This is a genomic window from [Clostridium] citroniae WAL-17108 (assembly GCF_000233455.1).
GTDB lineage: Bacteria > Bacillota > Clostridia > Lachnospirales > Lachnospiraceae > Enterocloster > Enterocloster citroniae.
Genome location: NZ_JH376420.1, coordinates 639,708 through 697,378, shown reverse-complemented (window position 1 = coordinate 697,378; position 57,671 = coordinate 639,708). Strand labels below are relative to the sequence as shown.

Below are 57,671 nucleotides of genomic sequence, written 5' to 3'. Positions count from 1 at the left end.
GCTTTCAATCTTAGACATATCCAGTATATCATTGATCAGTCCCACCAGCAGCTGGCCAGAAAGCCCAATCTTCTTCAGGTAATCACTGACCTTATCCGATTCATGGATATGATCCATGGCCAGCCTTGTCATTCCAAGGATGGCGTTCATGGGCGTCCGGATATCATGGGACATATTGGAGAGAAAACGGCTTTTAGCCGCATTCGCACTTTCCGCAGCCTTTCGGGCATTTTCCTCAGCCAAGAGGATCCTGCGGGCGGAATTACGGTAGATCATAAAAAATGCTCCCATGACAGAGGCACATGCAAAGATCAGAAAAAGAAACAGCAGGGAATCCTGGACAATGCTGTTTGCCTGCTCCATGATGACCCGGTTGGGGATGATGGAGACCACATACCAGTCCGGAACCTGTTCCATGGGGACATAGCAGAATACATAGTCCTCCTTCTGGTACCGGAACCGGGCAGCGCCCCTTCGGCTGTTTTCCAGGGAAGCCTGGAAAGAATCAATTTCCCGGGAATCATTGCCCTGCAGGTCGATGATGTCAAAAAGGTTCTGGAAGGTGCGGTTGCTGTTGCGGTGTTGGGAGCGGATCAGTATATCCCCTTCCCGGTCCACCACGTAGGAGAATCCGGTATTGTTGTAAAAGGAAAGGGAGAACCGGTCTGCAATCTCCGACAGGGGCTGCGTTTTCTGGACAAAACCCTGAGAGCCGTCCGGCCATAAAAAACGTTCATAATACGCAAGGGTCCATACCCCTGTGCGTCCGTCCAGGAACGGCTTGCGGATTCCGCTGCCCTGAAGGCCCCTGAATATCTCCAGTTGATCCGGGTCCAGCGGCCATTCCCCTTCCAGCTGCGGTGTGTAGACGGTACCCGTATCCAGATTCACACAAAAGCAGGAGGAATTACCGGCACCGGCAAGTATCAGCTTTTCATGGAGTTTATTCTCGTGAAAGGAACTCTCAGCGGCCAGGTCGGCGGCCAGCCAGTGGACCATCTCCTTATCCTTTTCCAGATAAGTATCAAGGGCATGACGGCCCTGGACCGTTACCTCCAGGATATCGGTCACGGATTTATTCCACAGGGCACGCTGTACGGAGGTAATGTAATAAAGGCCTCCCGCAAGGATCACGGCCACGGATAGGCATACCAGGATGATATTCCTTTTTTGTCCCTTTTTCATGATGCATCATCCCCCTGCTTTTCATTGTTCCAGGCCTCGGTCAATCCCTCCATGTGGGATACAGCAAGGTCCGCGCTGCCGCCCTCCAGCATGGTCCGGATACACTGGCGGGACATATCCCAGATTGGAAACTTCAGATTATCGTCAGAGCCGATCACACTGCGGCCATTGGTAAGGTAAGGGCCGATGGGCTGGATGGCTGTATCCTCCGCCAGCCGGTTTTCCTTCAGAGGACTGAAGGAACTTTGGCTGTCCACAAATTCCCACAGGACTTCGCTTTGAGTCAGATATTCCACAAACTCCATGGCCTCTTTCTGATGAGGGCTGTCCCCATTGATGCTGACACGGGTGTCCACATTGATGACAAGCACGCATCCATCATCCATAACAGGGTAAGGATGCACCTCAAAGCGGAAGCCGGGGTCCAGTTCACGCAGGCGTGTTACTGCCCAGGCTCCGGTGAGCATAAAGGGCTGCTTTCCGCTGGAAAACAGTACCAGATCATCCTTGGTCTTAGTGGTGGCAAGGGCTTCCTGGCGGTCGACCCACCCCAGGTCCAGCATCTGCTGCACAAGCTCAAATCCCGGACGCAGGGCTTCTGCCAGGCTGGTTTCCCCGCTGTTAAAGCGCGCCAGCCGGGAGACTGTATCCTGGGTCTGGTAGCAGGGGAGCAGGGATTTTGCGATCACAATGGTTTTTAGTGAGATGTCATTGTTTGCAACAATAGGTGTAATGCCCCGGGAGACAAAGTAGTTGCAGACATCCTCAAACTCCGTCAGGTTTTCCGGAACCTTTTGGCCATGTTCCTTCAACAGATCCAGGTTGCAGTACAGGCCAAAGGCGGAGATGGAAGTGGGAAGGTAATGAATGGTTCCATCCACAGTCATCTGGCTTTTGGCCAGGTCGCTGAAGTCATCAAGGGTGGAAATCCCGGAAAGGTCAGCCAGTCTGCCGCTGCCGCCCAGGTTCAAGACATGCTCGTGGTCTACCATGAAGATATCATCCCCATTTCCGGTGTCCAGCCTTTTGTCCAGGACTTCAAAATATTCCGGGCTTTTGATGCCGTCATAGGAGATAGAAATATGAGGATATACATCCATAAAACCGTGAAGTGCATCTTCAATTGCCATTACATTAAGTGCTTCATATTTATAACCGAAAAAAGTCAGCGGGATCATCGGTCCATCATCGGTTCCGGTACTGTCAAAAACAATATTTTCCCCCTGGTCTGCAGTGCATCCGCACATTGCGCCAATTGTCAGGATCGTGGATAAAGCGGCCGCCAGGGCCGTGGTCAGGATGTTTGCAAAGGAGCGCCTTTGTCTTTTCATATTCTTCCCCTTAGAGTTTCCCCTCATGTTTTTCTCATTTAAGTATAAACCTCATTGTATCACGATATCCGCGGCTGTACAAGGGGATTTGGATATGATATGAACAGAGTGCAAGGACAGCCTGGCAGATGACCGGGGATACCGGCCGGCAGGCGTTAAGGTGTTAAGATTTGAGATGTGAAGATTTAAAATATGAAGATGTATTGTATCAGGACAAGAAGGCGCGGACCTGCTGTTCCTCCTGTTCCCAGAGATGCTTCAGTTCGGAAGAAAACATTTCCGGTCTTTCCTCCTGGAGAAAGCTTGTAAGCCGGGATACACAGTCCCTGTACTCGGCATGTAGGCTGCGGTTTTTTAACCGTGATAATATCAGTGGATATTTCCATACCATCAGGACCTTGATGCTGCCATAACACTCCCGCACCGTGGAAAGGGGGCAGTGATCCTCTATGAATGTGAGGCATGCCTCAAAACACAGGTAGCTTTTTTCTTCTGACTGCAGAAACAGGAAATGTCTGATCAGGGCAGCTCGTTTTGCAGGGTCAGCTGATTCCCAGGTACACAGGAATATGTTTTGGACGGTCAGGTGCAGCAGCTGCAGGCTCTCCACATAAAGCCGGATTCCCTCACGGATGGAGGATCTGGAAAGATCAATGTCGGCCGGCTCCATACAGACCAGGGTTCCTTTCCCGTGGTAGGACCTGGTCATACCAAGCTCTTCCAGCAGCCCCAATGTCCGGCGCACGGTCATCAGAGGGATTCCATACCGGTCCACCAATTGGGGAAGGGACGGAAGATAGGTGCCTTGGGGGTAGGTGCCTTTTAGAATCTTCCGGATGAGCAGGGAGGCAAAGGAGTAGCGAAGCTGGGGCCTTTGCCTGTAAATGTTCCAGTGGAATGGAATTGGCGCGGCATCCTTTAGCCCGGGGTCCAGGGACATTTCGTCCATAAAAGCAAACAGAGCCTGAAGGGATCTGCCGTAGGAGTGAGCTGCCTCGGCGCGCAATGCCTCAATGGTCTCCTCACGGGAGAAGCCGGCCAGTTCCTTTCTGCCAGTCAGTGTCTCCATCCCATTGGTAAGGTAGGGAAAGCGGAGGTAGCGGACGGTTTCCCATAAAAGATTCATGGCCAGCCGGTTGTCCAGGGCGCCCACTGCCAGCAGATAGAATTCCACGGGTATGGATACCATGTTTAACGAGGGGGTCATGATACCGCGGCGAAGGGATTCCCAGTCATTGTCATCCCATTTGCGCAGCCCCTCTTTCCAGAGGGGTTCCAGGAGATAGGAGCCGGATTGGGAAATGCCCAGGATCCCCTCCCTTCTGGGTATGAAATATTCGGCAGCATTTTTTTTCATCTGGCTGGGGGACAGATCATAGGTCACAACCGCAGCTTTTCTGGCATCGACTTTTATCAGTTTCTCCTGCTCCAGCATGGACAGTGCGGAGCGTATGGTGGTGGGGGCCAGATGGAAGATATCAGATATTTTTGGAATGGATGGGAGCTTGTCACCGCAGGTATAACAGCCCAGGAGGATCCGGGCTTCGTAATATTCGTATACAAGTCTGTACAGACCGTTGTCTTTTTTCATGTCATCACCTCGTTTCTCTATTTTATCACAAGGTTTTTCCCGTTTCTATCATATTCTTTATCTTCCCGCAAAAGCCTGATATTCAGTGCTGTATTATTCCCCCCACATCTGCTATAATGAAATCCGGGATTTTTAAGTCCGGTTAAAAAAAACGCAATAAAGATGGGGGATTGAGAAACAATGGCATCAGTTTTGGGAATCGATATAGGCACATCAAGCGTAAAGGTCATGCTGTTGGACGTTGAGAGAGGTGTGATCGGAGTTGAGAGCAGGGGCTATGATGTTTTGATCCCTCAGATCGGTTACGCGCAGCAGGATCCGGATACGTGGTGGGAGGCGGTGATTTCCTGCCTCTCCCGTCTTAGGACCCGATACAGCAGGGAATACCGAGAGATCGTCAGTGTGGGGCTTTCCGGGCAGATGCACGGACTGGTCATGGTGGACAGGAAAGGAAAGCCGGTGCGGCCGGCTATCCTCTGGCTGGATCAGAGGACAAAAGAGGAATGCGGGGAGCTGGACCGGATACTTTCAACGCAGCTGAAAGCAGATGTGCTGCGCAACCGGATTTTTACAGGATTCGCCCTTCCCTCCCTGCTCTGGGTAAAGAAACATGAGCCGGAATGTTTCAGGAACATCCATAAGGTCATGCAGCCAAAGGACTATATCCGTTATAAACTGACAGGGATGATGGGAGCGGAGGTCACGGATGCCTCCGCGACCCTGATGTTTGATGTGGTAAAACGCGATTGGGCGTGGCCTGTGATCGATCTGTGCGGGTTTCCCAGGGAACTATTTCCCCAATGCCATGAATCAGGGGAGATCCAGGGACCGGTGGACAGGGAGTGTTCTGAACTTACAGGCATCAGCCCCCGGGTCCAGGTCATTTACGGCATGGGTGACCAGCAGGCCCAGAGTATAGGAAACGGGGTTTTTAGGGAAGGGATGTTTATCTGCAATGTGGGAACCGGAGGGCAGGTATCTGCTTTTTCCAATGACCCTGTGTATGATGCCGGGTTCCGGACCCAGACCTTCTGCCATTGCACCGGGAAAGCCTATACCATATATGGAGCGATCCTGAACGCAGGAATGTCCCTTAAGTGGCTGAAGAACAATATACTCGGCGAATCAGACTACGACAGGCTCAGCCGCATGGCGGGGAGTGTGCCTGCCGGAAGCGGGGGGCTTATCTTCCTGCCCTATCTTACAGGGGAGAGGACGCCCCACATGGATGCGGATGCCAGGGGAATGTTTTTTGGACTGCATCTTGCCCATACGGGCAGCCATATGGCAAGGTCTGTGATGGAGGGGGTGGCATTTGCCCTGAGGGACTGCATGACGATCCTGGAGCAGGTGGGAGGTAGCTGCAAAGGGATGATCTCCTCCGGCGGCGGGGCATCCAGCCCTGTATGGCTGCAGATCCAGGCAGATGTCCTGGACAAAGAGATCCATGTCTGCAGCGTATCGGAGCAGGCCTGCCTGGGGGCGTGTATGCTGGCCGGAGTATCCGCCGGGGTATTGGACAGCCTTGAGGCAGCAGCAGCGCGTTTTGTGTCATACGGCGATACCGCATATCAGCCCATGCCGGAACATGTAAAACTGTATGACGGTATGTATGAAACATATGGCAGGCTTTATGAGCAGGTAAAGGAACTGCAGGTGAAAACAGTGTGACACGGCATGACCTGACACGGCTCTTAGCCTATTCGTCTTCCGCTCTCATCACGGTCACATATCCATCGACTTCCCCCAGCATCACATATCCCTGCTGGCTGCAGTCCTCCAGTATGTCCTCCTGGTCCTTCTGATATCCGGGCCTCCTGTCTATTACCACATACTGGGCGGAGTGACTGCTGTCGATCATATAGATCTCGTCCCGTCCGGATAATTGAGGGATAAAAAAGGTGGAGGAGCGCACGGACGCCTCCTGTGGGATCTCAGAGAGCAGATCTCTGGCAAGGGCTGCGCTTTCATGGCTGCGGGCATAGGTGCGGACATAAAACAGCCGGCTCTCGGCAATGATGCCGGTAAAGATAAGGCCGCACAACAGGCCCCAGACCAACAGATGAAAATTTAAGCCCAAGGCCGAAGGCCGGGATTCCAAGCCGCTGGATGAACGCCGGGACTTTACGTACAGGAACCTGTCCTGTCCCCTCCAATCGCGGAAATTCACAGCGGCCAGATAGATCAGCAGGGCGCCGGAACCGTAGGTATACTGGTAATGGATGGAGTGCTGGTACTTATAGTTGGACATCAGGTTGATGAGCAGGAAGGGAATCAGCAGCGGCCATTTTCTCCAGTTCTTTGTGAGGAGGGGCAGAAAGCCCAGGGGAAGGAGCATCTGAAGAAAGAAAACCACCTTGTCCTTAACTGCGATCTGTGACAGCACATAGGCGGGATTGACCAGTATGGTCTTAAACATGCTTATAAGGCCCAGGCGTTTGTCTGAGATAAAGTTGTCAAACCGGTTGATCATGGCACCGTCCCCAAATTGGTTGATGTACCAGATGGCCATACAGAAATACAGGCAGGAACCCACAAAGATGAGCGCTCCGTACCGGCGCTGTCTTTTACAGAAAAACGCGTAAAGACCTATACATGCCGCGTAAACCGGGGCATCCTCCTTTACCAGGAGCAGGAGGCACACCATGGCTGTCATGGTTTTGAACCGCCCTGTTTCCAGAAAATAAAAGCACCACAATATGATGACGGCGAGAAACTTATTCTCATGGAAATCGTAAAAACATCCCCCCATGAATGCGGGATACAGACAGTATGCCAAGCCAAAGCACAGGGTCTGGATATGGGAAAAACCAAAGGCCCTGGTCAGGAGATACAGGGGAACCATTCCGCTGATGACCAGGAGCGCCTGAAGCACCAGCAGGGTTTCCGGGCGGGGGACCAGCTTATAAAAAGGCAGCAGCACATAAAAGACAGGGGACAGATGCACTGCAAAATGGGATAAAAGCCCATCCCGCTCACAGGTGGTCAGAGGTTCCCACAGCTTATCCATGTAATAATACATCTGGGAAAATATTCCGAAATCGTAGGCGGATGCGTAATTGAGACGGTAGCGCAGAACCGTCATGGACGCAGTAAACAAAAACCACAGCAGGGCGGCACCTGCCAGGATGATGGGGAGTGTTCGGCCGGTCAGCCATTTATCTGTCCGTTCTCTCATTGGTTGAAATCCATTCTGTTATATTTGTTCTGGGTCTGCCCTGGCCTTAGCCGGGGCGTGTGCCTCTTACAGGATAACGCTGCCCTGAAGGGCCAGTGCTGCGATGTAGATAGCCGTGCTGGGAACCAGGGAAACATGCCTGGCGTTTGAACCGGTTAAAATAAGGTATGGAAACGCCATACACAGATAGATCCCCATCCAGATCCCTAAGAAACTTTCCAGGGATATCTGCCTTACAAAGTCCAGGGTAATGAACGGGACATGGCTGCCCAGCAGGAACATGGTGTTTGTTAAAAGCCAGCTGGCAATGCCAAGCCTGACCAGGTCCGTACCGTACTGCTTTAGCTTGAAACAAAGTTTTTTCATATGTATCATACCCGGATTCCTCCTTTTAAGCTGTGTGTACTCCCGGAATCTCCGAGAGTACACCTGTATACTAATCACTTCAACTTTAAATGTAAAGACAGGGGATGCAACTGTAAGAAAAATTAGAAAAGCCTTAAGAATTTGCATGAGGGAAAATAGAAGAATTCAGTAAGAAACTGGTTTCGGTTGATAGTTGGTAAAAATTGGTGTATCCTTAAAACGTGGGAGGCAGCGGGATCTCTATTCACTGGACGAAGTGGCCGGCAGGATAATGGAGGCCAAATCAGCCATACTTATCTATAAAAGAGATAAGGAGCTGAGAGGAACAATGACGGAACAGGATACCATAAAACTGCTGTGTGAGTGTGATGCGGGAACCCAAATGGGCGTTGCATCGCTGGATGAAGTGCTGGATTATGTTTCCAATAAGGAATTTAAGCAGTATTTGCTGGATTGCAAAGAGGATCACCAAAAGGTAAAAGAGGAAATACGATCCCTGCTGGCTGAACATCACCATGAGGGAAAGGCGCCGGGCCCTATGGCCAAAAGCATGTCATGGCTCAAGACGAATGTGAAGCTGGTCCTGAATGAATCAGATGAGACCATCGCGGACCTGATGACGGATGGGTGTAATATGGGGATCAAGTCCCTTAACAAATATCTGAACCAATATAAGGCAGCTGATGAAAAATCCAGAGCCATGGCGATCCGTCTCATCGGCCTGGAAGAGGGACTGGTGAAGGATATACGGGTGTTTTTATAACAGGATGCGGGACATGTGAGCGGCAGTACATGTCCTGTTTCCTACATAGTGCACTCCCGGAAACTCAGCCGCAAAGATGGGCCGAGGAGACTTAGAGAGTACACCATATTTGAACGGAGGAAAAAAAGATTGTCTACAGAATATTACATTTCTAACCGCAGAAAACGGGAAGAGATACTGGCATTTAACCGGTTTTGGGAAGAAAAACTCATTCCGGGGATCAAGGAACAGATCAATGAATATTGCGGAGAGGCCAACGGGATCCATGTGAACATGGGATTTGCGGAACGGGTCATGGAGGATGAGATCTCTAAAATTTGCCATGCGCCAGGAGATTCGCAGAGCTATGAGACCGCGCTCGGTTCATCCAGGTGGAATGGCAAAAGGACTCTTTTCCAGTGGGAAGGGTCTTATGTGGATGACCATATTATCAGGGATGAGGGCAGCCTGGTGGATTTCTTTTCCCATCAGGCGAATCAGGATCATTATTGTATTGTGGATGAACATGGCACCGAATATTCCATTGAAGATTTCTTGAAAAAGATCAAGTACAGCGGCGCATAGGGAACGGATATGCTTATGGACACAACCCCCCCGGCGTGATACAATGATAGTCAGAGTGTGCGTGAAAGCGGGTTCAGGACACATTTCAGGATATATTTCAGGATATCCAATAAGGCCAACGGGGGAAGAGAACCATGCCTGATATGATAAAATATGTAAAGTTTACAGCGGATGTCATTTTGGCACTGCTTTCCGAGACCACGGATGATTATCTATATCTGTGGGATATACAGAACGGGACCTTTTATATATCGGATCACGCATACAAAGATCTTGAGATCAGCCGCAGGATCGAAACAGATGTCGTATCAGTCTGGTCATCCATCATGATCCCCAAGGACCAGGAGCGCTGGCTGGCTGATATGCAGCTGATCCGGGACGGGGCCAAAGACTATCATGATATGGAATACCGCGTATATAACAGATCCGGCCAGATCATATGGGTCTCATGCAGGGGAACGGTGAAAAAGGATGAGGATGGCCGCCCTCTTTTTATGATCGGAAGGATTTCCAACATTGGAAAACAGAATAAATTTGACAATGTCACAGGGCTCATGAACCGGAGCCAGTTTGAACAGGACACGGAACTGCTCCTTAAGCGGGGGCAGGACGTGCAGGGGGTGATGGTAGCGCTGGACATTGACGATTTTAAAAATATTAATGAGAAATACAGCTACGCCCTGGGGGACAGGGCTTTGAACCTGCTGTCCGCCCTGATCTCGTCCCTGCTTCCAAAGGAGTGCCAGCTTTACCGCCTGGATGGAGATGAGTTTGTGTTCCTCCTGGAAAACGGTACGGAGGAGGGCGTGCGGTATATTTATGAAAACATTCAGATGATCATTGGCAGCCACTTTGTGGTGGAAGGCCGGCCGATCATGATCTCCGTGTCCGCAGGGGCGTGCTTTTTCCCAAGGGACGGAGAGACATGCCATAAGCTGTTTCGGAATGCGGAAAACGCGGTGGAGGTCGCCAAGATGAACGGCAAGAACCAGCTGGTGTTTTTCTCAGAGGAAATGTACAGACAGAAGCTGCGTATGATGGAACTGCAGGAAAGCCTGCATACCTGCGTCAAGGAAGGGTTTCGTGAATTTGAACTGTTTTACCAGCCGCAGGTGGAAACAGGAACGGGTGCTGTGATCGGGGCTGAAGCACTGCTTCGGTGGCATTCCCCAAAGCATGGGGAGGTATCACCGGCGGAGTTCATTCCTTTGCTGGAGGAGAGCCGCCTCATTACCCAGGTAGGGACATGGGTGCTGGAGGAGAGCATGAAGCAGTACAGGAAATGGGAAGCATATGCCCCGGATTTTATCATGAGCGTGAACGTTTCTTACATACAGCTAAAGGAAAATGGCTTGTTAAAATACCTGAAAGCAAGGCAGAGGGATCACATTCCCGCCAGGGGGATTATCCTGGAACTGACGGAAAGCTGCTGGGTGCCCAATTTGCATTTTTTGAATGAGGAATTCAGGGAGCTTCATCAGGCGGGATACGGGGTTGCCATTGATGATTTTGGGACCGGGTATTCATCACTAAGCCATCTAAAGGAACTTCCGGCCAATGTGCTTAAGATTGACCGGAGCTTTGTTACAGGAATCAGCAAGGGAAGCTACGAGTATATTTTCCTGGAGTATATTATCAAGCTTGCGCACAGCATCTCCCTGGAGGTCTGTGTGGAGGGCGTGGAGACATTGGAGGAGTTCGAGGTGGTGAAGCAGGCCGCGCCGGACTTTATACAGGGGTATCTGTTCGGAAGGCCTGTGAGTGCTTCTGAGTTTGAGACGCGTTACTTATCATAAGGCGGGCTGTGCCGGGGGGTGGATCACATGTATCATTGCAGACTTCAGATTGCTGTTTTCAGCAGGGATCCCATGGTTGGGGAAGTGGCTGGTTCCATTCAGCCAATGGAGCATTTTTCACATAGTTTGGCAGTCAGGGACATGCCGGATCCGGGGACGATCCGGGAGAGCGGTCTCATCATCTGGAATCTGGATACGGGGGAGCTTCCCTCAGAACTTCGCCTGAATTGCAAAAAGGACGCAGTACTGGTGGTGTGCGGGGAACGGCAGTGGACGGACCGGCTTGCAGCCTGTGATCTGGAGGCGGCGGACGAGGTGTGGACGCGGCCTCTGATCCGGGAGCAGGTCAGGGTGAGGATCAAGCGCTTTCTGGAGGTGATAAAGCTGCGCCGCGATCTGTACATGACCCAAAATTATCTGGATACGGCCATTGACAGTATTCCGGACATGCTCTGGTTTAAATCCTTGGACGGAACCCATGTGAAGGTCAATAAAGCATTCTGCTCCGTTGTGGGCAGGGAGCGGGAGGATGTGACAGGACGCGGTCACTGTTATATCTGGGGAGTCTCACCGGATGATCTTGAAAACGGGGAAGACTCCTGCAAGGAATCCGAGGACGCGGTCATCCGGGCCCGGCGCACCCTTCAGTTTACGGAGGAGGTCAAGTGTTCCCAGGGCATGCGGCAGCTGCGCACCTACAAATCACCGATCATTGATATGGATGGGACTACCATACTGGGCACGGTGGGGATCGGCCATGATGTGACGGACCTGGGAAATATGAGCACAGAGATCGAGATCCTGCTGCAGAGCATGCCTTACGCCATCCTGCTGTGGAACAACAAGGGAATGATCGTCAATGTGAATGCAAAATTTGAAGAGTATTTCCAGACGCTGAAAGAACAGGTGCTGGGGGAAGACTATTATAAATGGCGGGCCGGCACCTTTGAGGAACAGCATACCATCAACAGCGAGGGATATCTGGAGGCCAGGGCTGCCTTAAGGGATGGAACGGAAAAGATGCTGGAGATCCATGAGAACTCTATTTACGATATTTTCCACCATGTGGTTGGAAAACTTTGTATTTTTCGGGATGTTACCACGGAACGCGATCTGGAACGCCAGATTTTGAAAAGCTCCAATACGGATTTCCTCACCGGACTGTACAACCGCAGATACTTTTACCAATACATTCACGATCATCGGTGGAACAGGGCCGTAAGCCTGATGTACATTGATCTGGACCGCTTTAAGGGGGTCAACGACACCTATGGACACAAGGTGGGGGATGCGGTTTTGTCGCGGACGGCAGTCCTGCTGACGGAATGCTTTCCCAATGATTTTGTGGCCCGTCTGGGAGGGGATGAATTCCTGGTGGCCCGCCTGGGGGATTGTACCGTGGAACGGCTGGAGCTGGAGGCAGGCGGATTCCTGGACAGGATGACAAGCGCTTTTCAGGAATCGGATCAGATGTGCACCGTGTCGGCCAGCATTGGAATTGCCCAGAGCAACAGGCCGGACCTGGATGTGGATGTGCTGCTGCAGCGGAGCGACCTGGCCCTCTATGAGGCAAAAAGGAAGGGCAGGTCCCGGTACTGCGTATATCAGGAGAAGGATGAATAACCCCTTTTCCCTGTTGCTGCTAAACGCAGCGGGAGGGAAAAGGTTTTTTTATTTCATAACCTGTTACTATGGTAAGTATTCTTATCATGTATTATTATTATAGTAAACTCTGTGGTAGAATAGATAAGCAGAGACGAAACACGTATTTGGTCAATATATTTTTAACAGGAGGACTACCTTATGTCGGGCGGAACTATATTTAAATTTCATAATGATCTGGATACGGATCAGATTATTGCATCGCAGTATCTTTTACTGCCAACCATTGACGAGATGAAGGTGCATACATTTGAATCCCTGGATCCTGATTTTCCCCAAAAAGTAAAAGAAGGGGACTATGTGGTGGGAGGGGAAAACTTTGGCTGCGGTTCCTCCAGGGAACAGGCGCCAAGTGTCCTGAAAGCATTGGGTGTCAAGGCAGTGGTTGCCAAATCATTTGCCAGGATATTTTATAGAAATTCCATTAATATCGGACTTCCTGTGATTGTGTGCAAGGAACTTCCGGATGAGGTTGAGACAGGAGACGCCATGGAGCTTTCCCTGTCAGAGGGAGTTGCCCGGGCCAATGGGAAAGAATACCCCTGCACCAGGCTTCCTGAATATATGCAGAATATACTGAATCAGGGCGGACTGATCGCATCACTGAACAAGGAGGAGGCATAGCCATGGGAATGACAATCGCGGAGAAAATCATAGCAGCAGCAGCCGGCGTGGACAGCGTGAAGCCGGGGGATATACATACTGTGAAGCTGGACCGCCTTATGAGCAATGACGGCACCACGCATCTGACCGTTGATATGTACAACAACAAGCTTAAGAATCCGCGGATCGCGGATGCAAGGAAGCTGGTGTTCATCGTGGATCACAATGTGCCTGCGGACAATCCAAAGACAGCGGCTTCCCAGAAAAAGATGAGGGATTTTGCAAGGGAAAACAAGATCGACTTCTGGGAAGGAAAGGGCGTATGCCACCAGATCATGATGGAACACTACGTATGTCCGGGTGAGCTGATCTTTGGAGCGGACAGCCATACCTGTACCTACGGCGCACTGGGGGCATTCGGAACCGGCGTGGGCTGTACGGATTTCCTTTACGGCATGGTGACCGGGACCTCCTGGGTCCTGGTTCCTGAGACGGTAAAGTTCAACCTGGTGGGACGGCTTCCGGAGGGCGTCTATCCAAGGGATCTGATGCTGACCATCATCGGGGAAGTGGGGGCCAACGGGTGCAACTATCAGGTGATGGAATTTAGCGGGGAGGGCGCCGGGACCTTCAGCGTCAATGACCGTATGGTGCTGTGCAACCTGGCCGTGGAGGCAGGCGCCAAGACCGGTATCTTTGAGGCGGATGAGGCTGCCCTGGAGTATCTGAGGGAGCGGGGGCGTGAGTCAAAGGCTGTCTTTACCAGCGATCCGGATGCGGTCTATGTGAGGGAGTATACCTTTGACCTGTCAAAGATCCAGCCGGTTGTGGCAAGGCCTGACTTTGTGGATGACGTGGTGCCTGCAAAGGATGTGTGCGGAGTTAAGATTGATGAGGCGTTCCTGGGTTCCTGCAACAATGGGCGGATCGAGGAACTGCGGGTTGGAGCAGAGCTTTTAAAAGGCAGGAAAGTGGCTGACAGCGTAAGGTTCCTGGTGGTTCCTGCAAGCCTTGAGGTCTACAGGCAGGCATTAAAGGAAGGCCTGATCGACATTTTCATGGAAGCGGGCGCCATTGTCATGAACCCCAACTGCAGTGTGTGCTGGGGGAGCTGCCAGGGTGTGATCGGTGAAAACGAGGTACTGATCAGCACAGGGACCCGCAACTTTAAGGGACGGGCAGGCCATCCCAGCTCCAAAGTTTATCTGGGATCCGCGGCAACAGTGACCGCATCGGCTATTGCAGGTGAAATCGCTCTGGCTAATTGACAAGGAAAGGAAGTTTGATCATGGAAATATTTACAGGCAGGGTCTGGGTACTGGGGGATGACATTGACACGGACATCATTATCCCAACGGAATATCTGGCCCTTAAAACCATTGATGATATGAAACAATACGGCTTCAGCCCCCTACGGCCGGAACTGGCGGCACAGATCAGGGAAGGGGATATCATTGTTGCGGGCAAAAATTTTGGGTGCGGTTCCTCCAGGGAGCAGGCACCGGAGATCATCAAGGCGCTGGGCATCAAGTGCGTGATCGCCAAATCCTTTGCAAGGATCTTTTTCCGTAATTCCATTAACAACGGACTGCTGCTCATAGAGCAGCCGGATCTGTATGATGACATGACAGAAGGCGACAGCATAACGGTGACGGTGAATCGCCATGTGGATTACAAGGAAAGGCAATACACGATCGCCTCCCTTCCCCAGAACCTGGTTGATATCATAAACGCAGGCGGGCTGGTGAAGGCCATGAGAAAACTGAACGGACTTGATTAAGGAGATTGCAATGGGAAACACGATCATTGAAAAGATTATTAAGCATAATACAGGTATGGATCAGGTAAAGCCCGGGGATATTGTCACGGTCAATGTGGACCGTGTGATGATCCATGATATTTTCATCCCATTTGTGGCTGAAAAGTTTGAGGAGATGGGCTTTACAAAGCTTTGGGATCCTGACCGGGTGGTGCTGATCTACGACCATCTGGTTCCGGCCAGCCAGCTGGATGATACAAGGCACTTCCGGGTGGGGGACGCCTTTGCCGCAAAGCACGGCATGAAGAATGTGCACAGAAGTGACGGGATCTGCCACCAGCTGATGACAGAGGCCGGATATGTGAAGCCCGGGGACGTGGTGTTCGGCACGGACAGCCATACCACTACCTATGGATGCGTGGGAGCATTTTCCTCAGGGATCGGCTACACGGAGATGGCAAGTATCCTGGGCACAGGGACCATGTGGATCAAGGTTCCGGAAACCATCCGGGTGGTCATTGACGGAACACTGCCGGAGGGCGTGATGTCAAAGGATATTATCCTGCGCCTGATCGGGGACCTGGGAGCGGACGGGGCCACATACCGGGCGCTGGAGTTCTCAGGAAGCACGGTGGAGTCCATGACCGTTGCCAGCCGAATGACCATGGCCAACATGGCCATTGAAGCAGGCGCCAAATGCGCGCTGTTTACGCCGGATGAAAAGACGGAAGCATATTGCGGGATCAAGTTGGATGAGTATCAGAAGAGTCTGACCGGAGATGATGACGCGGTCTACAAGAGGACCATTGTATACAAGGCCCAGGAGTTTGAACCGGTCATGGCATGTCCGTCCCAGGTGGATAAGATCAGGCCGGTAAGGGAACTGAAGGGAACACCCATAGACCAGGTATTCATCGGTTCCTGCACCAATGGACGGCTGGAGGATCTGGTGGCAGCCGCCCAGGTGCTAAAGGGCAGAAAGGTGGCTGACTATGTGAAGCTGATCGTCACACCGGCCAGCCGCAGGATCTACCAGGAGGCCATTGCCTGCGGCGCCATCGAAACCCTGGCGGAGGCAGGAGCCATTATCACACATCCGGGATGCGGACTGTGCTGCGGCCGGACCGGCGGAATATTAAGCGATGGGGAACGGGTGATCGCAACCAACAACCGCAACTTCCTGGGCCGTATGGGGACCTCCAAGGTGGAGATCTACCTGGCATCTCCGCGGACAGCCGCGGCCTGCGCCGTGGCCGGAGCAATCGTGGGACCGGAGGAATTTGCGTAGAAATTTTAGGCGGAAAAACGTTCATGTAACTGAAACAGTATCATAAAGACAAACCGGAAAAGTCCAGTAAGATCAAGGATAAGAACGGTTTGTCTTTCTTTTTTTCTGACAGGGCCCAATATAACAAAACATTGACTGCCCGAAGTTAGGACAAATCTGTTTCATTTTTTTGTATTTAAAACTGATGGAAACCAAGACAGCTGCCTTCATTTGATTGTACATTTGGCGGATTTCCATGAGTGTCCGGTGTGGTTTGGAGGTGATCTCCTTCTTTTTAATCAGGTTAAAATACCATTTTAACACCTGTGTATGTCCTGAAAATCCGGGGAAAATATAATAAAATGTAGAAAACGGAACAAGGGAGGAAGAACATGCCAATCTGTGTGAAAAGCGAAATAGGAAAGCTGAATAAAGTGATGCTCCACAGGCCGGGAAAAGAGCTGGAACATCTTGTTCCGGACGAGCTGGAACGGCTGCTGTTTGACGATATTCCGTATTTGAGGACGGCCCAGAGTGAACATGACCTGTTTGCCGGTATTTTAAAGGAAAACGGGGCGGAGGTGGTATACCTGGAAGACAGGGTAGCAGAGGTTTTAAAGGCAGATCCGGCTGTAAAGGAAAGCTTTGTAAAGCAGTTTATCAGTGAGAGCGGGAACACGGCCCAGAAGTTTAAGAACCAGTTATATGAGTTCCTTATGGATATACCGGATGAAAAGCAGCTGGTGCTAAAGACCATGTCCGGTGTCGGTATCCATGAACTGAAACCGGCTTTTGGCAGCCCTCTGGTAAGCCTGGTGAAGTCGGACAGCTATTTTATCACAGATCCCATACCCAACCTGTATTTTACAAGGGATCCGTTTGCCTGCATCGGAAACGGCGTGAGCCTGAACTGCATGTATTCCAGGACCAGGCGCAGGGAAACCATTTTTGGCAAATACATTCTGGAACACCACCCGGACCATGCCGGACGCACCCCTTTCTATTATAAGAGGGAGTACCCATTTTCCATTGAGGGAGGCGATATCCTGAACCTGAGCAGAAGGGTGCTGGCAGTGGGAATCTCCCAGAGGACAACACCGGAGGCCATCGAACTTCTGGCACAGAATATATTTGAGGACAAGGGCTGTGAGGTGGAGACGATCCTTGCCCTGGATATCCCCAGTATCAGGGCTTATATGCACCTGGATACCGTGTGCACCCAGGTGGATTACGATAAATTCACCATCCATCCGGGGATCCTGGGAAGCCTGCGCATCTATGAGATATGCAGGGGAGATAAGTCAGAGCCGCTCCACGTGACAGAACTGGACCAGCCTCTCCCCGTGGTTCTGGCCACCCATCTGGGGCTTGATAAGGTGACCATGATCCGCTGCGGCGGTAAGGACAAGATCGCCTCGGAACGGGAACAGTGGAATGACGGATCCAATACCCTTTGTATCCGGCCCGGAAGGGTAGTGGTGTATGACAGGAACTATATCACCAATTCCATCCTTCGGGACAATGGGATAGAGGTGCTGGAAATGCCCAGTTCAGAGCTGTCCAGAGGCAGGGGAGGCCCGCGGTGTATGAGCATGCCTCTTGAGCGGGAAGAGATTTAAGTGAACATCATAATCATATAAAAGGAGAAGAGAAAATGGCTGTCAATGTAAGAGGAAGAAACTATCTGAAATTATTGGACTATACGCCGGAAGAGATCCGTTACCTGCTGGATCTGTCAAAGGAGTTTAAGAACATGAAAAGAAACGGCGTCCCCCACAGGTATCTGGAGAACAAAAACATCGTGCTTCTTTTTGAAAAGACATCCACCCGTACCCGTTGTGCCTTTGAGGTGGCGGGAATGGACCTGGGCATGGGAGTGACCTACCTGGATCCTGGCAGCAGCCAGATGGGGAAAAAAGAGAGTATTGCAGATACGGCAAGGGTCCTTGGCCGTATGTATGACGGGATCGAGTACAGGGGATTTGACCAGAAGATCGTGGATGAGCTGGCAGAGTACGCAGGTGTGCCGGTGTGGAATGGACTGACGGACCAGTTCCATCCCACCCAGATGCTGGCGGACCTTCTCACACTGGAGGAAAAGTTTGGCCGTTTAAAGGGCCTGAACTTTACATACATGGGCGATGCCAGAAACAACATGGGAAATTCACTCATGGTGGCGTGTGCAAAGATGGGGATTAACTTTACTGCCTGCGCGCCAAAGGAACTGTTCCCGGCCGAGGACCTGGTGAGCAGGGCCAGGGAGATCGCAGGGAAAAACGGATGCACGGTCCGTCTTACAGAGGATATTGACCAGGGGGCAAAGGACGCGGATGCGGTCTACACAGATATATGGGTTTCCATGGGTGAGCCTGACGAGGTGTGGGGCACAAGGATCAAACTTCTCCGCGGCTACCAGGTCAATGCAGAGGTGATGAAGAAAGCAAAACCCTCGGCCATTTTCATGCACTGCCTGCCATCCTTCCATGATACCAATACCACCATCGGCGCGGAGATCGCAAAGAAGTTCGGCATCAATGAGATGGAAGTCACCAACGAGGTGTTTGAGTCAAGACAGTCCGTTGTATTTGATGAGGCGGAAAACCGTATGCACACCATCAAGGCAGTGATCTACGCCACACTTTGCTGATATCTGCTTTTGGATTGACGGGAGCCTTGATTGGAGGAAACAGTGAATAAGATGAAAAAACGGATCGTGGTCGCCCTTGGGGGAAATGCCCTGGGCAGCACGCCCGGGGAGCAGATCACACATGTCCGCGCCGCTGCAAAGATCATAGCGGACCTGGCTTCGGAAGGCCATGAGATCATCATAGGCCATGGAAACGGACCTCAGGTGGGGATCATTAATTCAGCCATGGATTATGCGGCCGCCAACGGCCCCTGTACCCCATATATGCCCTTTCCGGAGTGCGGCGCTATGTCCCAGGGATTTATAGGCTACCACCTCCAGCAGGCGCTGCAGCAAAGCCTTCTGAAACGGAAGCTGGGTAAGGCGGTGGTCAGTGTGGTCACCCAGGTCCTGGTGGATAAAAATGATCCGGCTTTTGAAAATCCCACCAAGCCCATTGGAAATTTTTGTACCTATGAGGAGGCCGTGAAGCTGGAAAAAGAAAAAGGATTTGTCTTTGTGGAGGACGCCGGGCGGGGTTACCGCCGGGTCGTGCCATCCCCGGCACCTCAACGGATCGTGGAACTGGGAGCTATACGGAAAATGATACAGAGCGGCCTGCTGGTGATCGCTGTGGGCGGCGGAGGGATCCCCGTGGTGGAGGATGACCAGGGAATACACGGGATCGATGCTGTCATTGACAAGGACAGATCCAGCAGTAAACTGGCCCAGGAGCTGAAGGCAGATATGCTGATCATTCTGACGGCCGTGGACCAGGTCTATATCAATTACAACCAGCCGGACCAGAGGGCACTTTCAGAGCTGACCCTAAAGGAGGCGGATGCCTATATAAAGTCAGGCCAGTTTGCAAAGGGAAGCATGCTTCCCAAAGTAGAAGCATGTATGGAGTTTGTGAGAGCCCTGCCCGGCAGGAGCGCCATTATCACTTCCCTGGAAAAGGCGGCCCAGGCCCTCCACGGTGAAGCGGGGACAAGGATCCGCTCAGAGCCGGCTCCAAGCAGCTATGTGCCTTTAGACATGGATAGTGAATCATATGAGGCAGATATCAATTAATAAGAGAGAAAGAAGGAGAATATATGTCATTTAAAATACCTGAATACCATCATCCCGACTTTACAAAGGAACTGTTTGTAAATGCCCCCGATGCCAAATACCAGGAGGCGGATATGGACGGGGTTGCACCGGATCATTACCACAGTACCTCCATGTATCCGGAATATTTTAAGATCAACGGTAAGTGGATCCTGGCAGAGGAAAGCCGCATGGATTCCAGCGTGGTACTTTGTGATGACGGACACCTGGAAGTGGTGGAGAACCGGAACATCAAAAAAGGCGATAAGGTGATTCTGGGACGCACGGAAAAGTGTGAAGAGGGGATCTATATGCACTGCCATGGATTTGAGCAGGAAGGGGAGCAGCTGGAGGACCAGTTTGTATTCCGCCAGGGAAGAAGCCGTGAGACTTCCTACGCCCGCGACTATGACAACCTGTTTGAACTGTTAAAACATGAAAAGGAATTCGGCAACATTGTCTGGGTCATGGGACCTGCCTTTTCCTTTGACGCGGATGCGAGGGCGGCCATGCAGGCGCTGATCGACAACGGATACGCCCACGGCCTGATGGCCGGAAATGCCCTGGCCACCCATGACCTGGAGGGCGCCCTGCTGCACACGGCCCTGGGTCAGGACATCTACACCCAGGTATCCCAGCCGAACGGCCACTATAACCACCTGGATGTAATCAACAAGGTGCGCAGGAGCGGTTCCATTCCACAGTTTATAAAAGACTACAACATTGATAACGGCATTATCTACAGCTGTGTCAAAAATAATGTACCTATGGTGCTCACCGGCTCCATCCGCGATGACGGCCCCATGCCGGAGGTGATCGCCAGCGCTTACGAAGGACAGAGCGCCATGAGGAACCTGGTGCGCAGATCCACCTGTGTGATCTGCCTGGCAACCATGCTCCACACCATTGCCACCGGCAACATGACCCCTTCTTTCCGCGTCATGCCGGACGGAACCATCCGCCCTGTATACCTCTACACCGTGGACGCAGATGAGTTTGTGGTCAACAAGCTGTTAGATAGAGGCAGCCTCTGCGCAACCACAGTGGTGACCAATGTCCAGGATTTCATCACCATTGTAGCCAAAGGACTGAAACTGATGTAAAAAAAGCCGGCCCCGTCCCATCCCCATTCCCTGAACGGACGGATGCCCCCACCCTTGAATCTCAATTCTCCTGCAACTCGATCGTCTGACGGAACCAGCCGGGCGTCATGGAGCGGAACTTCAGGAAGTTGCGGTTCAGGGTTTTTTCATTGTTGTATCCGGTTTCCAGGGCTATCTCCAATATGCTTTTTGTGGTTTTAAGCAGGAGTTCGGAGGCTCTGTTGACCCGGATAAAATTAAGATAGTCCGTAAAGTTCATCTCCACCTGGTACAGCAGGATACGGTTTAATTCCCTGGGGGACATGTTAAACTGTTCCGCCACGGTTTTGGGATGAAGGTCCTCGCTGTAATGGCGGTAGATGTATGAAACAACGGAATAAAAGTCCTTCCTGTCCTTGATGCGGCACATATTGCCAATGTTCTGGTAAGTGCTGCGGAAGTCATTTGCCTTCATGCCCACCCTTGCGGAGAATACCTTGCTGATATGGGCGCTGTCCACAAAACCGAGGATCTCAGACAGCTCCTCCAGGGTGAAATCAGTGTACAGAAGATAATTGATGGTTTTGCCGATCCGCATTTCACCCAAAAGGTCAAAAAATGATAGTCCGGTGGTCTTTGTAATATAAGCGCTGATGGAGGATTCACTCATATAAAAGATCTTGGACAGCATGGCCAGGGTTATCTTCTCGTTCAAATGGCTGTAAAGATACTGGAATATCTCGCTGGGCTCAATGGTCTGGGGGGAAGCGGGGGCACCAGTCTCCCTTTTTGCCCGTAAAAAGCAGATGATGATCTCAATCAGTTTGTTTGTTATGTAAAGATTGCCCAGATCCCGGCTGGATGACGCATGGGAATCCCGGCCGGAATCCATGGTGGATTCCATACCAATCTCTTCCTTTATCTGCAGAAACAGTTTCTGCATGGACTCCAGGGCATCTCCCTCCAAATATAGGACAGGCTGTCTGGAAAGGGATTGCATAATGGACAGCGGATCGCTGCTGGGATTGTAGAAAGTCTTGATGATCTCATTGATATTATCGAAATAATACGCCATAACAAAAAATTGAATGGGTGCGGCCACCTCCACGATATCGCTGATCTGCCACGGCAGCACGGAAACCACGGTTCCGGGCTTTAAATGGTAGGGGCGGTTGTTCAGCATAAGCGTGCCTTCTCCGCTGTTGATCAGCCAGAATCGTGACATGGGATGGATCAGAGGCGTGGTGGGTTCGGTCAATACCTCGATATCAAAGCTGCATATTTTATTTTCATCCTGCATGGAACAGTACAGGCTTTGCATTGGTACGATCTTTGCCATAGCAGTCTCCCTTTGTATGGTTATTTGTAACTGTCCAGGAGTAATCTTGGAATACAGGGTACTCCATTGGCTATTATAAACTTTTTTTCAGGTGGAATCAAGAAGGAGGGCATGGGATTCCAATGAACTCGTAACCTTGGTGCCGTTATATGGAAAGACAAGGGTTGCGTATTTATGGGGGAATGGCGTATAATTATCTGATACAGGCACTGCCTGAAGGGGTGGGAGTCTTGAACGGAGGCAAAGATGAAAATAGGAAAAGAATTGCTGTATCTATCATTTTCGGATGTGGAATCCTTGGATTTATCAATCAGCGAGTGCATTGATGTGCTTGAGGCGGTATACAGGTCTAAAAGTAATGGGGAGACAGAGATCCCCTTAAAGCCCAGAATAGGAAACCCGGATACGGAAGGATTTTTAAAGGCATATTCTGCCCGTATCGTGGACAGGAGGGAGATGGGGACAAAATGGCTTGGGGCAAGGCCCGCAAATCCGAAGCTTTTTTCTCTTCCAACCATTACCGGATTGATTATTCTAAATGATCCTGACACCTTCTGCCCCATGGCTGTGATGGACTGTACCTGGATCACTGGCATGCGCACAGCCGGGGTCAGCGGAATCGCCCTGCGCCATCTGGTGCGGGAGGGGAATAAGAATATTTCAGTGCTGGGCTGCGGAGTCCAGGGCAGGACCCATCTGGACGCGGCGGTCAGCCAGTGTAAGGGTATTGACCGGATCTATGCCTGGGGTCCCCATGAGGACAGCCTGGAGCGATTTAAAAAGGAAATGGAGGAGCGGCACGGGATCTCCATCACCATATCCACCGATGCGGAGTATGTTGTGTCCAGAGGGGATGTCTTACTGTCCTCAACACCCTTTGGACGGGCCGATACATTTACCGTGGTGCAGAAGGAATGGCTGAAGCCCGGGGTGACTGCGATCTCCATCAGCGGCGCCAACCATTTTGAGTATGACGCGTTTATGTCATTTGACCGGTATTTTATGGATGATCATGAGGTCTATGACAAGATCCAGTCAAGACCACGGCCATGGGACGGGACGCGGTCCCTGCGGCCGGTTATGATCGGTGATCTCCTCACCGGAAGGGCGCAGGGGCGCAGGGACAATGATGAAAAGATCCTGCTGGTCACCGGCGGGGAAGGGATCTGTGATATTTCCGTTGGCAATGTGGTGATGAAACGAGCTCTTGAAAAAGGGGTGGGAACGATACTTGCGCTGTGATCCCGACAAACAAAGGAAGGAGCAGGATCATGAAACCTCACCTTTTCTTATTGGACCATTTCAATAACATGAAAATAGGGAAAAAGATCATGCTTGCCTTTGTCATGGCATCCATAGTCCCCATTCTGGCCATCCAGTTCATTGGATACAGGATGAATTCCAATTCCCTGAAACGCAAGATCGATACCCTGATGGTGGACAATCTGACCCAGCTCTCGGAACGGGTGGACCTGACCATGGACATTTACACCAACCTGGTATATCAGATCTATGTGGATGATAAGATCATAGAAAATGTAAATATCCTTATGGAACGGGAAGCCGGTGAACGGGAGGTTGCTTTCCACACCATATATAACCGGCTGCAGCAGGCTGAGAAGTCGGTAAAAGGCGTGCGCTGCATCAGTGTTATCTGTTCCAACGGCCAGTCGGTTACATATGATGCCGGCACCGGTTCCTCCATTGAGAATTTGTGGGATGATTACGGTGACCTGAGGGAGATAGCGCCTTACCGTGATGTGCAGGGCCAGCCTGGAATGCTGGTCACGCCCACAACCAGGTATAAGGGCTATGACGGGGATGAGTACTATTTCCATATCTCAAAATGTATGTATGATTATAATAATCTGGATAAAGGCGTTATTGCCACCATTGTCATGAGTGTGGACGAGAGCGTGCTGCGGGACATCTGCGCGGTTGCCATTGCAGAAGACGAGGCCGAGTACAATATAAACTTTATCACGGACCGGACCGGCTTTGTCATATCCTACCCCAATCCCTTCTACACGGGGATCAATATGAACCCAAAGCTGTCCGTACAGGAATTTGTCAGTGTGACGGGACTGTTGAAAGGCCAGAACACGGCTGTGAATACATATGTGAATGAGCACAGGGGATGGGTGTATTACAATGTATACAATAAGGATTATATGATGCGGGACATAAGGAACAACCAGATCATGTTCATTGTCATCAGTCTGACAGCCATCCTGTTTTCCAGTGTGCTGATCTGCTATATTGTGCGCAGGATCGGCAGCTCTGTGGCCCTGATCACAGATGGGATCGACCAGGTCAAGGAGGGGAACCTGAATGTGTCCGTTGCTCTGGAGAGCAGGGACGAGCTGGGACAGATCGCCAGCAACTTCAATGATATGACAGGCAAGGTCAGAAACCTGGTGGCTGAGGTGTCACAGGCAAAGGATCAGCAGAAAAATGCGGAGATCCGTGCACTGGAAGCACAGATCAATCCCCATTTTTTATATAATACCCTGGATTCCATCAACTGGATGGCCATTGAGAAAGAAGAGTATGAGATCAGCAGGATGCTGCGCAACCTTGGCGTTATCCTGCGTTACAGCGTGAACCAGAGCAATCAGATGGCCAGTGTATCGGAGGTGGCCGATTGGCTGGAAAAATATGTAAGTCTTCAGCAGATGCGTTTTAACCAGTCCTTCCGGTTTTCGCTGAATGTAACAGAAGAAGCCAGGAAGGTGATGATCTATAAGCTGCTCCTCCAACCCTTTGTGGAGAATGCCATTATCCACGGCTTTAAGGGAACGGAAAAGGGAGGGGTGCTCAGGGTGGACCTGTTCCTGTCCGAGACCGGAGAACGGCTGAATATCATAATAGAGGACAATGGAAAGGGAATGTCCCGGGAGATGGCGGAAAGCTTTAATGTGCGTGAACAGGCGGTAAAGGATGAGGGAGGAAGCATTGGCCTGCACAATGCATTTGCCAGAATGGACATGTACTATGGAAAGGAAGCTGTGTGGAATGTGAACAGCATTGAGGGAATGGGTACGGTGGTCACCCTGACCCTGCCTGTGAACAGGCCGTCTTAAGGAGGATATCATGAGGATACTGATCGTAGAAGATGAAGTGATGATAAGGGAAGGTCTGGCAAGACTGATCAAATCACATACCGGGCACACGGTGATCGGGGAGGCGTCCAACGGACAGGAGGGCCTGTCTCTTGCGCTTAGATTCAAGCCGGATCTGGTCATAACAGATATCCGTATGCCGGTGATGGATGGGCTTCAGATGATCGAAGCCCTTCACGGCATGAGTCTTCCCATCCGGGCTGTGATACTCAGCGGATATTCTGAATTCGATTATGCAAAGAAAGCCATTCATTTTGGTGTGGACGACTATCTGCTAAAGCCTCTGGCAGCAGAGGATATTGTGGATCTGCTGGAGCGCACCCAGAGAAAGATGGAGGCGGAAGAACAGAAAAATGCCGGCACTCCGGGACAGTGCATCAAGGAGTTGATTTATGGCGGTCCGCTGTCGGAGGAGGAAGACAGACGGGTGAGAACGATCTGCGGTTTTGGCGCTTTTGTTCATTTCCAGCTGTATTTAGGATATACAGGGGATGCACCCATCGGTTATGAGGAGGAGATCGGCGGAAAGTTTGACCAGATCAGGGCACTGCTGCCTTCCGTCCGGCTCCATGTATCGTGGGACAGGGGAAGGCGTCAGTTCCTGGGTCTGGCCGCCCTGCCGGAGGATGAGGACGTATCCTGCCTGCTCTGCCAGGCAGTGGAGCGGAAGATCGTGCGGCCTTATAAGCAAAGGGACGGCCGGGCGGTCTGGGCCATGGTTTCCATGAAAGGGTGGGAGTCTGTCCAAAAGGGAGCGCGGGATGCGGAACTTCTGATCAGGGAGGCCCTGCCTGTTACGGAGGGAGATCTGGTCACCAGGGAACGCATGGACGCGGTTGACTGGAAGGAGTTCCGTTTTCCTGCCGACCTTGGCGCCGATATGAAGAATGCCCTGTGCAGGGGAGATCTGGAAAATGCCCGGAAAACGGGGGAAATGTTCATGGAGTTTATGAAAGACGGACCTTACCGGGAGCAGGAAATACGGCAGGCATATCTGAAAGCCACTTACTTGCTTTTAGATACCGTCCGCGAGATAGACGGGGACACCTACGGGCAGCTGCAGAACGCAGACCTGCTGACCCGGTGTACGGAGGCAGTTACCCTGCGGGAACTGGAACAAAGCTATGGGGATGGACTTTCCCTTGTGTGCAGCCCCCATAGGGTAAAAGAGGACATCAGCAATTACACCATCAAACGCGCTATCAACTATATCAGGGAGCATTACCAGGAGGGAATTTCCCTGGAGGAGGTGGCCGGTAAGCTGGGAATCACTCCGGAATACCTGAGTACGCTGTTTAACCGGGAGATGGGGGAGAATTTTTCCACATTTTTAAGGAAATTCAGGATCAGCCATGCAAAGCGGCTTTTGAAAGGTACGGACATGAAGGTATATGAAATCGCGGAGACAGTAGGCTACACGGATCCCAAATACTTTGCAAGGGTGTTCAAAGATGAACTCGGCATATCCCCCGGGGATTACAGGCAGATGGACTAGGCGTGAAAGATACTCTGCAAAGGAGGGATGGCATGAAATGGAAAACAGAGAGCCGGACAAAAAGACGGCCGGCCGGGTGTTATACCCTGTTCTGTATCCTGTTCTCCCTGATCTGTCTGGGAGGCTGCGGTGTGCAGATTAGGGCGCCTGAACTGCCGGGGCAGGAAACAGGGCCGCGGGAAGTGGTGCTCTGGTCCTATTATGAGACAAAACAGCAGAAAGAAGGACTGGACCGTCTGGTGGAAGGCTTTAACAACAGCCAGGATGAATACATGGCCAGATGGGAATACCAGGGGCCTTCCTCGGAATTTAAAAAGCTTTTATCCATTGGAGTGGCGGAGGGAAAGCTGCCGGATGTGGTGTTGATCGATAACCCGGATATGCGCAAATACGTGGACCTGGGCATTTTTGAGGACATCACGCAGGCCGTGGAGGGGCGGTATGATCTGTCCCAGTTTTACCCGGAAGTCCTCTCCTCGGTGCAGTATGACGGCAGATACTATGGCATGCCTTTTTGCTGCAATAACGTGGGTCTTGTGTATAACAGGGAAATGTTCCGGGAAGCCGGTATGGAGCCGCCTGAGAACTGGGAAGAATTTCTGAAGGCTGCCAGGGCAATGACCACAGGGGAGAGGTACGGTTTTATCATGTCGGCAATTGTGGAGGAGCAGTCCTCTTTCCAGCTGGTACCCTGGATCTTGTCAACCGGGGAGGAGATGGATGATCTGGGAGGGGATGGGACCGTAAAGGCCCTTGCGCTGCTGCGGGATATGGTGGAGGAGGGGATCATGCCCAAGGACTGTATCAACTGGTCCCAGGTGGATGTGGCCAGACAGTTTGCGGCAGGTAAATGCGCCATGATGGAGAACGGTCCCTGGGCCCTTCCTTTGGTGGAGGAGGCAGGCGTTGATTACGGAGTGGTCAAGCTTCCGGTAGACCAACAGAGTATTGTGGTAACCGGCGGGGAGAATTTTGGGGTCGTTAAGGGAAAGAACATGGATGGGGTCATGGCGCTTATGTCCTATTATTATAAAGACGAAGTCATGCTCAGTCTCAATAAGCAAATGTATTCCCTGCCTCCTGTCAGGCATCTGGCGGAAAAATTCCAGGAAAAGAATCCGGTTTACCAGGTGTTTGTGGAACAGATGGACCACTGCATTACAAGGAGCGCCTACTCCTATTGGCCCAAGATCACAGGCGTGCTTTCCGAAAGCCTGTATGAGGTCATAACAGGGGGAATGACGCCGCAGGAGGCGGCAGAGCGGATCGGATCCAAGGTCCAGGGTAGAGAAAATTAAAGAGGGTGGATAATTTTAAACCTGTTTTTCCAGGGATTTAAAATATATCCACCCTCTTTAATATTTTCCCCTAACAAAACCCTCCCTCCCCTTTTATAATGAAAGCATTAAACAAGAGGGAGGTTTTTTAATGAAGAAGAGATTTGTCAGTACCTTATTATGTGCAGCAATGACTGCGGCAATGGTATCGGGATGCGGTTCGGGGAATACGTCAGGGGGAAGCACACAGGCGGCCGCCGCGGATACGGGCAGTAAAAAGGAGGTCGTTATCTGGGATTATTTTGAGACAGACGCCCAGAAGGAGATGATGACCAGCCTGCTGGACGGATTTAATTCTTCCCAGAATGAATATGTTGCAAGCCACGTTTATGTGCCCTTCTCCGATTATGAGAAGCAGCTCACCCTGGGGATCGCATCGGGAGAACTGCCGGATCTGGTCATCCTGGACGGCTGTTCCATGGCAAGCTTTATTTCACTGGGATTATTCGGTGACATATCGGACGCGGATATTAAGTGGGATGAATACATACAAGGCCCCATGGAATCCACCATGGCGGATGGCAGGCATTACGGCATTCCGTTTGCCACCAACTGTACGGCCCTGTTCTACAATAAAGATATGTTCGATGCAGCAGGGGTGGAGTATCCTGATGAGAATACCACATGGGAGCAGTTCCATGAGATGGCAAAGGCCCTGACCAAAGACGGAGTTACGGGTTTTGGAAATGCAGCCACCAATACGGACGAGGGCACGTTCCAGTGCCTGCAGTGGCTCTATACCGCAGGAGGCAGCTACACAGACATCAAGGGAGGAATCAAGGCCTATGACCTGATGCAGGAGATGATCACAGACGGTTCATGGACAAAGGAATGTGTAAACTGGACACAGTCTGACGTAAACAATAACTTTATTGCAGGCAATCTGGCCATGCAGCAGAACGGGCCCTGGCAGATCCCGGGAATCGCCAAGGATGCGCCGGATCTGAATTACGGCGTGACCGTCCTTCCCAAGATGGATGATGCCAGCGGTCAGGCCACCTCCATTCTGGGCGGCGAGAACATGGGCGTGGTTGCCAAGGATGATACGGCAGGCGCTGTTGCATTTTTAAAATATTATGACCAGACCCAGGTGATGGTGGACGCCATGAAGCAGTACGGCTCCTTCCCTCCAAAGACAGAAGCTGCCAAGGACGCTTACTGGACCGATGACCCCATCCAGGCGGAGTTTATCACCCAGCTGGAAACCTCTATCCCAAGAGGACCTTCCGCCTCATGGCCATCCTATTCCTCTGCGATCCAGAAAGGGTTCCAGGAAGTCCTGACCCTGTCAAAGACACCGGAACAGGTGGCTGAGGATACGCAGGAAGCAGTGGACGCAGTGAAATAAAAGCACAAATTCGGCGGAGGACAAAAGGGACCTGTCCCGGCCGCAGAGGTAAAAGGGATCTGCCCCCGGTCTCAGGAGCAAAGGGGACAGGTCCCCATCACAGGAGGAAAGAGGTAAGATGAAAGGAAATAGGAGAATGGATACCGCTGCTAAAATGGGCTTTTTGTTTGCGGCTCCGGCAGTGTTATATATGCTTATATTCATCGGCTATCCGATGATACAGAATATCATACTGAGTTTTAAAAATGTGGATGTGTATACATTCTCAGATGCAACCAAACAGAATTTCGTAGGGTTTCGGAACTACAGCGAATTGTTTACAGGAAAGAATTCCATCCTTTCCAAGGCGATTTTAAATACCCTGATCTTTACGGTCTGTTCAATCTTTTTCCAGTTTATGATCGGATTCGGCCTGGCCCTTCTGTTTAACAAGAAATTCCCCGGATGTTCCTTTTTCCGGGGAGTCACCATGATATCCTGGCTGCTGCCTGTGACGGTTGCCGGACTTTTGTTTAAGTTCATGTTTGCAAGCAGCGGCGGTATCATCAATCAGTTCCTCATGGGGCTGGGACTTGTGAAGCAGCCGCTGGACTGGCTCTTAAAACCCGGGCTTGCCATGGCCGCGGCTGTGGCAGCCAATATATGGATCGGTATTCCCTTTAATATGATGCTTCTCATCACCGGCCTGACCACCATTCCCGGCGATATATACGAGAGTGCCGGCCTGGACGGGGCAGGCAAGCTCCAGACGTTGTTCCTGATCACCATTCCCATGATAAAGCCGGCCATCATGTCCGTGCTCACCCTGGGATTTGTGTACACCTTTAAGGTCTTTGACCTGGTGTGGGTGATGACAAAGGGCGGACCTGTGAATTCCACGGAGCTGGTTTCCACCTATGCCTACCGTTTGTCCTTTGAGGAGTTTCAGTTCAGCCAGGGCGCTGCGGCCGCCAATGTCCTGTTTGTGATCCTGCTGGCAGTGGGATGTTTCTATATTAAGACGATCAGTGATGATGAGGTGATGTGATGAAAAAAGAGAGCAGGAGTAAACTTATTTCTTTTCTTGTGGGAGGCATTGTATTCCTGGTATTTATTTTCCCGCTGTACTGGATGATCGTTACGGCCCTGAAGACCCAGGTGGAGATCTTCTCCATCCCAACCCCTCTGTGGCCCGAGAATCTCACCTTTGAGGCCTTTGCCAAGCAGCTGTCCGCTTCCGGGGACACGCTGAGAGGATTTAAGAACAGCCTGATTATATCCTGCGGCGCGACTGCCATTGCCACGGTCCTGGCCATTCCGGCCGCATACGGCCTGGCGCGCTTCCGGTTTGGGGCCAGAAAAGGCCTGGTCCTGTTTTTCCTCATTACCCAGATGCTGCCTTCCACCCTGGTTCTCACATCCCTGTACATCATGTTCTCCAAAATGCGGCTGTTAAATACGTACTGGGCCCCCATCCTGGCGGACGCCACACTGGGGATCCCCTTCAGTATCATTATTTTGAGGACTTATTTTGTATCCATTCCCAAGGAACTGGATGAGGCGGCTAAGATTGATGGGTGCGGCCATGTGTCGGCATTTACAAAGATCATGCTCCCCATTGCCAAGCCCGGTATTGTGGTGGCAGCAGTGTTCTCCTTTGTATATGCATGGGGTGATCTGATTTACGGCATTACATTTATCACCAATCCCAATATGAGGCCCATTACCTCCAGCATCTATAATTATGTCCAGCAGTACCAGACACTGTGGAATTCCACCATGGCGTTTGGGATCATTGCCATCTCGCCGGTGGTGCTGATATTTATATTCATGCAAAAGTATATTGTAAGCGGCCTGACCAATGGCGCGGTCAAGGCTTAGAGGAGAATGACAATGAGATTACATCCAGTGGATTTAAAAAAGATTCATATCAATGACGCGTTCTGGTCAAAGCATGTGTCACTGGTCAAGGAGGTGGTCATCCCCTACCAATGGGATGCCATCAATGACAGGATCAAGGATGCGGAGCCAAGCCACAGCCTGATGAATTTTAAGATCGCGGCAGGCCTGTGTGAAGGGGAATTTTACGGAGCCGTGTTCCAGGATACGGATGTGGCCAAATGGCTGGAGGCAGTGGGATTTTCCCTTGCGGCGCAAAAGGATGAAGCATTGGAGCGCACGGCGGATGAGGTGATCGACATCATAGCAAAGGCCCAGTGTGAGGACGGCTACCTGAACACTTATTTTACCATCAAAGAGCCCGGCAAGCGCTGGAGCGACCTGTGCGAAGGCCATGAGCTCTATACGGCAGGCCATATGATGGAAGCGGCAGTGGCCTATTATCTGGGTACGGGGAAACAAAAGTTTCTGGAGGTGATGGTGCGTTTTGCGGATCTGATCTGTGACACTTTTGGAGTCCAGGAGGGGAAGATACACGGTTATCCGGGACACCAGGAGGTGGAGATCGGACTTATTAAGCTGTACCAGGTGACAGGGGAGCGCAGATATCTGGAACAGGCAAAATATTTTATCGATGCCCGGGGAGTGGGGGAGAACTATTTTCTGAAGGAATTAAACCGGCCTGGTTTTTCATACATTTTCCCGGAGTTTAAAGATTACGAACCTATTTATTCCCAGTCCCATCTGCCGGTGCGGGGGCAAAGGACAGCGGAGGGTCATGCGGTGCGGGCCATGTATATGTACAGCGCCATGGCGGACCTGGCGGAAGCCTGTGAGGATGAGACGCTGATGGAGGCCTGTTGCACCCTGTGGGACAATATGACCCAGAAGCGTATGTATATCACGGGCAGCATCGGATCCTCCGGCATCCTGGAGCGGTTTACAACAGACTATGACCTGCCCAATGACTGTAATTACTCTGAATCCTGTGCGTCCATTGGAATGGCCATGTTCGGTCAGCGGATGGGCAATATTACAGGGGAGGCAAAGTACTATGACGTGGTGGAACGGGCTCTGTATAATACGGTTCTGGCAGGGATCGCCCTGGACGGAAAAAGCTTTTTCTATGTGAATCCCCTGGAAGTGTGGCCGGATAACTGCATTCCGCGCACGTCCAGGGAACATGTAAAGCCGGTGCGCCAGAAGTGGTTTGGTGTGGCCTGCTGCCCGCCCAACATTGCCAGGACACTGGCTTCCCTGGGACAGTACATCTATGGTGCGGACCAGAACAGCCTGTATGTGAATCTGTTTATTTCCAATCAGACAAGTGTGGATCTGGGCGGCCGGGAAATCTCTGTTCAGATGCAGACCCGGTTCCCCTGGGATATGTCCGTGGATATCGCCTGCAAGGGGGTGCCGGCATCAGGGATCCGCCTGGCAGTCCGTATACCGGATTATGCCGGCAGCTTTACGGTCACCAAGGCGGGAACCCAACAGCCCCTTGCATTCAGCCGTGAAAAGGGGTATGCAGTGATCTCCCTGACAGAGGATGCCGGACTGCGCATCGAGATGGATGCCAAGGCACGGTTTGTACGCAGCAACCCGCTGGTGCGGGCTGACAGCGGAAAGGTGGCTCTGGTCAGAGGCCCCATTGTATACTGCCTGGAGGAGGTGGACAATGGTCCCAACCTGGCAGCTGTTTACGTGGATTCCGGTACTGAGATAAAGGAAGAGAAATGGGATCTGATGGGGGAAATAACAGGCCTGACACTGAGTGGAAAGAGGATATCGGCAAAAGGGTGGGGAGATGATGAACTGTACGGCCTGCACCCTGTTGTCTGGGAGGATGTGAAGCTGAAAGCCGTTCCCTATGCATACTGGAACAACAGGGGGACGGGGGAAATGATCGTGTGGGTCAAGGAACTGCTGAAGGCGTAAGGCTGTTAAAAGCCGGCACTTTTTTGATCCTGACAATCAGGAGGTCTATCCGGAGCCGGATTTCTGGCTCTGTACCAAACGCGATATCGTTCCATTTGTCCTCAGGGTGGAGAAGCGGGAGGATGGAGAGTGTGAAGATAGATGTATAACTGTTTCTTATATCCGGATATCCCGGATCATACAATCTCCGGGGCAGTCCTGTTATAACGGTACTGTCCCGGTGACATGCCGCATTTTTCTTTGAATAATTTTCCAAAATAGCTGGGACTGGTGAAACCGCAGGCAAAGCAGATATCCGATATCTTCCTGTCCGTACTGGTCAGCATGTGGGCGGCCTGGGAAAGCCTGTAATCGCACAGATACTCGGTGGGGGTTCTTCCAATGACCGTCTGAAAACAGCGGAAGCATTCGCTTCTGCTTACATTGGCCGCCTGGGCGATGGAGGAGACGGCGATATCATCCCCATAATGAGTGTGTATGTAGGATAGCATGAGGCGGATCCGCTGTTCCTGGATCTTCTTGGATTTGACCTTTGAAATATCTTTTACTTCTGCAAGCCGGCTAATCAGGTATCTCCATAGTCTGCAGATCAGTTCAATGCAATATAGTTCATAGGCAGGGGAATCTTCCTTTAGAAGGGAAAACTCCATGATGCTGTTTAACAGCTGCCTGTCTTTGTCATTTTCGCTCTTTAGAAATAATCCTGCCAGTGAGGATTTGATGACCGGCAGAATGTTTTTTTGGTAAGTATTTCCTGCGGGAAGAAGTTGAAAAAAACCAGGGGAAAGTACAAAGTTAAACAGGATCGTACCAGATTCTGTTTGTTTTATATTATGGATGGTCTTGGAGTTGATAAATAGTCCATCTCCCTGATCCAGTATGCGGTATTCCCCTGAGGCAGGGCTTTGGTCAATACGGCATTCGGCCTGTCCTTTTAATAAAATACCAAATTCAAACTCATCATGCCAATGATGGTTTACTTCTCCATTCAAATATTCATCAAAATGATCCATGTAAAAGGAAATGGGAAAGGCGCTGTCCTGATACTGGATCTTTTCCAATAGGTTTCGATCTGTAATTACTGTCTTTGGGTTCATGGCTATCTCCGGTAAAACTTATATAACAAATAGGTGGCTGTTAAAATTGGTATTATATTGATAGATATTGGCACATTTATCAGATGCAAATATCGGTTTATGATTCTATTATTATATAATGTGGTTGACAAAGCTGTCAATATGCAGTAACGGGAGGCCGTTCGTATTAAGACGGATCCAGTGGAAGGGATGGAAAAAGTAATAGTATGAGCAGAATGAAAAACATGACAGAAGGGTCACCGGCAAAGCTGATCCTTTCGTTTTCGCTTCCTCTGATGGCAGCGAATCTTGGGCAGCAGCTGTATATGATCGTGGACACAATGATTGTTGGAAAAGGAGTGGGAGTGGAGGCGCTGGCCTCCGTGGGAGCCACGGACTGGTCTTACTGGCTTGCTCTGTGGGTCATTCAGGCGATGACACAGGGGTTCGCAATTTCCATTTCCCAGCATTTCGGGGAAGGGAACCAGAGCCGGATCAAGAAAACCGTGGCCATGTCCATCTGGCTGTGCCTGGGGATCGGAGTTGTGCTGACAGTATCAGGCCTGGTTTTTGCCCGATTCCTGCTTCGTATATTACAGACTCCGGATCCTATTTTCCAGGGGGCCCTGTCTTATCTTATGATCCTATACGCCGGTATCCTGGTTGTTATGGCCTATAATATGGCGGCAGCGATCCTGCGTTCTTTGGGGGATGGAAAGACACCGCTGATTGCCATTGTCATTGCGGCCATCACCAATATCCTGCTGGATCTGCTATTTGTGCTGGTATTCCGGTGGGGCGTTGCGGGCGCTGCTTTTGCAACCGTATTGGCACAGCTTCTTGCCTTTATATACTGCCTTCTTGTTATGAGGAAAATAGATTTGCTGAAAATGGAGAGAAAGGACTGGAAGCCGGAAAGCAGCATAATAAAAAGGCAGTGCGGTCTGGGGATCCCCCTTGCGCTCCAGCATGTTCTGATCGCCATCGGAGGCATGATCCTGCAGTCTTCCATTAACCGGCACGGTTTTGTCTTTATAGCAGGATTTACGGCCACCAATAAAATCTACGGTCTGTTAGAAAGTTCCGCCATATCCCTGGGATATGCGGTCACCACCTATACGGCGCAAAATTACGGCGCAGGCCGGTATGACCGTATCCGAAACGGACTGAAAAGTTCTGTGCTCATCGCAGCGGCAATGTCCGTGTGTGTGTCCGCTGCAATGATTGCAGGCGGACGGGCTGTTCTGGGCCTGTTTATTGACAGCACAAGTTCCAGCGCAGCGGAAGTGTTGGAGATTTCATATCATTACCTGTTTATCATGAGCTGTCTCCTGTCTTCCTTATATTTGCTGTATGCCTTCCGCAATACGCTGCAGGGGTTGGGAAATACCGTGGCCCCCTTTTTGTCTGGAGTTATGGAGTTTTTTGCAAGGGTTTCAGTGGCTGTGTATTTTTCCCGCTTATGGGGAACAGAGGCAATCTTTTTTGCCGAGCCATGCGCATGGGCTGCAGCTACGCTGGTACTGGTCACGGTCTGTGTAAGGCAGGTCGGAAAGCTGAGAGAAGCTTAAGAGCCTTTTTTCTCATATAACGGGTTTGGAAGGAATACCGTGAATGTGGAGCCGTGGCCAGGCCTGCTTACCACCTCAATGGAACCGTTGCACAGTGTCAGGATTTTTTTAACCAGAGCCAGTCCGATCCCATTTCCCTCCATGCTCCTGTTGGGTTCTCCCTGATAGAATTTTTCAAATATATGGTCCTGGATCTCTTTGGTCATGCCGATCCCGGAGTCTTTAAAAACGATCTTGGTCAGGGAACCTGCATACTCCCCATGGATACAAATATGTCCGCCCATGGGGGTGAATTTCACTGCATTTGAAAACAGGTTTGACCAGATCTGGTACATCAGCTCCTCATTCCCATAATAATGCATTTTGGGCAGATCGATACTCATATCCAGGTTTTTGGGGGACCACAAAGGTTCCATGGAAAGCACGGCCTGGCGGATCTGCTCATCAAGGGAAAATATCTGCTTATCTGACACGATCTTTTGGTTTTCCAATTTAGATAATTTCAAAATGCTGCCGGTAAGGGAGGATAACCGTTTACTGCTCTCGGAAATACGGGAGACATATATTGTCTGCTCCTCGGAAAGGGGGGATGTGATCAGCAGCGATGCATATCCCTCAATGGCGGCCAAGGGCGTCTTTATTTCGTGCGACACATTTTGTATGAAATCAGATTGGAGCAGCTCTATGGAATTTAACTGCTCCATCATTTTATTAAAATTAATGGATACGGACTGCATCTCAAAGAATTTGCTGTTTGCGGGAAGCCGGATATGGAAGTTTCCGGCCACCACTTCATCCAGGGCATGGATCAGTTCATGTATGGGTTTGAAAAAATGCCTGGAAACAATGATGGTAAACAAAAGGGAAACAATGAACACAGCGATCACCATGCCGGCCAAGGGCAGCCAGGAAACAGGGGGGCCGGTTTGGACCAGCCCGGTCTGGATGGACAAAAATGTTAAGAATACCGTGATGGGAAGTCCGATGGCAAAGGGCAGGGAGACCGCTGCGATAAATGTGATCCACAATTTGAAGTTTTTCATTCGTTGATCACCGCCTTATAGCCTAGTCCCCGTACCGTGATGATCTCAAAATTGCCGTTGTCCTGAAAACGTTTCCGGAGCCGGTTGATATGGACATCAATGGTCTGGTCCTCGGTGTTGCTCTCCCTTCCCCATATCTCATCCATTAACTGGTTGCGGGTAAATATCTTGTCAGGATAAGACAGCAGTTTATAAAGCAGCATAAACTCTTTTTTAGGAGGCATGACGGACCGGTCTCCATAATTAACGGTCAGTGCATCATAGTTCAGTTCTGTCTGCTTTATGGTGAGTTTTCTGTCCGCTGCTATACCGGACCTGCGCAGCAGTGCTTTTATGCGGAGAAGCATTTCCTCTAAATTGACAGGTTTGGTCATATAATCATCCGTCCCCAGCTTAAAGCCTTTGCTTTTTGAAGAAAAGTCGTCCTTGGCTGTGATCATAAGGATCGGGAGCCTGGGATTGTTTTCACGCAAAAAGCTTACAAATTCATAGCCATCCATGATGGGCATCAGTATATCTGTTATGACCAGGTCAATATGTTCTTTTTCTATGACGGCACAGGCCTCAAGTCCGTTGCGGGCCTGGAAGGTCTGGTATCCGTCCTTTTCCAGAACAATGGAGTAAAGCTGGAGAAGGGATTCATCATCTTCCACAATCAATATTTTCAGCATAAACATCACATTTCACCTCCAAATTTAGTTTGTGTACTCTTGCAGTACACTTTTTCCATTATACACATCCATCTTAACTATCCATGAACTTTTCCATGATTTCCGTACAACCGGCAAAAAGTTATCTCTCGGGTCCGTGTGCCGGGAGATTAAAAGAGCACACATTAGACAAAAGGAGGAAATGTGAATATTTTGTGATTTCATCTTCCGTTCATCCTGGGTTGAACGAAAATTTATTTTGGTGTGCTATCATAAACCAAAACGTGCACTCCTGGAATCTCATCCCCAAAGATGGGTGCCGGGGAGATGCCGAGAGTACACAAAATATGAAAGGAAGGAAATATATGCCTAGATCAAACATTCAGGACCGGAGATGTTTGACACGATTCAGGAGGTATGCTACGGGTCACTTTTTATATCCCTGCAGCTCTTTTTTACAGGCAGGATGAAAAAGAAGGACATCATGGAGAAGTTCAGTCAAAAACTGTCATATCTGGAAAACAGCATGAGGCAGTTGGATATAAGTGATAAGTGAGGAGAGGACAATGAAGAAAAAGATTATAACAGGAGCAGTGGTTGTGGTGGTATTGTGTGCTGTTTTGATTCCCCGGTTATTGGGAAACAAGCAGTTTGCTCAGGCGGTGTCGCCGCCTGTCATGGAAGCGGAACAGCCCGTCATGGGGGATATCAGGCTGACCACCAGCCTGATCGGCAAGATTGAGCCGTCCGATGTGGTGTACATATATCCGAAGGCATCGGGAGATGTAACGGCTGTCAATGTAAAAGCAGGGGATATAGTGGCTCAGGGGCAGGTGATCTGTACCATTGATACCAAACAGGTGGAGACGGCAAAAAGCAGTATGGATTCCGCCGGGCTGTCCCTAAAACAGGCCCGGGAGGAGCTGGCCAGGCAGCAGATCTTATACAGCAGCGGAGGGATTTCTGATCAGGAATATGAACAGTACCGGGATAATGTTACCAGCGCTGAGATTTCATATAACCAGGCCAAGTACTCCTATGAAACACAGATGGAGTACAGCCAGATCACGGCGCCTATAGACGGACTGGTGGAGATCTGCGATATGGAGCCGTATGACACAGTTTCCCAGAGCAACCTGATCTGTGTTATTTCGGGAAGAGGCAGCAGGGTGGTATCCTTTTCAGCCACAGAGAGGATCCGTGGATACCTTCAGGAGGGGGATACCATACAGGTGGAAAAGGATGGCGGCTCCTACCAGGGGACCATCTATGAGATCAGCACCATGGCGGATGAAACAACAGGGCTTTACAAGGTCAAGGCCAGCATGGATGAGGATACCTTCCTTTCCACCGGTTCAGAGGTAAAGCTGTATGTGACTTCAGAAGAGACCACCAATGCAATGACCATACCGGTGGATGCTGTTTATTATGAAGATGGAGAACCCTATGTTTATGTATATACAGACGGAAAAGTACACAAAAGGGACATTGAAAGCGGTATATATGATTCCAATACCATGGAGGTGCGATCCGGCCTGACACTGGATGATCAAGTGGTGACGACCTGGAGCTCCGAGCTGTATGAAGGGGCGGAGGTTATCTTGAAAAATCAGGAGGAGGACGGACAATGAACGGATTAACAAAGTATGTCCTGCACCGGCCTGTCACAGCGGTCATGTGTATCCTCTGCCTGATCTTTTTCGGGTATTCTTCCGTAACCGGCACACCGCTGGAACTGAGTCCGGATATGGATATGCCCATGCTGATGGTCATGACGACCTACTCAGGAGCCAGCCCGGAGGATATTGATGAACTGGTGACAAAGGAAATTGAGGACCAGGTCAGCTCTTTAAGCGGTCTGAAATCCATTACCTCCAGCTCCAGCGAGGGAAGTTCCATGGTCATGCTGGAGTATGAATACGGAACAGATACGGACGAGGCATATGATGACCTGAAGAAAAAGATCGATCTGGTGTCCAGCCAGCTGCCGGATGGGGCCGATACCCCCACTATCATGGAGATGAGCATGGACTCCCAGCCGGATATTACCCTTTCCATTGATAACCCGGAAGAGGATAACCTGTACGCGTATGTGGAAGATGAGATCGTGCCGGAGTTTGAGAAGATCTCCGTGGTGGCGGATGTGAACCTGCGGGGAGGCGCAAAGGACTATGTGAAGGTGGAGCTGATCCCGGAAAAGGTGAGCCAGTATAAGATGACCATGTCGTCCATCGCCTCCGACATAAAGGCGGCCGATCTGTCCTATCCGGCAGGCGATACGCGGGTAGGAAGCCAGAAGCTGTCTGTGTCCACCCGTCTTACATATGATACGGTGGAACTGTTAAAGGAGATACCGCTGACCACCCAGGACGGAAGCGCTGTCTATCTGGAGGACGTGGCAAATGTGTATACCACCACGGAGGACAGTGACAGCATTGCAAGGTATGACGGTCAGGAGACTGTCTCTGTTTCCATCACAAAGCAGCAGAGCGCAACATCCGTGGGTCTGTCCGATGAGGTTAAGAAGGTCATTGAAACCCTGACCATGGAGAACGGGAGCCTGAACATCGTCACGGTCAGTGACTCGGCGGACTCCATTATGGAATCCCTGCTGTCCGTTGCTGAAACCCTGATTCTGGCTGTTGTGATATCCATGGCTGTCATATGGCTGTTCTTTGGAGACATAAAGGCATCCCTGATCGTAGGAAGCTCTATTCCGGTATCCATACTGGCAGCGCTGATCCTTATAAACCTCATGGGTTTCACATTGAACGTCATTACCATGAGCGCCCTGACCCTGGGGGTAGGCATGATGGTGGATAACTCCATCGTGGTCCTGGAGAGCTGTTTCAGGGCCACGGATAAAAAGCGGGGAGGGTTTGTGGAATACCTGGAGGATGCGCTGAAGGGGACCAATGTGGTTTGGGCTTCCATACTGGGGGGCACGGCCACCACCTGCGTAGTGTTCCTGCCGCTGGCATTTCTGGAGGGAATGACCGGTCAGATGTTTAAGCCCTTGGGGTTCACCATTGTTTTCTGTATGGTGGCCTCATTGGTGGCAGCCATCACGGTAGTACCTTTGTGTTATATGATGTATAAGCCCAGGGAACGTGAGAATGCTCCGCTTTCCAGACCAGTGATCCGCATGCAGGAGGGGTACCGGATCTTAATGAAAAAGCTTCTTCACAGGAAAAAAACAGTTCTGGGCGTATCTCTGGGGCTTCTGGCATTCTCGCTTTTAATCGCCACAAAGCTGGATATGGAGCTGATGGCTTCCGATGACCAGGGTGAGGTCAGCATATCGGTGGATACAAGGCCGGGGCTTATAACGGAGAAGGTGGATGCCATCCTGCAGGAGATTGAGCAGGTGATCGTACAAAACCCCAACCTGGAGTCCTACATGACTTCCTATGGCGGCAGTTCTCTTATGGGCGGCAGTTCAGCCAGCATAACGGCCTATCTCAAAGATGACAGGGATATGTCCACGTCAGAGGTGGCCAATCTGTGGAAGCAGGAGCTGTCGGAAATGAAAAACTGTGATATTACCGTGGATGTCAGTTCTTCCATGAGCATGATGTCCTCCTTTGGAGAGAGCTATGAAGTGATCCTAAAGAGCGCGGATTATGACGCAGTGAAAGAGGTGTCATCCAATATTGTCAGTGAGCTGATGGAACGGGATGACGTTACCAAGATCCATTCCGATATTGAGAATTCCTCCCCGGTGGTGGAAGTGAGGGTGGACGCATTAAAAGCCCAGTCCATGGGGCTGACAGCTTCGGCCATCGGCAGTACGGTAAGCAGCCTGATCGGCGGTGTGGAGGCAACGGAGATTGAAGTGGACGGTGAGGACATTGAGGTCAGGGTGGAATATGCGGATGATGAATATAAAACCATTGACCAGGTAAAAGGAATTGTACTGACTACATCCAACGGAGGTTCCGTGGCACTGACTGACCTGGCAGATGTAAAGTTTGTGGACAGTCCGGCCACCGTGTCAAGGGAGGATAAGCAGTACCTGGTCACCATCACAGGCGAATATACGGAACAGGCCGACAGGGACACGGAGAACCGGATAAAAAACCAGGTGGTCACCCCCAACCTGACCAGCACCGTGACCATTGGACTGAACTCCATGGACCAGTCCATGAATGAAGAGTTCTCAGCCCTGTTCGGAGCGATCGGCACAGCAGTATTCCTGATCTTCGTGGTGATGGCAGCCCAGTTTGAATCGCCCAAGTATTCATTTATGGTCATGACCACCATTCCATTCAGCCTGATCGGCGCATTTGGACTTTTGTATCTGACCAATTGTAAGATAAGCATGGTATCCCTGATCGGATTCCTGATGCTCATAGGTACGGTTGTCAACAACGGAATCCTGTTTGTGGATACGGCCAACCAATACCGCAGGGAGATGGATATGGACACGGCATTGATAGAGGCAGGCGCCACACGTATACGTCCTATTTTGATGACAACGTTGACAACCGTGCTGTCCATGATCCCGATGGCCATGGCTTTGGGAAATTCCGGAAGCATGACCCAGGGACTGGCGGTGGTGGATATCGGCGGCCTGACCGCGTCCACAATCCTGTGCCTCTTGATGCTGCCTGTTTATTATAAGATGATGAGTGGAAAAACAAAGCAGGAGAGTGAAACATGAAATGGTATAAAATGATGACCGCCGCCGCCCTGGCCGCCGCTTTGGGGCTTACAGGGCCCTGGCCTGCCTGGGCTGCAAGCCCGGAATTTGCCAGGACCGGGGAGGAGTGGGCAAAACTTAGAGATGACGTGATTGAGTATGGTGAACTGGCGGACTTGATCCATGAATATAACGCAACGGTACAGAATAACCAGTATGACTATCAGAAATTCAGGGAGGATTACGGGGATACCAATTCGGAGGTGGCGGATGCATACTATGACCTGGCCCAGGATTATTACAATGATATGTCCGGAGAGGATGATGCCAGTTCCAGAATGTCGGATCTGAACCTTCAGATACTGGGGGACAATATGATGGAACAGGCGGATGAAAGCTTGGAGGACAGTAAGATCTATCTTTTGACTTACGAGCAGGCTGAAAAGAACCTGGTGGTCACGGCCCAGTCAAAAATGATCTCCTATTATGAACAGCTTTTAAAACAGCAGCAGAAGGAGGCGTCCCTGGAGGAAGCAAAGCAGGATTACAGCCTTGCCCAGGTAAAATACGCCGCAGGCACCATAACCCAGGTGGAGGTTCTGAGCGCACAGGAAGCCGTACAGTCCGCTGAAGATGAGCTTAAACAGCTGGGTTCGGAGATACGGAACACAAAAGAGACTCTGCTTGTGCTGCTGGGATGGAACTATAATGACAGCCCCGTCATAGGGGAATTGCCGGAACTGGATATGAGCAGGATAGACAGCATGGACCCGGAGAAGGATCTTAACCAGGCGCTTGAAAACAACTACACATTAAAGATCAACAGACGGAAGCTTGAGAATGCCAAGAGCCAGACCACATCCGACAGCCTTAAGACTGCCATTGCCAATAATGAGAAGCAGATAGGCGCGTCCCTGTCCAGTGCTTATAAATCAGTATTGTCCGCCAGGATCACATACCAGCAGGCGCTTACACAGGCACAGCTGGAGGAAACCAATACACAGATAGCGGCCGGCAAGCTTCAGGCAGGTATGATGACCCGGCTGGAATATGAAAAACAGGTGCACGCCAGGGACAACAGCCAGATTACCTCAAAAACAGCTGCATTGAGCCTGATGACAGCCATGGAGAATTACCAGTGGGCGGTCAATGGTCTGGCGGCGGCAGAGTAGCAGGAGGTGAGGCGGTTGATTAAAAAGAGGAAATGGGCGATGTATCTGATACTGCTGGAAATTACTGCTGTTTCCTCCTTCTGCCATGCCGGGACAGCATGGGCGGACATGGAAGAGGCTCAGGAGGAAGTACAGCAGGAGGCACAGAAAAATAAACAGGGCCCAGGTGATGAGGGGGAGGTTCAGGAATATCTGGGAGAGGAACAAAATGAAAAACTGAAGGATCAAGTGCTGGAGTACTCGGAAATCCAGGATATGATCAGAAACTATAACCCTTCTGTCCAGGAGGCGGTATCCGCCTATAACAGGACACTGGAGCAGTACGCAGACGGATGGGCAGAAATGAAGTTCGGCAAAAACAGTGTGGCCACAGATAAGAAAAATGCAAAAGACAGCGGGGACGCGCAGCAATATTCCTACTATGCAGCGGAAGAGGCCATCTATCAGTCCGCGGCTAAATCCTACCAAAAAATGTACGATAGTATGCAGTCTGCTTCCAGTACCAGCAGCCAGCGAAAAATCGAACGGCAGATGACCGTGGCAACCCAATCCCTTGTGATCTCTTATGAAACCATGAGGCTTGAAAGAGATACCCTTGAAAAGGAAAGGGAGCTTTATCAGAAACAGTATGAGCTTGCGGTTGTGAGGGAACAGGCGGGAATGGGAACGCAGGCGGACGTATTAAAGGCATTGAACCAGGTACAGTCCGCAGAGGCGTCCATTGCTTCCACGGATGAAAGCATGGCAGGTCTCTATGACTCTATCTGTCTCTCGGTGGGAAGGGATACAAACGGAGGGATGGTGATCGCGGAAATTCCCGCAGCCGATACGAAGCGGGCAGATGGGATCAATCTGGAAGAAGATACAAGAAAGGCCATTGGAAATAATGATACACTGATGAGTGACAGGCATTCCCTGCAGGCGACATCCACCTCCAGTTCAAATTATAAGCTGCGTACCATGGAGGAGGGAGAACAGAAGCTGGCCAGCAAGATGAAGAGTCTGTATGATTCGGTGCAGCAGAAAAAGAAAGCCCTGGAAACTGCTGCAACAGGATATGAGAAGGCAGGCAGGGAAAAACAGAATGCGGATACGAAGTACAGTATTGGAATGCTGAGCCAGGATGAATATTTAAGGGAGCAGATGAATTATATCCAAAGAACAGCGGAATACAGATCCGCGGATCTGGCATTTACCCAGGCCATGGATGCATATGACTGGGCCGTATTGGGAATCGCGGACATTGAAGCATAGAGGAGGGGGAGCTGCTGACAAGGAGCGGATCAGTGAGGGGATGGGGAGATTTTCGGCACATAAAAAGAGCGGATCAGCGAAGAAGGAGGATTGGCTAAAAAAACACAAGATACCGAAAGGATATTGTGATATAATGTAAAATGCCGAATAGAGAAAAAGGGGTATTATGAAGTATATGAAGAACGGATATAACAAAACAGTGTATGCCTGCTTTACCGGATATGTGGTACAGGCGATTGTAAATAATTTTGCACCTTTGCTGTTCCTGACCTTTCAGGGCAGTTATGGGATTCCCTTGAGTAAGATCACCATGCTGGTCACCATTAACTTTATCCTCCAGCTGCTGGTGGACCTGGTTTCCATTGGGTTTGTGGACAGGATCGGCTACCGGGCGTCCATGATGCTTGCCCATATCTTTGTGGCGGCAGGACTGGTATCCCTGACCGTTCTGCCGGAGGTGTTTGAGGACCCTTTTGCGGGTCTGCTGATCGCGGTCATGGTATATGCGGTGGGCGGCGGGCTCCTTGAGGTCCTGGTAAGCCCTGTGATGGAAGCCTGCCCCACGGACAATAAGGAAAAGGCCATGAGTCTGCTCCATTCTTTTTACTGCTGGGGCCATGTGGGTGTGGTTTTGTGTTCCACCATATATTTCAGGATTTTCGGCATTGGCAGCTGGAAAGCAATGGCCCTTATATGGGCGGTGATTCCCCTTTTAAATACATTTGTATTTGCAAAGGTACCCATTGCGCCCCTTACACCGGAAAATGAGACAGGGCTTACCATCAAGGCGCTTTTCTCCAAAAGGATCTTCTGGATCCTGATGCTGATGATGGTCTGCGCGGGAGCGTGCGAACAGTCTGTAAGCCAGTGGGCTTCCACGTTTGCCGAAAAGGGACTGGGTGTGAGCAAGACTGTGGGGGATCTGGCAGGTCCCATGGCATTTGCTGTTCTCATGGGAACCTCCAGGGCCTTTTACGGCAGGTTCGGCCACAAGATCAATTTGGAACGGTTCATGATCTACAGCGGCATTCTGTGCATTCTGTCCTATCTGTGCATTTCCCTGCTTCAGGTCCCTGTCCTTGGTCTGGCGGGGTGTGCCCTGTGCGGCTTGTCCGTGGGGATCCTGTGGCCGGCCACCTTCAGCATGGCCGCGGCCTCAGTGAAACGGGGAGGCACTGCAATGTTTGCCTTTTTAGCATTGGCCGGGGATCTGGGATGTTCCGGGGGCCCCACACTGGTGGGGGTGGTGTCCGGCTATTTTGGAGATGATCTGAGAAAGGGGATCCTGGCAGCGGTGGTGTTCCCGGTCCTGCTGCTGTTGGGGATCATGGGCAGCAGGAAATCAAAAACAGGCCTTGCAGTATAGGGCCTGTTTTTGTCTGAACAAGATTATAGTCAGGATAGCAGCTCTTCATAATCAGCCTGGGGCATGGGGCGGTGGAAATAAAAGCCCTGTGCGAACCGGCATCCCATTGCCTGAAGCAGTTGGGACTGGGTGCGGTTCTCCACGCCCTCGCAGATGACCGTCATTCCCAGTTCACCTGCCATCTGGATCAGGTTTCGCAGCACAATCTGTTCCCGGATCCCGGCAACCCCGTGGCACACAAAGCTTCGGTCCAGCTTGAGGATATCTGCGGTCAGCTGCTGGAGCTGTCCCAGGGAAGAATAGCCGGAGCCAAAGTCATCAATGGAAATCAGGAATCCCAGTTCCTTCAGCCGGGGAAGCATGGAGACAATGGTATCGGAATCTTCAAGAAGAGCGCTCTCCGTGATCTCGATCTCCAGAAGATTTTTAGGGATCCCATAGCGGTCGGCAATGCGGCAGACCTGTTCCGGAAAGTCCGGTTCTATAAAGTGCAGCCTTGAGAAATTACAGGAAACAGGCAACAGCCGGATCCCTTGCTGCTTCCATGACTGAATGGTGCGGCAGACTGTCTCAAACAGCCAGAAGTCCACTTTTTTTACCATACCGTTTTTTTCAAACAGAGGGATAAAGGTTCCCGGCATGAGAAATCCCTTTTCCGGATGGTTCCACCGGATCAGCGCCTCGCTGCCGATCACCTGTGCGTCCCTTATGGATACCTTGGGCTGGTAATACACCTCGAATTCATTGCAGGAAAGGGCCTGATCCAGGCTGCTTTCCAGCTGTCCGGCCACAACGGCCGCCCTGCGCATCTGCTCATCATACAGCACGGCAAAACTTCCCGGTGTGTTTTTGGCATGGCGCCTTGCATAGTTTGCCAAATCCATCATCTGATGGATGTCCGGATCTTCGGCCTGGCCGGTAAGGTAAACCCCAAAGACAACATGGATCCGGTTGGGAATTTCTGTTTCTTCCTTTCTCCACTGGTCCAGTTTGTCAACGCAGGCGGTCAGGCGTAAAGTGAGCTGTTCCCAGGATTGGTACTGCAGTAACAGTACAAAATTGTCCGCGGATATACGCCCGCAGCACTCCTTGGGGCCTAAGGCCTCAGACAGGACCCTGGCGCAGGTAAGCAGCACCTTATCTCCCATGGCAAATCCAAAGGTATCATTGATAAGCTTGAATTGACGGATATCTCCGTAAAGCAGTGCAAGACCGTGCTGTTTTTTGTTTGATGTCAGGGCGGACCATTTGCCATAAAAGCCGTTCATGCTGTCCAGGCCGGTCAGCTCATCCTTGTACAGCAATTCCTGGATCCTGCGGTTGCTGCGCAGGGCGTTTCTGAGATTATAACTCACCAGGAGAATGATGATGCCAAGTATCAGGGACACTCCGCCCATCACAGGCCAGGTGTGCTGCTCCACAAATTCAGCCAGGCTTATATCCTTTGCGTCCGCGGAATTTTTGATCATAAATGCATCGACCTGTTCCGCGGGCAGGTATTGGATGCATTTGTTTAAGATGGAATACAGGCGGGGATCCGCGTTGGAGGAGACGCCGATACACAGTTTGTTGGTATACCGGCTCAGCGTGGTCTCGTTCATATCATTGTAATATATATCATCCAGGAAGGATCCGGCCGCCTGGGTGTTAAGGTAAGCTGCGTCCGCCTTACCCTGATGCACTGCATCCAGACATTCCCGTATGGATGAAAAGTAGTGGATCACACTATTGGGAAAATCCTTTGCTACTTCTTCGGAGAGTTGATATCCCTTTGGAAGGGCCAGGACCTCCTGAACTGCGGAATTGTTCCGTGTGATGAGGGAGGTGGGAGAGCTGAGGTAATAAAGGGTGGAGTTGATGTGGTTCCTTCCGTCCCAGAGGTAATCCCCATCGGACACACACAGGGCATCCACCTTTCCCTGGGACAGAAGCTCCAATGCCTCCGACTGGGGATGCGCCTCATAAACAAAGAAAAGTTCGCTGTTGCTCTCAATAAAATGGAAAATGTCGGAAACCACACCCCTGAACTCGCCGGAATTTTTATCCTGATAGGACAGGGGGGCAAATCCGGGATCGTATGATACGACCACAGGACCGGCCTGCGCCATGTACTGTCTCTCATCCCTGGTAAACACAGGCTTTTGGTTGGTGCTGGGGGAAAGGTATTTGTCATAGAGATCCGTACTGTAACCGGGATTGTTTAACAGGATGCTGTTCATGGCCCTGTTCAGGTCATCCAGCAGTCCGGGATTTTTCTTTGTCACAGCAAAATACAGGGGACTGGGGGAAAACTGGGCAACGCTGCGGTAGGAACTGTTCTTGCCAAGATGGGTGATCGCCACACCGTCCAGGACACCCTGATCCAGGGCGGACAATAGCTCGCCTGTCTCCTCATAATCAATGATATCCAGGGTGATCTGATGTTCCGCGCAGAATTCCCTGAAACGGACGCCATCGATCCCTCCCTTGATGATCCCTACTTTCATGCCTTCAAACGCTTTAAAGTCCTCGTAGTCATAGCGCTCATCATCCATGCGCACATTCAGGGTAGTATAGATGCTGCACATGGGCTGGGTTACAAACAGGATCTCATTTAACCGTTCTTCTGAAAAATAGACGGAAGGAAGGAGATCGATCTCCCCGTCCACAAGCATATGATATGCCGCATTCCAGCTCCCGGCATCCACGATTTCAAACCTGAGTCCGGACTGCTTGGCGATTTCCTGGAGGAATTCTATGTTGTAGCCGACATACTCCCCCTGCTGGTTCAGTGACATATAATCCCCGTCTTCATAATAGCCCACTTGTATGGTCTGGGTTTCATGGGTTTGGATTTCAGCGGTTTGGGGTTCAGCGGTTTGGGCAAAGACAGCGTCAGGCGTCAGAAGGCACAATGACAGGACCATGATGATCTGAACTAGGATTCGATGGGCAATACGGCGCATGGGGACTTCACCTTCTTCCAATATGATAAGTCAAAAATCTTCCATAATTATATCAGAGTTTCCTTTAAATAACAATCTGATGGTTAAAACCACAGCTTTAAAATGTTTCTTAGAATCCATGCTGCAGGAATCCCCGAAGCATTTGTGGGTATACTACCCTCAGTGGACAAGGGTATTCCAAACGGCTGTTACAGGGAGGCAGATGCAATGGCAGAAAAGCAGATAAACAGGGAAGATTTCAGAACGGCTGGGTCTATATGGAGTGATTGTGCAGAGCGTCCGGCTTTTCAAGGTCTGAAGACGGATCTAAAGACAGACGTGCTTGTGATCGGAGGAGGCATGGCCGGACTTTTATGCGCTTATATGCTGGACCGGGCGGGAGTGGACTATGTGCTGGTTGAGGCAGATACCATCGGAAGCGGGATCACAGAGAACACCACTGCCAAGATCACATCCCAGCACGGCCTGATCTATCACAAGCTGGTAAAGGAATTCGGCATGGAAAAGGCGGCAATGTACCTTCACGCCAATGAGGATGCCCTGAGCAGATATAAGGACCTGTGCAGGGGAATAGACTGTGATCTTGAAGAAAGGGACGCCTTTGTATATTCCCTGAAAGACACGCGGGAGATGGAAGATGAACTGGATACCCTGGGAAAACTTCACTTTCCATCGGAGTTTGTAAAGCATCCGCCCCTTCCCTTCCCGGTGGCCGGGGCCGTGCGGTTTGCGGATCAGGCCCAGTTCAACCCCATAAAATTCATCCGAGGGATTGCCGGCGGCTTAAACATTTATGAACACACAAGGGTAAGGGAACTGGCAGAGGGAAAGGCGATGACTGACGCGGGAACTGTTACAGCGGATCATATGATCGTTGCCACCCATTTTCCTTTTATCAATAAGCATGGGAGTTATTTCCTGAAAATGTACCAGCACCGTTCCTATGTGATCGCCCTGGAACATGGGCCGGATCTGAAGGGCATGTATGTGGATGCGGCGCCTGCAGGGCTGTCCCTGCGCAACTATAAGGATCTGCTGCTGGTCGGCGGAGGCGGACACCGAACGGGGAAGACGGGAGGGAACTGGGAGGAACTCAGACGGTTTGCATCCGATCATTATCCGGATGTCCGGGAATGCTGCCGGTGGGCCGCCCAGGACTGTATGACCCTTGACCATGTTCCTTATATCGGCCGGTATTCCAGACGCACCCGCGGCCTGTTGGTGGCAGCCGGATTTAACAAATGGGGGATGACGTCCTCCATGGTTTCCGCCATGGTGCTTACGGATATGGTCATGGGAAAGAAGAATCCTTATGAAGCGGTATTTTCCCCGTCCAGGACCATGCTCAGGCCGCAGCTGGCAGCCAACGGGCTGGAGGCGGCAAAGAATCTCTTAACCCTGTCAACTCCCCGCTGTCCCCATATGGGATGCGCGCTGAAATGGAATCAAGCTGAGCATTCCTGGGACTGTCCATGTCATGGCTCGCGCTTTGACGGAAAAGGGCATCTGACGGACAATCCGGCCACAGGGGACTTAAAATCAGGGAAAGGACATGTATAAGGAGATGTACAGGAGCTGAAGCGTACCGGGATCCTGAAATCCCCCCTGCTAAAAAGGATATGCTGGGAACAGCTGCTTTAACGCATAAATAAACAGGACGGCGCCGGTATCAGTCAGTGATTGATACCGGCGCCGCTTTGTCTGTATTCCATGGACTTAATTGTCGATCTGTGGTAGAATGGTATTCATGTGAGTGGTAAGAAATTACATAATTTATGGTACGGAGGACAGTATTATGCAAAAGCGAATCGTAACCATGCTTTTGGCTGCAGCGCTGCTTGTCTCCGGTGTCCTCTCCATCCTGTCCATCCATGGACTGCAGGGGAATGCGCGGATCATCAATTATACCGGCGTAGTGAGGGGGGCGACCCAGAGACTGATCAAACAGGAAATGAACGGACAGCATAATGATGCCCTCATTGCCAGATTGGATGGGATTTTAAACGAACTGGCCACCGGCCAGGGAGATAACGGCCTCCTGCGTTTGGAGAACGATGCATTTCAGGAACTGATCGCCCAGATGCAGGATCAGTGGGAAGAGATCAAGGATGAGATCCGTCAGGTCCGGCAGGGGACAGACAAGACAGAACTTTACAGGCTCAGTGAAGCGTATTTTGAGCTGGCCGACCGCACGGTTTCTGCAGCGGAGGAGTATTCAGAGCAGCAGGTGGAGCGGGCGGAACAGGGATTTTTTATTCTGGGGGCGGCGGTTATCATCCTGACCCTTTTTCTGGTGTGGTATGACCGTATTCAGAAACAGCGCCAGAAGGCATTGACGGATGCGGAGGATGCCAACCGGATCAGGAGCGAACATCTGGACCGCATGTCCGAGGACCTGCGTGCGCCGATGGATGCCATTTCGGAACTTCTGTATGTCAGTGATGTGGAGAGCAATGACCTTCTCTTCCTGAACGAGGCCGGACGGAAAACATTTGGGGTAACGGACCTGAGGGGACAGAAGTGTTATAAGGTCCTTCAGGGCCTGGACCATCCCTGTGAATTCTGCACCACTTCATTTTTGGTGCCTGGAGAGAATTATACCTGGGAATTTACAAATCCCATTACAAAGAGGCATTATCTGCTGAAGGACCGGCTGCTGCAGTGGGACGGCCGCCCTGCAAGGATAGAGATCGCTTTTGATATCACGGAAGCGGAAGCGGAAAAGCAGGCGCTTAAGAACACCCTGGACACGGAACAGATGGTCATGGAGTGTGTGCGTATCATGTACAGGCAGCCTGACATGGCGCTGTCCGCCCCCATGGTGCTGGAACACCTGGGATGCTTTCTCTCGGCAGACCGTTCCTATCTGGCCATGCTGCGAGACGGTCTGCTGTATAATGATTTTGAATGGTGCAAAGACGGGATTGACTCCCAGAAAGAAAACCTACAGGGTGTCCCACTGTCCTCCGTTGAACGCTGGGTGCCCATATTCAACAGCCAGAAGTGTGTCATACTTGAGAACATAGAAGATATAAAGGAAAGCTATCCCCAGGAATATGAACTGCTGAGTTCCCAGGGTATCCGCAGCCTGGTGGCCGCGCCCATGGAACAGAACGGGAATTTCAGAGGACTTTTGGGAGTGGACAACCCGCCGCCGGAGCGGATACGGAGCATCGGGTCCCTGCTGCAGACCCTGTGTTATTTCCTTATGCTGGCCTACCAGCGTACGGAAAGCGAACAGCAGCTTTCCCATATGAGCTATTATGATATGCTTACCTCCTTTTACAACCGCAACCGGTATATTGAGGACTCCGCTGCATTATCCGGCCGCTCGGGGCCAATGGGTATTGTGTACCTGGATGTGAACGGCCTTAAGGATATCAATGATGAGCACGGCCATGCCTATGGGGATAAGGTGCTGGTGGAATGCACCTGTCAGATGAGGGAGGTATTCAGGGATTCCAATTATTACAGGATCGGCGGGGATGAGTTTGTCATCATCTGCCCGGGGATCGACCAGGAAACCTTTGACATGAGGGTGGCGGATCTGCGCCATCATTTCAGGCTGAACCCCTTGTGCAAGGCTGCCATTGGGGCGCAGTGGGATCAGGAGTACGCTAACCTCCAGCAGGTCATTGCAAAGGCTGATGCAAAGATGTATGAGGATAAGAAGGATTTCTACCGCAGGAATCCCTCCTCCCACCGATACCGCCACCATAATGACCAGGTGCTCCATCTGTCTGATCCAAAGGTGCTGCAGGAAGAGATCTGTCAGGAGCGTTTTGTGGTATATCTTCAGCCTCAGATATCCTCATCTGACTGCTGTGCCGTGGGGGCGGAGGCCCTGATCCGCTACCAGCCTTATTCAGGATCCCTGATCCTGCCCGGCAATTTCCTTCCTCTGCTGGAGGAGAGCCAGACCATAAGCCAGATTGATTTTTATGTATTTGAGTATGCCTGTTCCCAGCTTAAGGAGTGGGCAAGACAGGGAAAGCAGGCCCTCCCCGTGTCGGTGAACTTTTCCAGAAGCTCCTTGTCCCAGCACGATTTTGTAGACCGCTTAAACAGGCTGTGCCGGCAGTACGGCGTGGATAAACGGTATCTGGAAATTGAACTGACAGAGACGGCCCGTGAAGGGGATGGCGTGGATCTGAAAGCCCTGATCCGCAGTCTCAGGGAAGAGGGATTTATCGTTGCCATTGATGATTTTGGGACGGAGTACGCCAACCTGGCCCTGCTGTCCACGGTTGAGTTTGACGTGCTTAAGCTGGACAAAAGCCTGGTGGATGACGTGGCCCTTAGTTCCAGGGCCCGTTCCGTGGTGGAGAATATAGTGAGTATCTGCAAAGGGATGCAGATCAAGGTGGTGGCGGAAGGGATCGAGACAGAGGAACAGCTGGAAGCGCTGCGCTCCTGCGGAGTGGAACTGGTGCAGGGATATCTGTTCAGCAAACCCATCCCCACCAGTGAGTATGAAGAAAAATATTTAAAATCATAAGAGGGGAATAATGATATGCCAGCCTTGAATTTATTGATCAAACCATCATCAGGCATGTGTAATTTAAACTGCACCTACTGTTTTTACCACGACCTGATGAGCAAGCGGGAGATCCCGTCCTATGGATTCATGTCCGGGGAGATACGGGAAACCCTGATAAAGAAGGCGCTTGACTATGCTGCAGGCCAGTGCTCCTTTGGATTCCAGGGGGGAGAACCCACCATGATCGGACTGGAGTTCTACAAGGAGTTCGTGGAACTGGTAAAACAGTATAACCATAAGAACCTGGATGTGAGTTTTTACATACAGACCAACGGATACCAGCTGTCTCAGGAATGGGTAAAGTTCCTGGCAAAGCATCATTTCCTTACAGGGATATCCCTGGACGGCACCATACACACCCATAACCGTTACAGAAAGAACTATGACGGGAAGGATTCATTTGCCCAGGTCATGGAGACGATTGAGCTGTTTGACCGCTACAAGGCAGAGTATAATATTTTGACCGTTGTAAATCAGGCCACTGCCATGAGCGTGAGGAAAATCTATCAGTTTTACCGTAAAAATGATTTCCGTTACCTCCAGTTCATTCCCTGTCTGGATCCGATCGGGAAGGAGAAGGGAAACGAGGAATACTCCCTGCTGCCGGAGGCATATGGGAAGTTTCTGTGTGAACTGTTTGATCTGTGGTATGATGACTATCTTCATGGAAGGATTGTTTCCATCCGCACCTTTGACAATTATCTGGGGATCCTTCGGGGATATCCGCCTGAAGCGTGCGACATGCGGGGGCAGTGCAGTGTCCAGCATGTGGTGGAAGCGGACGGAAGTGTGTATCCATGTGATTTCTATGTATTGGACCAATGGAGGCTGGGAAATGTTATGGAGGATGATTTCGCTGACTACCGTGCCAGGGAAAAGGCCAGGGAATTTATAGAAAGTTCACATAACATAGATGAGGAGTGCCAAAACTGCCGCTATTTCCCGCTGTGCCGCGGCGGATGCCGCAGGGTGCGGGAGGAGAGTGCATCGGGCAGGAACTATTTCTGCCGGTCTTACAAGATGTTCTTTGATTATGCCCTTGACCGGATGGGAAGGATGAGATAAGGCGCTGTGGCCTGTGTGGTAAATAATATCGGTTCAAATATATAGCGCTTGACAGATGTATCAGGAGACATTCATAATAGGGCCTTTAGGGGCCCTTTTTCAGTTCTATCTTATCCGCCTGATAAAGCATTGGACGGTCTTTAAGAAAATGTTAAGTATTTTATTTTTTATAGTACTTGACATTGCATAGTAGTATGTATAATATAGTATCTAAAGGAGGACGGCCATGAATCCACAATTTAAAAAAGGGGTCCTTGAGTTGGTTGTGCTGGAATCTGTCAGGAAAAAGGACATGTATGGATATGAACTGGTGGAGGAGGTATCAAAGGTGATTGATGTAAATGAAGGAACCATTTACCCGCTGTTAAAGCGCCTTACCAATGAGAGGTATTTTGAGACCTATCTGAGGGAATCCACGGAAGGCCCCCCCAGAAAATATTACCATATAACAGCAGCCGGTGTGCTGTACCGTGACCGGCTGGAGCAGGAGTGGAATGAATTTCAGGAAAAGGTATGTGTATTTTTAAAGGAGCAGAAGGATGAATAAAAAAGAATTTTTAGAGGAACTGGGAGGATACCTTGCCATCCTGGATGAGAAGGAGCAGCAGGATATCCTGGAAGAATATTCGCAGCACATTGATATGAAGATTGAGAATGGACTAAGTGAGGAGGACGCTATCCGCGATTTCGGCCATATAGGGGAGCTGGCAGGGGAGATACTGGAGGCGTACCATGTTAATCCGGAATATAAGGGAGCCGGGGCATTAAAAGTAAAAAAGGGTACAAAGGCTGCCGCGAAAAAGGGAAAACAGCTGCTGTATACAGTGTCCGGCTTTTTCCGGAAAGGACGGGAGGCCGCCGGGCGGTTCCTGGCCCTTTGTTGGGGAAAGACAAAGAAAGGGATCGTCAGGGCCAAGGCGGCTCTGTCCAGGCCATGGAAGGGGGAGCGCCCTGCTCATGCCGGGAGATGGAGCAGGACCGGATCCGGGATCCGGACGCTGCTGCCCATGTCCAAACGAAAAGCAGATTCCATATTCAGTGAGGGACAGGCGGCACCAGGCGGAGAAGATGGGATACCTGACAGTGCAGGACCAGTATACGGCGGTGTAATGCCTGGCGCGGTGAATACTGTATCCGGGACGAGGGCCGGGAGGACTTCCTGTCTTTCCGGTTTTAAAAAGTGGCCGGGAAAGATATGCCGCTCCATAGGAGCCTTGATGGGATACTGCCTCCGCCTGGTCCTGTTTACGGTCCTGTGGGGTATCCGGTGGTGCTGGAACTGCTGCATGATCTTCCTGGCCCTGATCAGTGCTGTTTTCACACTGGCCTTTTTGTTCCTGTTTGGAGTTGCAGCGGTCTGGCTGTCCCAGGGATTTCCGTTCATGGGCACAAGCCTGATGAGCTTAGGCCTTATCCTCTGCGGCGTATCCTTTACATACCTGTGCGTCAGCTTTCTGCGTCTGCATAAAAAGGGAAAGGAAGCAAGTGGGCGGAAAACAGATGACCGGGATACGGATGACCGGGATACGGATGACCAGAAGGAAGAAACACAACTGAAGGAGGTACGGCATGCGTAAGTTACAAATGATTATGATCGGGTTTTCTGCACAGGTGTTTTTCTGAGCGGGGCAGGGACCGGACTTGCCTTTTCTGAGGTATCTTCTTTTGCCTATATGGGAGAGAAGGATGCAGGAACTGTGGACATGCAAACGGAAGAATTTGAGTGTGCCTTTGAACCCCGGGAGGAGAAGTTGGCGGTTTATAATCTCTATGGATCTCATTCCGGGCAGGAAGAACTGGTGGAGTCACCGGATGTACCGGAAAACACCATCCGTTTCCAGGTTACCTATAATGCGGCAGCTGTAAAGCCGTTTCTCGATTATGCGGAAAATGAATCGGCCGGTATCTATTATTCATACATAGGAGACAGTTCCGATGATTTTAAAATATTTATGGAATGCAAGGATCAGATACTGGCAGATCTAAAGGACAGAAAGATCAGCACTTACCGCACACAGACCATCAAGGAGATCAAGATCCTGGTTAATCCGTCCTCAGTGGATTCCATCCGTTTTGTGAGATGATATGGGCCGGTTTTCCAGTTACAAATAGATGAAGCACCCGGGAAACTTTCACAAGAGCTTCCCGGGTGGAGTTAGAACATAAGATGGCTGAGCGTTCAGGGGTCTTTAAAATGCCATTGACTCAAGCCAGAAATTGGAGCCGGAGCCGGCCAGGGTAACGGTGTAAGAATTATTCTGAAGGAAATTCATCCAGGTATCCACAAGGGGTGTACGCAGGTTGGAACTTCGGTAAACCGTGATGCGGTAGCGTCCCGGTGCCACATTATAAAAACGAGTAAAGTTCAGGAAATCCAGGTTGGAGACAACCAGCCGGTCATTTACGTAGATCTGCACCGGCTCACGGACCGCGGCGTTATAGAATCTGACGCGTGCAGTGGTGATTGGGAAAACATTTCCCGGCAAAAGCACGCCCCAATTCCATGACCAGTCAGGTCTAGGCGGCTGGGGTCTGGGCGGCTGGGGTCTGGGCGGCTGAGGCCTGGGCGGCTGGGGTCTGGGCGGCTGGGGCCTAGGCGGCTGGGGTCTGGGCGGCTGGGGCCTAGGCGGCTGAGGCCTGGGCGGCTGGGGCCTGGGCGGCTGGGGTCTGGGCGGCTGGGGTCTGGGCGGCTGGGGCCTCGGAGGTTCGGGCCGTGGAGGCTGGGGCCTTGGAGGTTCGGGCCGTGGAGGCTGGGGCCTTGGAGGTTCGGGCCGTGGAGGCTGGGGCCTTGGAGGTTCGGGCCGTGGAGGCTGGGGCCGTGGAGGCTGGGGCCTTGGAGGTTCGGGCCGTGGTGGCTGGGGTCTTGGCGGCTGAGGCCGGCCTGGCCTGGTCAGGCATAAACGGNGCGCAGGGCGTCCCATTCCTTCCTGGGCAGTGAATTCCATGGTATCCTCAGAATCATCAAAGACGGTATCGTCAAAATCTTCTAATATGGCGTCCTCAGCCTCTTCCAGGATATCGTCAA

44 protein-coding genes (1 of these 44 only partly in view) are annotated in these 57,671 nt (G+C 51.1%); 33 read left to right on the top strand and 11 right to left on the bottom strand.

All coding sequences use genetic code 11. The annotated features are described in order from the left end of the window. The 3 genes from HMPREF9469_RS03035 to HMPREF9469_RS03025 all read right to left on the bottom strand — a co-directional run. Positions 1-1,185, bottom strand: partial view of a response regulator gene (locus HMPREF9469_RS03035; protein WP_007859058.1) — the 5' end (the start) only. The gene continues 1,335 nt to the left of window position 1, outside the view; the window shows 1,185 of its 2,520 coding nt (coding positions 1-1,185); it begins with the start codon at positions 1,183-1,185; its stop codon lies beyond the left edge, outside the window. Then, positions 1,182-2,516, bottom strand: a complete 1,335-nt coding sequence (locus HMPREF9469_RS03030; RefSeq protein WP_007859050.1) for an ABC transporter substrate-binding protein — start codon at positions 2,514-2,516, stop codon at positions 1,182-1,184. The genes HMPREF9469_RS03035 and HMPREF9469_RS03030 overlap by 4 nt, the downstream gene beginning before the upstream one ends. Positions 2,517-2,724: 208 nt before the next feature. After that, complete coding sequence (locus HMPREF9469_RS03025) at positions 2,725-4,107, bottom strand: GntR family transcriptional regulator (protein WP_007859044.1); 1,383 nt, start codon at positions 4,105-4,107, stop codon at positions 2,725-2,727. 180 nt (positions 4,108-4,287) lie between these two features. Here HMPREF9469_RS03025 and xylB point away from each other — a divergent pair, with 180 nt between their 5' ends. Further along, positions 4,288-5,778 carry a xylulokinase gene (gene xylB / locus HMPREF9469_RS03020; protein ID WP_007859042.1) on the top strand — a complete coding sequence of 497 codons (1,491 nt, stop codon included), beginning with the start codon at positions 4,288-4,290 and terminating at the stop codon, positions 5,776-5,778. Positions 5,779-5,806: 28 nt separating this feature from the next. On the opposite strand, the gene HMPREF9469_RS03015 is transcribed toward xylB, so the two are convergent. After that, positions 5,807-7,285: a DUF2079 domain-containing protein gene (locus HMPREF9469_RS03015; RefSeq protein ID WP_007859041.1), complete on the bottom strand. Its 1,479-nt coding sequence runs from the start codon at positions 7,283-7,285 to the stop codon at positions 5,807-5,809. Positions 7,286-7,351: 66 nt separating this feature from the next. Continuing rightward, complete coding sequence (locus tag HMPREF9469_RS03010) at positions 7,352-7,660, bottom strand: hypothetical protein (RefSeq protein ID WP_007859040.1); 309 nt, start codon at positions 7,658-7,660, stop codon at positions 7,352-7,354. Positions 7,661-7,979: 319 nt separating this feature from the next. Here HMPREF9469_RS03010 and HMPREF9469_RS03005 point away from each other — a divergent pair, with 319 nt between their 5' ends. The 12 genes from HMPREF9469_RS03005 (at position 7,980) to HMPREF9469_RS02945 (ending at position 20,886) form a co-directional block, all read left to right on the top strand. Then, entirely contained in the window at positions 7,980-8,414 is a 435-nt protein-coding gene (locus HMPREF9469_RS03005; RefSeq protein ID WP_007859038.1) for a hypothetical protein, read from the top strand. Between the two features lie 129 nt (positions 8,415-8,543). Next, positions 8,544-8,978 carry a hypothetical protein gene (locus tag HMPREF9469_RS03000; protein WP_007859037.1) on the top strand — a complete coding sequence of 145 codons (435 nt, stop codon included), beginning with the start codon at positions 8,544-8,546 and terminating at the stop codon, positions 8,976-8,978. Between the two features lie 134 nt (positions 8,979-9,112). Then, complete coding sequence (locus tag HMPREF9469_RS02995) at positions 9,113-10,774, top strand: bifunctional diguanylate cyclase/phosphodiesterase (protein WP_007859035.1); 1,662 nt, start codon at positions 9,113-9,115, stop codon at positions 10,772-10,774. A 27-nt stretch (positions 10,775-10,801) separates the two neighbouring features. Beyond that, positions 10,802-12,397 (top strand): sensor domain-containing diguanylate cyclase, encoded by a 1,596-nt coding sequence (locus tag HMPREF9469_RS02990; protein ID WP_040414916.1) that lies wholly within the window; start codon positions 10,802-10,804, stop codon positions 12,395-12,397. Between the two features lie 180 nt (positions 12,398-12,577). After that, positions 12,578-13,060: a LeuD/DmdB family oxidoreductase small subunit gene (locus tag HMPREF9469_RS02985; RefSeq protein ID WP_007859030.1), complete on the top strand. Its 483-nt coding sequence runs from the start codon at positions 12,578-12,580 to the stop codon at positions 13,058-13,060. Positions 13,061-13,062: 2 nt separating this feature from the next. After that, positions 13,063-14,307 (top strand): 3-isopropylmalate dehydratase large subunit, encoded by a 1,245-nt coding sequence (locus tag HMPREF9469_RS02980; protein WP_007859028.1) that lies wholly within the window; start codon positions 13,063-13,065, stop codon positions 14,305-14,307. A gap of 20 nt (positions 14,308-14,327) precedes the next feature. Next, on the top strand, positions 14,328-14,819 hold the full coding sequence (locus HMPREF9469_RS02975; RefSeq protein WP_007859026.1) for a LeuD/DmdB family oxidoreductase small subunit: 492 nt from the start codon (positions 14,328-14,330) through the stop codon (positions 14,817-14,819). A 10-nt stretch (positions 14,820-14,829) separates the two neighbouring features. Continuing rightward, entirely contained in the window at positions 14,830-16,086 is a 1,257-nt protein-coding gene (locus HMPREF9469_RS02970) for a 3-isopropylmalate dehydratase large subunit (RefSeq protein WP_007859024.1), read from the top strand. Positions 16,087-16,457: 371 nt separating this feature from the next. Further along, positions 16,458-17,684: an arginine deiminase gene (gene arcA / locus HMPREF9469_RS02960; protein WP_007859021.1), complete on the top strand. Its 1,227-nt coding sequence runs from the start codon at positions 16,458-16,460 to the stop codon at positions 17,682-17,684. A gap of 35 nt (positions 17,685-17,719) precedes the next feature. Continuing rightward, complete coding sequence (gene argF / locus HMPREF9469_RS02955) at positions 17,720-18,712, top strand: ornithine carbamoyltransferase (RefSeq protein ID WP_007859019.1); 993 nt, start codon at positions 17,720-17,722, stop codon at positions 18,710-18,712. A 51-nt stretch (positions 18,713-18,763) separates the two neighbouring features. Beyond that, positions 18,764-19,765: a carbamate kinase gene (arcC, locus tag HMPREF9469_RS02950; protein WP_045092142.1), complete on the top strand. Its 1,002-nt coding sequence runs from the start codon at positions 18,764-18,766 to the stop codon at positions 19,763-19,765. A gap of 23 nt (positions 19,766-19,788) precedes the next feature. Next, positions 19,789-20,886 (top strand): putative NPN-dependent ornithine cyclodeaminase, encoded by a 1,098-nt coding sequence (locus tag HMPREF9469_RS02945; protein WP_007859016.1) that lies wholly within the window; start codon positions 19,789-19,791, stop codon positions 20,884-20,886. Positions 20,887-20,947: 61 nt separating this feature from the next. Here the strand turns inward: HMPREF9469_RS02945 and HMPREF9469_RS02940 are convergent, their stop codons facing one another. Continuing rightward, on the bottom strand, positions 20,948-22,204 hold the full coding sequence (locus HMPREF9469_RS02940) for an AraC family transcriptional regulator (RefSeq protein ID WP_007859013.1): 1,257 nt from the start codon (positions 22,202-22,204) through the stop codon (positions 20,948-20,950). 246 nt (positions 22,205-22,450) lie between these two features. Between HMPREF9469_RS02940 and HMPREF9469_RS02935 the strand changes: the two genes are divergently transcribed. From HMPREF9469_RS02935 to HMPREF9469_RS02900, 8 genes are all read left to right on the top strand, one after another. Continuing rightward, positions 22,451-23,446, top strand: a complete 996-nt coding sequence (locus tag HMPREF9469_RS02935; RefSeq protein ID WP_007859011.1) for an ornithine cyclodeaminase family protein — start codon at positions 22,451-22,453, stop codon at positions 23,444-23,446. A 29-nt stretch (positions 23,447-23,475) separates the two neighbouring features. Beyond that, the gene (locus HMPREF9469_RS02930; RefSeq protein WP_007859009.1) at positions 23,476-25,287 is read left to right on the top strand and encodes a cache domain-containing sensor histidine kinase; all 1,812 of its coding nucleotides are present in this window, start codon (positions 23,476-23,478) and stop codon (positions 25,285-25,287) included. 10 nt (positions 25,288-25,297) lie between these two features. Beyond that, positions 25,298-26,821: a response regulator transcription factor gene (locus tag HMPREF9469_RS02925; RefSeq protein ID WP_007859007.1), complete on the top strand. Its 1,524-nt coding sequence runs from the start codon at positions 25,298-25,300 to the stop codon at positions 26,819-26,821. Positions 26,822-26,853: 32 nt separating this feature from the next. Next, positions 26,854-28,119, top strand: coding sequence for an extracellular solute-binding protein (locus HMPREF9469_RS02920; protein WP_007859005.1), 1,266 nt, complete (start codon positions 26,854-26,856; stop codon positions 28,117-28,119). Between the two features lie 130 nt (positions 28,120-28,249). Further along, positions 28,250-29,506 (top strand): sugar ABC transporter substrate-binding protein, encoded by a 1,257-nt coding sequence (locus HMPREF9469_RS02915; protein WP_007859002.1) that lies wholly within the window; start codon positions 28,250-28,252, stop codon positions 29,504-29,506. 118 nt (positions 29,507-29,624) lie between these two features. Then, positions 29,625-30,533 (top strand): carbohydrate ABC transporter permease, encoded by a 909-nt coding sequence (locus HMPREF9469_RS02910; protein WP_007859000.1) that lies wholly within the window; start codon positions 29,625-29,627, stop codon positions 30,531-30,533. Continuing rightward, a complete protein-coding gene (locus tag HMPREF9469_RS02905; RefSeq protein ID WP_007858999.1) occupies positions 30,533-31,366 on the top strand; it encodes a carbohydrate ABC transporter permease in 834 nt (277 codons plus the stop codon). The genes HMPREF9469_RS02910 and HMPREF9469_RS02905 overlap by 1 nt, the downstream gene beginning before the upstream one ends. Positions 31,367-31,378: 12 nt before the next feature. Beyond that, positions 31,379-33,322, top strand: a complete 1,944-nt coding sequence (locus HMPREF9469_RS02900; protein WP_007858998.1) for a glycoside hydrolase family 127 protein — start codon at positions 31,379-31,381, stop codon at positions 33,320-33,322. A 176-nt stretch (positions 33,323-33,498) separates the two neighbouring features. On the opposite strand, the gene HMPREF9469_RS02895 is transcribed toward HMPREF9469_RS02900, so the two are convergent. Next, complete coding sequence (locus tag HMPREF9469_RS02895) at positions 33,499-34,419, bottom strand: AraC family transcriptional regulator (protein ID WP_007858997.1); 921 nt, start codon at positions 34,417-34,419, stop codon at positions 33,499-33,501. A 206-nt stretch (positions 34,420-34,625) separates the two neighbouring features. Here HMPREF9469_RS02895 and HMPREF9469_RS02890 point away from each other — a divergent pair, with 206 nt between their 5' ends. Further along, positions 34,626-35,969 carry an MATE family efflux transporter gene (locus HMPREF9469_RS02890; RefSeq protein WP_050814430.1) on the top strand — a complete coding sequence of 448 codons (1,344 nt, stop codon included), beginning with the start codon at positions 34,626-34,628 and terminating at the stop codon, positions 35,967-35,969. On the opposite strand, the gene HMPREF9469_RS02885 is transcribed toward HMPREF9469_RS02890, so the two are convergent. Both HMPREF9469_RS02885 and HMPREF9469_RS02880 read right to left on the bottom strand, forming a co-directional pair. After that, positions 35,966-37,012, bottom strand: coding sequence for a HAMP domain-containing sensor histidine kinase (locus HMPREF9469_RS02885; protein WP_007858995.1), 1,047 nt, complete (start codon positions 37,010-37,012; stop codon positions 35,966-35,968). The two genes, HMPREF9469_RS02890 and HMPREF9469_RS02885, sit on opposite strands and share 4 nt — an antisense overlap. Beyond that, complete coding sequence (locus tag HMPREF9469_RS02880) at positions 37,009-37,683, bottom strand: response regulator transcription factor (protein WP_040415418.1); 675 nt, start codon at positions 37,681-37,683, stop codon at positions 37,009-37,011. The genes HMPREF9469_RS02885 and HMPREF9469_RS02880 overlap by 4 nt, the downstream gene beginning before the upstream one ends. Before the next feature lie 545 nt (positions 37,684-38,228). On the opposite strand from HMPREF9469_RS02880, the gene HMPREF9469_RS02875 reads away from it, so the two are divergent. The 5 genes from HMPREF9469_RS02875 (at position 38,229) to HMPREF9469_RS02855 (ending at position 46,096) form a co-directional block, all read left to right on the top strand. Continuing rightward, positions 38,229-39,293 carry an efflux RND transporter periplasmic adaptor subunit gene (locus HMPREF9469_RS02875; protein WP_007858991.1) on the top strand — a complete coding sequence of 355 codons (1,065 nt, stop codon included), beginning with the start codon at positions 38,229-38,231 and terminating at the stop codon, positions 39,291-39,293. Beyond that, positions 39,290-42,325, top strand: coding sequence for an efflux RND transporter permease subunit (locus tag HMPREF9469_RS02870; protein WP_007858989.1), 3,036 nt, complete (start codon positions 39,290-39,292; stop codon positions 42,323-42,325). The genes HMPREF9469_RS02875 and HMPREF9469_RS02870 overlap by 4 nt, the downstream gene beginning before the upstream one ends. Then, a complete protein-coding gene (locus HMPREF9469_RS02865) occupies positions 42,322-43,476 on the top strand; it encodes a TolC family protein (protein ID WP_007858987.1) in 1,155 nt (384 codons plus the stop codon). Before HMPREF9469_RS02870 ends, HMPREF9469_RS02865 begins: the two co-directional genes overlap by 4 nt. Positions 43,477-43,491: 15 nt before the next feature. Then, positions 43,492-44,730, top strand: a complete 1,239-nt coding sequence (locus HMPREF9469_RS02860) for a TolC family protein (protein WP_227161205.1) — start codon at positions 43,492-43,494, stop codon at positions 44,728-44,730. A 175-nt stretch (positions 44,731-44,905) separates the two neighbouring features. After that, entirely contained in the window at positions 44,906-46,096 is a 1,191-nt protein-coding gene (locus HMPREF9469_RS02855; RefSeq protein WP_040415413.1) for an MFS transporter, read from the top strand. Between the two features lie 29 nt (positions 46,097-46,125). Here HMPREF9469_RS02855 and HMPREF9469_RS02850 read toward each other — a convergent pair whose 3' ends face one another. Further along, positions 46,126-49,041, bottom strand: a complete 2,916-nt coding sequence (locus tag HMPREF9469_RS02850) for an EAL domain-containing protein (RefSeq protein WP_007858980.1) — start codon at positions 49,039-49,041, stop codon at positions 46,126-46,128. A 207-nt stretch (positions 49,042-49,248) separates the two neighbouring features. Between HMPREF9469_RS02850 and HMPREF9469_RS02845 the strand changes: the two genes are divergently transcribed. The 6 genes from HMPREF9469_RS02845 to HMPREF9469_RS02820 all read left to right on the top strand — a co-directional run bounded on the left by HMPREF9469_RS02845 (position 49,249) and on the right by HMPREF9469_RS02820 (position 56,730). Beyond that, positions 49,249-50,601: an FAD-dependent oxidoreductase gene (locus tag HMPREF9469_RS02845; RefSeq protein WP_007858979.1), complete on the top strand. Its 1,353-nt coding sequence runs from the start codon at positions 49,249-49,251 to the stop codon at positions 50,599-50,601. A 235-nt stretch (positions 50,602-50,836) separates the two neighbouring features. Beyond that, positions 50,837-53,539 (top strand): bifunctional diguanylate cyclase/phosphodiesterase, encoded by a 2,703-nt coding sequence (locus HMPREF9469_RS02840; protein WP_007858978.1) that lies wholly within the window; start codon positions 50,837-50,839, stop codon positions 53,537-53,539. A gap of 15 nt (positions 53,540-53,554) precedes the next feature. After that, positions 53,555-54,646: an anaerobic sulfatase maturase gene (locus HMPREF9469_RS02835; RefSeq protein ID WP_007858977.1), complete on the top strand. Its 1,092-nt coding sequence runs from the start codon at positions 53,555-53,557 to the stop codon at positions 54,644-54,646. A gap of 226 nt (positions 54,647-54,872) precedes the next feature. Then, complete coding sequence (locus HMPREF9469_RS02830; RefSeq protein WP_007858976.1) at positions 54,873-55,193, top strand: PadR family transcriptional regulator; 321 nt, start codon at positions 54,873-54,875, stop codon at positions 55,191-55,193. Beyond that, positions 55,186-56,223, top strand: coding sequence for a DUF1700 domain-containing protein (locus tag HMPREF9469_RS02825; RefSeq protein ID WP_007858975.1), 1,038 nt, complete (start codon positions 55,186-55,188; stop codon positions 56,221-56,223). Before HMPREF9469_RS02830 ends, HMPREF9469_RS02825 begins: the two co-directional genes overlap by 8 nt. Before the next feature lie 126 nt (positions 56,224-56,349). After that, on the top strand, positions 56,350-56,730 hold the full coding sequence (locus tag HMPREF9469_RS02820; RefSeq protein WP_007858974.1) for a hypothetical protein: 381 nt from the start codon (positions 56,350-56,352) through the stop codon (positions 56,728-56,730). A gap of 105 nt (positions 56,731-56,835) precedes the next feature. Here the strand turns inward: HMPREF9469_RS02820 and HMPREF9469_RS32740 are convergent, their stop codons facing one another. Further along, entirely contained in the window at positions 56,836-57,132 is a 297-nt protein-coding gene (locus tag HMPREF9469_RS32740; RefSeq protein WP_227161202.1) for a DUF4397 domain-containing protein, read from the bottom strand. Between the last annotated feature and the right edge of the window lie 539 nt (positions 57,133-57,671).

Excerpts from the sequence above, each read along its gene's own strand:
- HMPREF9469_RS02940 (WP_007859013.1), bottom strand. The coding sequence starts at position 22,204 with ATGGCAAAGATCGTACCAATGCAAAGCCTGTACTGTTCCATGCAGGAT.
- HMPREF9469_RS02845 (WP_007858979.1), top strand. The coding sequence starts at position 49,249 with ATGGCAGAAAAGCAGATAAACAGGGAAGATTTCAGAACGGCTGGGTCT.
- HMPREF9469_RS02830 (WP_007858976.1), top strand. The coding sequence starts at position 54,873 with ATGAATCCACAATTTAAAAAAGGGGTCCTTGAGTTGGTTGTGCTGGAA.
- argF (WP_007859019.1), top strand. The coding sequence starts at position 17,720 with ATGGCTGTCAATGTAAGAGGAAGAAACTATCTGAAATTATTGGACTAT.
- HMPREF9469_RS02990 (WP_040414916.1), top strand. The coding sequence starts at position 10,802 with ATGTATCATTGCAGACTTCAGATTGCTGTTTTCAGCAGGGATCCCATG.
- HMPREF9469_RS02910 (WP_007859000.1), top strand. The coding sequence starts at position 29,625 with ATGAAAGGAAATAGGAGAATGGATACCGCTGCTAAAATGGGCTTTTTG.
- HMPREF9469_RS03030 (WP_007859050.1), bottom strand. The coding sequence starts at position 2,516 with ATGAAAAGACAAAGGCGCTCCTTTGCAAACATCCTGACCACGGCCCTG.
- HMPREF9469_RS02975 (WP_007859026.1), top strand. The coding sequence starts at position 14,328 with ATGGAAATATTTACAGGCAGGGTCTGGGTACTGGGGGATGACATTGAC.
- xylB (WP_007859042.1), top strand. The coding sequence starts at position 4,288 with ATGGCATCAGTTTTGGGAATCGATATAGGCACATCAAGCGTAAAGGTC.
- HMPREF9469_RS02870 (WP_007858989.1), top strand. The coding sequence starts at position 39,290 with ATGAACGGATTAACAAAGTATGTCCTGCACCGGCCTGTCACAGCGGTC.
- HMPREF9469_RS03010 (WP_007859040.1), bottom strand. The coding sequence starts at position 7,660 with ATGATACATATGAAAAAACTTTGTTTCAAGCTAAAGCAGTACGGTACG.
- HMPREF9469_RS02855 (WP_040415413.1), top strand. The coding sequence starts at position 44,906 with ATGAAGAACGGATATAACAAAACAGTGTATGCCTGCTTTACCGGATAT.
- HMPREF9469_RS03005 (WP_007859038.1), top strand. The coding sequence starts at position 7,980 with ATGACGGAACAGGATACCATAAAACTGCTGTGTGAGTGTGATGCGGGA.
- HMPREF9469_RS02915 (WP_007859002.1), top strand. The coding sequence starts at position 28,250 with ATGAAGAAGAGATTTGTCAGTACCTTATTATGTGCAGCAATGACTGCG.
- HMPREF9469_RS02905 (WP_007858999.1), top strand. The coding sequence starts at position 30,533 with ATGAAAAAAGAGAGCAGGAGTAAACTTATTTCTTTTCTTGTGGGAGGC.
- HMPREF9469_RS02935 (WP_007859011.1), top strand. The coding sequence starts at position 22,451 with ATGAAAATAGGAAAAGAATTGCTGTATCTATCATTTTCGGATGTGGAA.
- HMPREF9469_RS02885 (WP_007858995.1), bottom strand. The coding sequence starts at position 37,012 with ATGAAAAACTTCAAATTGTGGATCACATTTATCGCAGCGGTCTCCCTG.
- HMPREF9469_RS02900 (WP_007858998.1), top strand. The coding sequence starts at position 31,379 with ATGAGATTACATCCAGTGGATTTAAAAAAGATTCATATCAATGACGCG.
- HMPREF9469_RS02995 (WP_007859035.1), top strand. The coding sequence starts at position 9,113 with ATGCCTGATATGATAAAATATGTAAAGTTTACAGCGGATGTCATTTTG.
- HMPREF9469_RS02945 (WP_007859016.1), top strand. The coding sequence starts at position 19,789 with ATGTCATTTAAAATACCTGAATACCATCATCCCGACTTTACAAAGGAA.
- HMPREF9469_RS03025 (WP_007859044.1), bottom strand. The coding sequence starts at position 4,107 with ATGAAAAAAGACAACGGTCTGTACAGACTTGTATACGAATATTACGAA.
- HMPREF9469_RS02970 (WP_007859024.1), top strand. The coding sequence starts at position 14,830 with ATGGGAAACACGATCATTGAAAAGATTATTAAGCATAATACAGGTATG.
- HMPREF9469_RS02920 (WP_007859005.1), top strand. The coding sequence starts at position 26,854 with ATGAAATGGAAAACAGAGAGCCGGACAAAAAGACGGCCGGCCGGGTGT.
- HMPREF9469_RS02850 (WP_007858980.1), bottom strand. The coding sequence starts at position 49,041 with ATGCGCCGTATTGCCCATCGAATCCTAGTTCAGATCATCATGGTCCTG.
- HMPREF9469_RS02820 (WP_007858974.1), top strand. The coding sequence starts at position 56,350 with ATGCAAACGGAAGAATTTGAGTGTGCCTTTGAACCCCGGGAGGAGAAG.
- HMPREF9469_RS02865 (WP_007858987.1), top strand. The coding sequence starts at position 42,322 with ATGAAATGGTATAAAATGATGACCGCCGCCGCCCTGGCCGCCGCTTTG.
- HMPREF9469_RS02840 (WP_007858978.1), top strand. The coding sequence starts at position 50,837 with ATGCAAAAGCGAATCGTAACCATGCTTTTGGCTGCAGCGCTGCTTGTC.
- arcA (WP_007859021.1), top strand. The coding sequence starts at position 16,458 with ATGCCAATCTGTGTGAAAAGCGAAATAGGAAAGCTGAATAAAGTGATG.
- HMPREF9469_RS02880 (WP_040415418.1), bottom strand. The coding sequence starts at position 37,683 with ATGCTGAAAATATTGATTGTGGAAGATGATGAATCCCTTCTCCAGCTT.
- HMPREF9469_RS02895 (WP_007858997.1), bottom strand. The coding sequence starts at position 34,419 with ATGAACCCAAAGACAGTAATTACAGATCGAAACCTATTGGAAAAGATC.
- arcC (WP_045092142.1), top strand. The coding sequence starts at position 18,764 with ATGAAAAAACGGATCGTGGTCGCCCTTGGGGGAAATGCCCTGGGCAGC.
- HMPREF9469_RS02890 (WP_050814430.1), top strand. The coding sequence starts at position 34,626 with ATGAGCAGAATGAAAAACATGACAGAAGGGTCACCGGCAAAGCTGATC.
- HMPREF9469_RS02930 (WP_007859009.1), top strand. The coding sequence starts at position 23,476 with ATGAAACCTCACCTTTTCTTATTGGACCATTTCAATAACATGAAAATA.
- HMPREF9469_RS02985 (WP_007859030.1), top strand. The coding sequence starts at position 12,578 with ATGTCGGGCGGAACTATATTTAAATTTCATAATGATCTGGATACGGAT.
- HMPREF9469_RS02980 (WP_007859028.1), top strand. The coding sequence starts at position 13,063 with ATGGGAATGACAATCGCGGAGAAAATCATAGCAGCAGCAGCCGGCGTG.
- HMPREF9469_RS02825 (WP_007858975.1), top strand. The coding sequence starts at position 55,186 with ATGAATAAAAAAGAATTTTTAGAGGAACTGGGAGGATACCTTGCCATC.
- HMPREF9469_RS03015 (WP_007859041.1), bottom strand. The coding sequence starts at position 7,285 with ATGAGAGAACGGACAGATAAATGGCTGACCGGCCGAACACTCCCCATC.
- HMPREF9469_RS02875 (WP_007858991.1), top strand. The coding sequence starts at position 38,229 with ATGAAGAAAAAGATTATAACAGGAGCAGTGGTTGTGGTGGTATTGTGT.
- HMPREF9469_RS02835 (WP_007858977.1), top strand. The coding sequence starts at position 53,555 with ATGCCAGCCTTGAATTTATTGATCAAACCATCATCAGGCATGTGTAAT.
- HMPREF9469_RS02925 (WP_007859007.1), top strand. The coding sequence starts at position 25,298 with ATGAGGATACTGATCGTAGAAGATGAAGTGATGATAAGGGAAGGTCTG.